Source organism: Fluviicoccus sp. (assembly GCF_030646115.1).
Lineage (GTDB): Bacteria > Pseudomonadota > Gammaproteobacteria > Pseudomonadales > Moraxellaceae > Fluviicoccus.
Map to the genome: position 1 here is coordinate 115,343 of NZ_JAUSMX010000006.1, position 57,671 is coordinate 173,013.

Genomic DNA, 57,671 nt, shown 5'->3' on the forward strand with positions numbered 1-57,671 from the left:
TAATAACCTCGGAGACAACAATGAAATGCTTTAATCTCATCCTTCTCGCATCACTTATCGGTGCGTCTTCTACCGCCTTCGCTCTGGAATCCATGGAGGACGCTGCCTTGTCCGAGGCCACCGGTCAAGACGGCATCACCATCAGTATCACCCCGCCTGTCGCCGGCATCGTATTTTCAACCATCATTCACGATACTGATCCGGCTGTGGACGGCGCAATCATCATGGGTAACCCGTTGTCTGCTGCCGGCCATACCGCTACCAGCATCACCACACCGGTTGGCCAGTCGATCAATATGCTGATTGATGCCACGGGCGACGTGGATGCCGGCACCGCCGGCAACCAGGCTTCCCTGCAAGTCAATGTCGTGATCCCGACGGGCACCATTATCCACACCGGCTCTATTTCGGCGGCACAGAGTAATGGTGCTGGTGTGGCGGTAACCAACCAGACTGCTGCGATAATGGATGACCTGACAATCACCTTGGGCGCCACCACCTTGGCAATGACCTTGGGCAATGAAGTCGCCACCACAGGCCAAATGATGAGGCTGACATCCACCATGACCGGTGGCCTGTCCTTAGCCAACTTCGCTCTGCGTGACGCCAACGGCGGTAACGGTAGCGCCGCCAGCGGCGGTTCCGCCATCCGCGCCACCAGCATCAATATGAATGACACCGGTGCTGGCGCCAACTTGGCGATTGATGCACGTATCGATGTGGTGCCCACAGGCCTGCAAGTCAATGTGGTCCAATTGGGTACGCTGGCCGGCGGTGCCGATGTCCTGATTACCGGCTTGCGCTTCGGCAGCACATCTGCGGTGGATAACGTTGCGATCGGCAACGTGGATATCGTGGGTCTGAATCTCGCTGGTACGCTGGTGAAGATAGCCGGTCACTGATCCGGTTGCTTCACGTTGTTCCAATGCCCCGTTTACGGGGCATTGTTGTTTGCGGTCACGATTTATTGAACGATTGCTCAAGGGAGAGTCACTGCTCAAATTACAATCTTCCGAGGTGCAACCGTAAGCGTTCACAGCGGCGAACTGCTACCTGCGCAGATACCGAACAGGATATCGCTGGTGTGATTTATTCTGAAGCGATTATTCACGCCTCACACCAGTCACCCTAAATAAATCATTTGAAAAAACAAGCAACCAGCAAACGACTTCATGGTTATCATTATCTCACTACTATATTATAAAAACTTCAAGCCATATCAGACAAACACCAAACGAACAAAACACATGCTAACATGCCAGAAAGCATTAATATGCTACCCCTTAATTACAATATAGCGTCAGCAGACCAACAACCGTCCAGTTGACATCTTGTTTTTTATTAAAACTTCATCAGGAGCACTCGTGATTAAAACAACAGCCCTTGCTGGCATCATTACACTGATTGTCATGAGCAGCCCTCAGAGCCTGGCAAACACAGCATCCAAAATAGAAACCATGATCAGCCCAGCTGAAAACTGGGTCATCTCGAAGCAGGACAAAACCCATCAAATAACCAGTTACATCAAGATGGAAGATAATCAACCCGTGCGATCTTTCAGGGTTGACTCCACCCTCAATACAGGTATTGATGATGTAATACGCATCCACAAGGATGTGGATAACCTGAAGAAGTGGTTCTGGGGAACACGCAAAGCCGTCCTGATCAAGGAGGTGTCAGAGAGTGAGTTCTATTACTACACGGTGTTCAAGGCCCCGTTGGTGCCGGACAGGGATGCCGTCATGCTGGCCCGGATCATTCCACAGCCTGACAACCGGGATGTCCGCATATTGCAACTCAACTCTGTGGATGATGTACAGTATTCAGGCGACAAAGGCATGGTCCGCGTCGCCAACATCAACATCAGTATCAAAATGACGGGTCAAGGACTCAGCAAGACAAAAATCGAAGCCATTGGACAGTTTGACCCGGGCGGCAATATTCCTTTATGGGTCGCCAACCATATCCAGAGCCGAGCGCCATATCTAACCATGCTGGGACTGCAGCGCATGATCGAAACATCCGGCAAGAAATAAAAAGAACGCATGGCTGAATATATAAAGGCCCGATTTCAGGGAGTGGTTGGCCCCCCACCATAAGCGCCCGTCAAAATAAATGTATAGCATCGGTGATTCAGCTATACAACCTCGACGGCGCAAGTCGCCTTTTATGCACCGGCGCCTGCCGGTGTTTTTTTCGCATCTGAGATATCATAAAACACTCAAAGTCATAAATATCAACCCTGCACCCGGGTCTGAATACGGAATTCACCTGGGACGCCGGGTTTGTGCCGGCATCCGCGCAGTAAGCAGTTTACAGAACAGCGCTCCAGGCAAAGGTGTGAGTACCGCTGATCTTGCCGAAAAGGATGTAATCCCCGGCTACCCGCGCCGAGACGCCCGGCATGGCTTTACCACCGACCCATATCCATTGACCGTCCATGGCGATATTGCGCGACTTGCCCAGAGCAGGAACCGCCACCTCGCCTGAAGACCCTGCAGGCCCGGAGACTGTCAAACGAAAGAAACTGTCTGACACTCCTCGCTCCCAGCGGGAAATCAGCAGGCCTTGCGGGGTGTAAGTCTGGCCTTGAGCCCAGCTCAAATCCGCCAACTGCGGCTCAACTACCCAGCGACTGTATCCGGGTTGCGCGGGCCGGATGCCAAGCACATACGCTGACAAGGCCTGGACCGGACCTGTACTCCAACCGTGCGCCATGGAAGTCAAGCCTTCCGAGGACGTCGGTTGCAATGGATTGGCTGTGTTGACAATGTTGCCCAGAAGTTCGCCTTGCTTGCTCATCTTTTCCCAAAAAGTCACATACGGCGGCTTGCTGATCATATTGCCCCAGAGGCGGCGCATCAGACCCACCGCTTCACCTGCATTATATTGGCGGAAATCGGCCAGCAACTGGGTGGAGCTGACGAAGGGCGAAATCATGATTTCAGCCAGATGCAAACTAGGCCTCTCGCCGTTGAGTGTGCCGTAGGGACTGTAAAGGCGGGTATGCACGAAATTCATGGCTCGCTCTGCTTGCTGACCACCGATCACCCCGGCCATGACGGCCTGAACATTGCCATCCTGCGAGTGATTGAGCTCGGTATCACAGCCCAGCGGCAACCACCACTCACACTTTTTCAGGAAAAATGCACCGGTCTTTTCATCCCACAACTCTTTCAGCATGGCTGCCTGCAATCCGGAAGCCTGCCTGTCCCATTGGATCGCTGTCACCTCACCTTCACCAGCCAGACGCTCAACTCTGGCCAAAGCACTCAACGCCCGGTACCAGACGGCGTTTGTGTGCGTATTCTTTCCCGGTGCATACGAGAAAACATCCCACTGAATACTGGCCTGGCCATTTTCCAATAGGTTGCCGTTGGGGATAATCAATCCTTCGGTGCGGAAAAGCCCGTCGGAATCTGTGTGGGCGACTAAATATTTCATGACGTTGCGCATCACAGGCAGCCACCTTCGGATGGATGCGGTATCGCCGGTTAGCTCAAAATATTGCGCCGCCGCAATAACCCACCAGGCCGGATACTCCGGAGCCTTGCCGTAACGGATCAGGGTCGGCTGACCCTTCAGATCAATGGGGCCTGCGGGAGGCCCCAAGGTGTCGGGACAGACGTAATGCACCTGACTGGCCATGGGAATGTAGCCATCCGGCGACTGCTGGCAGGCAAACAGGTCAATCGTATCGCGCATGACCGTCGCGGCGCGGGGGGTGGTGTAAAGCGCCGTACCCGTCTGGATGCCCATGTCGCCCAGCCAGGCCATGCGGTCGCGTTTGGCGCCGTCCGCCGCAATCATTTTGCCACCGCGATAGGGATCACTGAAGGTTGCCACATTGAATGTGTACGCACCCGCGTACCAGATACGGTTTAGTTGCGTATCGCTCGACAGGAATCGTCCCGCATAGTCTGCCGCCGCCGGACGATAGTGATTGGAGCGTATCCGGATGTAATCCAGCGACACACTCCCGATCAGGCCTTCCAGCTCAACTCTGATCCAGCGCTGGCCGCCGCGAATTCCCGGCACAGTGTAGGCCCGGGACATATTTATCGGGACAATATCCCATCGGGAATCCTTGGCCTTGTCACCGGTCAGGCCAAGAGCAGGATTGGGGTCGTCGTTAACCGCGAGGCTGGCCGAACTGGTGTCGCCCCACTTGGTGATGTACTTCGATGACTCAGCATAGGACAACCGCAACTGCGCACCGGGACCGGCGGCAGCACCGGAAATACCCACCTCAATCTGTCCGCCGGTCAACGTACCCATATCCAGCAACAAGACCGGATTGGGGGTCAGCAGGGTTTTCTTGAGTGTCAACACCGAACCGTCACCCGCCTGGATGCCTGCCGTATTGATCACTTGGGACGATACACCGCTCAGAACAGTGACATGGGCGGGATAGACCAGCTCAGATGCCCGATCCAGCACGAAAGACGACCAGTAAGGCTTTTCCTGCACCGGACAGGACGAAAGCGTGGCGGCTGAGGAGGAAACCGCACAGGCCGCATCCGTGGCGGCCTGCACACTGCCCGACAAGCACGCCGCCATGCCTGCCGGAACAAGGATGATGCGCAAAATATTCTTCATGGAAATGCCCTGCAAAACTGGATTGGAATGCAGCACCCGTCATTCCGAACCCTTTGTTATTTTCAACCCTGCCCGATTGCCCGCAAGATCGTCTTTTTGTTAGCCGACTTATGGCGATAACGTCATAAGAGGCCGTTGGCGGGGACATTAATCAGGCTTGAGGAAATAATGAAGAGCGGGTCATCCGGATGTCGCGAAAGGATTGCAGGTTGTCGTCAGAAGAATCCAATCGGCGACACGGCCCCTTTTCAGAAGCAGGCTCCTCGGGCCGGGTTCTTCTATTCCCCGAACTCCCGGACAGGGAATGGCAAGGGTGAGTCCGATATGCGGACTTCCTGCGACTCCAGCATACGTTTCAGGCCAACTACAACCTGATAGGGAGCGATACGCTGCAAAGAGTTGCTGGCCCATGCCGGAACCACGCCACCCGGATCAACATAGCCCTCAGCCACATAATGAATTTTGCGCGGGCCAACCGCAGTTACGCGGGCAATCATGTCTTCAGCCACCATTCTGACCAGCGGCGGCTTGGGTGGGATCAGATCCGTTATTGTGCGCACCTCGACTTTCAGGGTTGATTGCTCGGTTGTCTGCGGAGTGATGACAATCAGGTTGGTCACGTCACGATCCGGTATGCCATGCGGTGCACGATGGTGAATGTAAACATAAAATGCCGCAGGAGATAACCTCCTCAGAAATCTGGCTTCACGCACCTCCCAATACCAGCGGGAGTAACTCTCGACATCCATAATGGCGCGCACAAAATCCGTCATGCTTGCATGGATTGTGGATTCAACTTTGAAAGAACGGAAACGCTTTCCGGTTTCTTGCTTTATCCATGTTTTGATTTCCCGACGTCGGTCGTTCTTCACCAGCACCCACTCATTTCCCAGCTTGTCCCGCAAGGCATCAATATCATCTTCCTCACCGGCAGCCACTGCCATCAGCGGAGAAAAAGTGACCGCCAGCATCAGCATCAATCTTGACAAAAAAACAGCAGAAGACATATGAATTACCTGGAATTAAACCATTAGATCGGCGTAGGGTACGCTAATCACGAGGCGAAGGCTTTCCCGTTATTTAATTACTAAACCAATCCGTATTTCTCTTTCAAGCTTGCTCCACCAACCCATTCCATCAACAAATTATTCATCACATCTCCACCCACCGCTGACACCAAACCTATATTAATTAACTTATTAATTTCCGCTGGTAACACGTCAGCGGAATTTTTCCATTCAGATAATGGTGAGATCTGAAGACTCTTGCGCAAGCAACGTCTCAGACTTCCCCTTGATTTACTCAGCCCAATGACCTCACCATTGGATAAATCAGGCAGTAATGCTTAAAGTTCAATAAATGCGTAATGAACAGGCTGTATTCTCACCGTATTGTAAATACAGCCTGGGCGCTTATAGACTGACTGTTATTCATGACCCCGGGAATCATCCTCAATCTGTAGCTTTAATGTTGATGAGGCAACATCATGATTCTGTCGGACTCCGGCAGGGATGCTCCTCCCCCACTCTTCTTTTAACAACACGCTGAACATCCTGTTCGTAAATCCAGTACAGACCACTTCCGCAGGAACTGAAAATTTGACATCGTTTGAGGTGTTATAACTGTGTAAAACCGGTTGCCACTCATCGTTCGCCCTCAGCAAATGACCGCGATCAACAGTCGCGGCGACAGCTTGTGAGCTGAGCATCATCATGAAAGCACGCATAACAGAGCTAACAATAGTACTGCACTTCATGCATTCAACTCATTATGAGATATTTTCACCCATATTAGCGGCACGCAAAAAATTGGCCATACGATTTAAGGCCACGCCTCTTATCAATTTGAGCCAAGCTGCCGCCACTACATCATTACTGGCAAACTGAATACATCCTCACGGTATTGGCCAGGCGTCTTGTCATACCAGCGCTGAAAGGCGCGCGCAAAATTGGCGGTATTGGAGTAGCCCATCCGGTCGGAAATATACTTGATGCTAAGGCCCGGATTACGCAGCAGAATGGCTGATTTGCTCTGGCGGATATCCTCAATGATGCTGCGGAAGGTTTTGCCCTCCTCCGCCAATTGTCGTTGCAGTGTCCGTTCGGTGACATTCAGTTTCTGCGCCACCTCCTCAATACCGGAAAAGCCCTGCACTTCGTCAAAAGCCAGCTCACGCACCAGATAACTCAGGCTGCGCTTCTGGCCCATCAACTCATTCATGGCGCGCTTGCACTGTTCGCGCATCATCCGCTCCGCCAGCGGGTCGGCCATGATCAGCGGCAGGTCCAGATGTGAGGCTGGAAAAACCAGACGGTTATGGTGGCAACCAAAGCGAACAGCTGTTGGCAGCATATGTGAGACTCGTCTGAAGGATTCCGGCTCGGGAAAAGTCAGTTCGCCGCAACCTTCCAGCAAGCGGCCGGTCATGGCCGAACCGATGGAACCACAACCGGCTTGCAGGAAACCCATTGCGATCACACTGACCGGATACTCGGGCAGCGGCTGATCGAAATAGAGATAAGCCGTGTCGCCGGAAACTTCCAGACGAGGAACGATGGCCGGGCAAACCAGACCGCCGTATTGGTAAAACACATCAATAGCCGCCCGCAACGTCTTTCCCGCCATTGCGGTATAACCGACTATACCATGCAGGGATATTGTCATCTGCAATCCCAGGAACACGGCGAGTCCGGGATCTCCGGTCAGCCGTTCGGCATGATGCAGCAGTCTGTTGTATTGGTTGAAATCCATCACCCAACCCGGTGTATGCAGCATGTGCGGATGAATATCCGTCCCGGCAAGCAATTCACCGGCAGTGATGCCCCAGCGCCCTACGACATCTGCCAACAAGCTGACATACATGCCGGGCAGCGTGGCGCGGTTAGGGTTCACAAGGGGTTTCATGACGCGGCCCGATTATTGTTGTCTTACAAGGCATCGTACCTCAACATCCGGGCCTGCACTACGCAGGTAGGCATCATTTGCTGGGCATAAGCACCAACGTCACGGCGTTGAGCTTCAACAGGTTACTCATCGTTGAATGCAAACTCGTAAATGACCCTTACGATCTTTCCGACCGGTCGGACGGGGCTTGAAGGAAGGAAGGAAGGAAGGAAGGAAGGAAGGAAGGAAGGAATAGCATGGGCGTTTCTGGCTGGTACTGCCGGAGGGATGACCGCTTTGAAATGAAACACTAGACCTGCGCCGGATTGAATTTTCTTTAAGCGGTTGCCAGCCGGGATTGATGCATAAAATGGGTTAAATTGTCATCAATCATCATGCTTGGCGGTGACAAAGCGTCTAATCTTAACGGAAGAGCCACAAATTCCCATGTGCCGGATGCCATGACCACACACCGTCCTACCCGACGCCTGCTGACCGCGCTGGCGCTTGCAGCAAGCTGCGCCGCCCGGGCCTCCGGCAACTTCGACACCCTGCTGGCCATGGACCTGGATCAGTTGCAGAACCTGACCGTTTCCTCAGCGTCCGGTGTGCCGGAGAAAATGCGCCATGCCCCGGCATCCATGGTGGTGATCACCGCCGAGGACATCCGCCAGCGCGGCTATGACGACCTGGTGGAGGTGCTGCAGGATGTCCCCGGCTTCGATATTTCCATTGCCGGCGGCACCAACTACGCCGCCGCCTGGCAGCGCGGCTACCGCAGCCCCTTCGGCCAGCGCACCCTGCTGCTGGTGGACGGCGTGGTCAACAACGAGTTGTGGAGCCAGGCGCCCGACCTCTCCCGCCAGTACCCGCTGCAATCCGTGGACCGCATTGAAATCCTCTATGGCCCCGCCAGCGCTGTCTATGGCGCCAACGCCTTCGCCGGAGTCATCAACATCATCACCAGACCGGCGGACGAGGCCGGTGACAAGGCCGCCGGGGAGTGGTCGCTGCGCGGCGGCAGTTACCACACCCGCACCGTGGAAGGCACATACCGGCAGGCCTTCAACGATCTGCAACTGTCCGGCGGCCTGCGCCTGTTCCGCAGCGACGACCCCGGCCTGGACGACCTGCAAGGACGGCAGGGATTCGTGTCCGCCGCCTGGCTAGCCGACCGCAACGCCTGGGGGCCGGTGTTGGACATTCAGCATCACGGCAAGCCGCTGGGGGAGTATTACGACCCGGCGGCAGACACCAGCCTGCTGCTGAACCTGAATTACCATGACTGGAAAGCCGGGCTGTTCTGGTGGCGGGCCACCGAAGGCTACGGCATGGAATACGCCACCGACCACGCACAGGTCAACGTGCCGTGGAGCCGCGAACGCACCCACCTCTATCTGGAACGCACCGACACGGTCTTTGCGGACGGCGCGCTGACCACGCGCCTCACCGCCCGCCAGAGCCGCGAATGGGGTGACTGGGCCGAAGCCGAACCCGACTGGCATGCCGGGCAGTCAGCTTTCTCCTATGTCTCCAACTCGCACTGGAATACACAGAGCCGGGCCTGGTCGCTGGAGCAGAAGCTGGATTTGGCGGCGCGCGGCAACTGGCGCTGGCTAGGGGGCTGGAAGGCGGAGCGACGCATCCTGGCTGGGGCGTATTCGATCTGCGGTTACTGGGAGCCGTCCGCCCGGTGCCCGGATGACCCCGGCCTCACCACGCCCGGTCCGGAAGGTTTTGGCCCGTGGGTGGTGCACAGCACCGCCGCCACCCTGCCCGACTCTCCGGAGGTTCCGGTCGCCATGTCGGCGGACAACCGGGTGTACGTCACCAGCCGCAACGCCCACCTGCAAGGCACCTGGACGCATGCGGCCTGGCAGGCCAGCGGCGGGTTGTTGCTGGACCACCACAGCGCCTATGGCTCGCATGCCGTGCCGCGCCTGTCGCTGGCCTATGATTTTTCAACCGACACCACCCTGAAGCTGTTGTACGGGGAAGCCTGGCAGGAACCGCCGACGATGCAGGTCTATGGCGGCTGGAACGGCCGCAACGCCAACCCCGGCCTGCAACCGGAAAAGGCAGCCAACAGTGAGTTGGTGCTGATGCACGCCACCCCGGGATGGCTGCATGAAGTGTCGTTGTACGACGCCCGTTATGACAACGCCATTCGCGAGGACGCCATCAATGCCGCCGGCCGCCATGTGCAGGGGGCGGAATACCGGGGGCGTTTTGAACTGGATGTGCGGCGTCAGCGCTTGACCGGCTATCTCTACTACACCTTCACCCAAGCGCGGGACGACGAGCATTACAACCCGGCGGCCGGCAAATGGGTGACGGGGGAAGAGGACATTGGCGATATTGCCCGGCACAAGCTGCAACTGGGGCTGCAGATTCCGCTGGCGGACGGTTGGGACCTGAACCTGCGCGGGCGTTATGTGGGCAGGCGGGAGCTGTATTCCCGCAATCCGTTGCGGGCGCAGGGCGATACGCTGGCGGCTTATGTCACGTCAGACCTGAATCTGAGGTACCGGCAGAACGGCTGGTCGGTGGCGCTGGCGGTGAACAATCTTTTCGATACGGCCTATGAGACGCCCGGCATTGCTTCAGCCAACGCGGGGGTGGACACCACGCAACGGGCCACCGGCTATTACAATTCGCTGCTGCCGCAGGCGGGCAGGAGTGTGTATGTGACGGTGGGGAGGCGTTATTGACATCACTCCCACTCCCTTAAATGCCGCCTCGCCACCAGCATCAACCACACCACCCAGACGCCACTCGACAGCAGCACTGCCAGCCCCGACAACGACACCCCCTCAACCACCGGCGGCACCCGCCCCGCCAGCAGCAAACTGCCGCATAAAACCCCGGCCACCGTCAGCCAGGTCTGCACCAGCCGGTACTGCGAACGCTCCAGCCGTGCCGCCAGCCGGTCCAGATGACGCGGATCAATCCCCTCGCCGTTGTGACGCTTGTCCGGCACGGGCGGTGTGTACACCCGGTCCACCAGATCCAGCGCCCGCATGCCCAGGCTGCGCAGCAAGCGCGACGGACTGTAGCGCACCCGCACCATGCGCTTAATCAACGGCTCCGCTTCCGCCATCACATCAAAACCGGGGTCCATCACCCGCCCGAAACCGTCCAGCGTAATTACCGCCTTGATCAGCAGCGCAATATCGCCCGGTGTGCTCAGGTCGTGGTTGCGCAGCAGCGCTGTCACTTCCAGCATCAGCGCCGTGGCGTTGACCTCCGCCAGCGCCTTGCCATAGTAACGGTCAATGATCTCATCAATATCCGCCACCAGCCGTTCTTCATCCACCGGCACGCCGTCCGCCCACGAGGCCAGCACCGCCGCGCAGCCTTCGGGTTCGCGCAGCACCACCGCGCGCGTCATCTGCACCAACTGCTCCTGACGGGTGCGGCTGAGCTTGCCGACCATGCCGAAGTCGAGCATGGCAATGCGGTTGCCGGGCAAAATCAGGAAGTTGCCCGGATGCGGGTCGGCATGGAACAACCCGTCTTCCAGCACCATTTTCCAGGCCGCCAGCGCGCCGCGACGGGCAAGCAGCCGCCGGTCACACCCGGCTTCATCCAGCCGCGCCACTTGCCGCGCCGGGATGCCGTCAATGAATTCCTGCACACACAGGCTGGACGAACTGAGTTCCGTATGGACCCTGGGTATCACCAGCCATTCCAGTGATGCCAGATTGGCGCGGATCTGTTCCGACTGCCGCGCCTCGTGGGTGAAATCCATCTCGCGGCCCAGTGAGCGCTCGAATTCACGTACCAGATCCACCGGCCGGTAACGGCGCAATTCGGTGGAATGGTCGTTGGCCAGTTGCGCGGCCTGCTGCAGCAGGCGCAGGTCGGCGTCAATGCGGGTGCGGATGCCGGGCTTGCGGATCTTCAGCGCCACCAGGTCGCCGTTCAGCAATACGGCGCGATGCACTTGGGCGATGGAGGCCACACCAATGGGGTTGGGGTCGATTGAGCTGAATACCTGTTCGATGGATTTCCCCAGGCTTTTTTCCACCCGGGGGCGCAGCGTGTCCCAAGGAATGGGGGTGGCCTTGTCCTGCAAGCGTTCGAACTCGCTGATCCAGGCCATGGGGAACAGATCGACGCGGGTGGCGAGAATCTGCCCCAGCTTGACGAAGGTTGGCCCCATTTCCTCCAGCGCATGCCGCATGCGCTCACCGGGCTGCCGCTCCAGCATCTCGCGGTCCATGGGGCGGTGCACCAGCCGGCCCGCCTGCTCCAGCACGCCGGACAGCCCGAAACGGTTTACGAGGTCTCCAAAGCCGTACTTGAGGAGGATAGTGATCAGTTCATTGAGTCGGCGCAGGTCGCGGCCGGTATCGAGGAGGCTCATCGGGAGTCGGCAATAAATATCATGGGGTCAGTTTGGGACGTGCCTCCGCGAATGACAAGAGAAGATCGCCAAGTACTAATCACTTTTTCAAGCAACTGTTTCCAATACTGATTTGAGGTTCGGTGAGCAACTTCCACGACCTGCCTGGCAAATGGATGCCCTAGCCTGCGAAAGGCCCCGATGCACTACCGGAATGGCCTTTGAACACCATGGGCTTTTGGAGTTTTAACTGATAATGAGTCTATTGAACACCATGCCCCCAAAAGCAGAGGCCCATCAAATGCCCACGATAAATGCACTTACTTTATGTTCAGTTCTGACCTCCATTGCTCTGAGCACGAACGTATCCGCCCATAACCTGTCTTTTGATAACGACCCCGCTGCCACCCATATCAGCGTCAGCGCCAAGAACATCACCGCCAATGGGCGAAGCAATACTGATCAAACTTTTGTCGATGGCTTGGGGCGCGAAATATACATGCGCGGCTGGAATGTCTCCGGCTCAGGGAAACTGGCTGAAACCGGCTACAAACCCTTCAAATCCGCAGCCGACGCCGGAATCAGTTTTGATCTGATGGGTGAAACAGCAGGCTCCAATGTCGTGCGCTTTACCGTGGCATGGGAGGGAGTGAACCCCAGGCCGAACGAGATTGATGAAGGTTATCTGCAGGCCATTGTTGCGCAGATGCGCGAAGCCATCCGCAATCGCATGTATGTGCTGGTCGATTTCCATAACGGAAATTACTCACGGTATTTATTCGGGCCGAACTCAAAATTTACCGGTGACGGTGCTCCGCAATATGCGGTGCGCCATGAATACAGGGGAAAATCGCGATGTGTACCCTGCGTATCCTGGTTTGAACACTCCTTACTCGATCCCAATCTGGGTAATGCCATTGATGATTTCTGGAATAACCGGGCAATCAATGGGAATCCAGTTAGAATTCAGGATGCTTTTCTGTGGCAGATGGGAGTCACGCTGGATTACATTCGCACGCACTTGTCACCTGCAGAATTCAACTACGTCCTCGGCCTGGATCCTTTCAATGAGCCTGTTGCACCAAACCACCTCACGAAACAACAGGACTTCAACCAGAAACTGCTCTGGCCGTTTCATCTGCGAGTCAGGGAAGTCATGGATGTTCACGGCTGGGCCGGAAAATTGGCATTTTCCGAGTTGATCGTGTACTGGAGCACCCCCATCGGTGCCGGTGGTTTTGTTCCCGACGTAAAGCCGGGTGCCCGCTTTGTCTTTGATGCGCATTTCTATGATGTTCCGCGCCTGGCTAATCTTGCGGTGCTTGCGCCCGGCAATGGCATTTACCTGAAAGACATCGCCAAAGTCCGTGATGTGGCTCGCGCCTGGGGTTCAGCGCCCTTTTTAAGTGAGTTTGGCGCAGCTGTCCCGTTCAAGGGCGCGTCTGACCCCAACCCCGTGATTAATTACATCTATCAAGCGCTAGAAGCCAACAACACCGGCGGCCTGATCAAATCGCGTTATATCTCCCCGTACACACATCCTGTTTCGGCCACCGAATGGCATTGGGACACTAACTACGGTCGGCACCAGGAATTCCAGAACGGCGTTGGTCCGATGTTGACCGCTGCCGACGCCTGGAACAATGAAGACTTTTCCGTGGTCAATATGATCGATGGCAGCCCGGGATGGAACATCAACCCGGACCTTGTGCAGCGCACCTACCCCCGCCGCTCGCAGGGCCGCATCGTCAACTTCTACGAAAACAATCTGGTGGCTGACAAATCCGGACGCCTTTCCGGCGGCGCCAGCATCCGTCCGCAAGGCTCCAACCGGGAATACCTGCGCGGCAATCGTTTTTCCCTGTTGGTCTGGCAAGGGCGAAGCAGCAATGCGCCGAGTGAAATATTTGTGCCCCGGACACTTAACAGCCATGAATTGGTCGTAATCACCGAACGTCAGGTGCGCAGCCTGACACAAACCGACAGCGCCCCGGTCGGGGTGATGAATGAAGTGGCCTTGCTGGCTGACATTGGCCGCAGCAACCCTGCCAACTCCGGTAAACGGCTACTGGTCTGGGATGATGCAGACAGCACCGAATCGGCTGACAGCTGGCACTATGCCCTTATTTTCCACCGCAATCCGTGGGAGCTGTGGAACAGCACCCGACTGCAACAATTGCAGGCTGACCTTACCCGCGTGATTGTGCAGCAGAAGAAAAGCCCTGTCTGGATGACGGGCAACATGGAAGGCGGACTGTACGAACCGGATATTCCCCGATAATCCGGCGGCTGCTTGGGCAATATCTGAGGGTAAGGCGAGTGGGTTGAGGCCAGGATCGCCAGCACGGTTTGGCGAATGGATCTTGGTGCTCAGTCGCAGGCTGTAGAAACAGATCGACCTGCCGCCGCTGAGTCAAGCCCGGGCCGATTATCACATTAATCGGCCTAGTATTAATGGCCCTAATCCACAGCCCGAATGACCCCTCTTCCCGTAACATTTTTTCGGGCCTCTACTGATAATGCTCTGGTCTGCACACCCGCATGCTTAACCACAACGAACGGAGGCAAACCATGCCAATGACAACCCCTTTCAGCGGCCTGACCCGGAAGTTCCTCCGGCTTGCCGCAAGCAGCGCCCTGCTGTGTCAGAGCGCCTGGGCTCTGGATTGCACAAGCCCGCGCTGGGTTACCGCCTGGCAAGCCTCGCCTTCGGACGCATCCCCCATCATATTCGACACAAACATGGGAATTAACTTCCCCATGGGCCCCAACCAGAGCTACCGTGAAGTTTTCAGCCCGCTTGGCAAGGGCAGCACCCTGCGCCTGAAGCTCTCCAACCGGTTCGGAAAATTGCCGCTGATCCTCAACTCAGTCCGTTTGGCCAGGCAATCCATTGATGCAAACATTGATCCGACAACGCTTACCCCGGTTCGATTCAACGGCCAAACCTCTGTCACCGTACCTGCCGGGCAGGACATATTCAGTGATCCGGTCAGCTTCAACTTCAACAGCCTGGACAAACTGGCCGTGAGCATTGCGACCGGAGCCACCGCTTGGGGCTTCGCACCGACAGAACACGCTGCCGGCCGGGAATATTCCTTTGTTACCGCCCCTGGCGCCGGTGATCACACGGCAGATACTACCGGGGCGGCATATCTGTATAGAACCACACGTCGCCATATGGTGATTGGCATGGACGCCCTGGCCCCGGCAAACACGTCGACCATCGTGACGCTGGGTGACTCCATTACGGATGGAGCGCAGTTAAATGACTACAACCCGGGTGGCGATGAGCGGTACCCGGATTATCTGAAGCGGCGCATTGATGCCGCCGGACTGCCCTTCTTCGTAGCCAATGCAGGCATTGGCGGCAACCGGGTTGCAACGGACAATACGGGTCTGTTGGCTCAGGCAGGCTTGTCCGCCCTGAGCCGTTACAACGCAGATGTACTTCAACAGTCCGGCGTGACCGATGTCATCATTCTGGAAGGTATTAATGACATCGGCATTGATGTGCTTAAACCTTTCGATTTCACATACCGTTACAATCAGATCATCGGCGGCTATGAGACTCTGATCAAAAACATGCAGCTGCGGGGCCTGCGGGTGATGCAGGGAACACTGACACCTACTGATAATGCCACGATGCCCACCTATAGCGGTCTGGCCGCCCGCAAACTTCGCGAGAAGGTAAACTTGTGGATAAGGACCAAAAGCCCGGCTGATACGATTGTCGACTTCGACGCTGCAGTGCGCGACCCGAATCCGCCTCTGACTTGGGGGCTGAATCTGACCCCGAACATCATCCTGAAAAAATACGACACTGGCGACGGCCTGCACTTCAATAAAGACGGTTATGCCCGCATGGCTGACGCCATCGACTTAAGCCGTTTGAAAGGATCGGCGTGCCGCTGATGACAGCATCATTTCCGCGTCGCCAAAGTCATGCCAAGCCGCACTGGAAACCAGCCGTACTCACCCTGATCGTGCTGGGTATACCGTCACCTTCGGCGGCTGACGGGACCTGCGCGGATGCAGCTTGGGTTACCGCCTGGACTGCCCCGCCGTCTAACATGGCGCAGGGGCTGCATCTGTTCGGCCCCAACCAAACCTTTCGAGAAATTATTAGTCCGCTTGGCGAAGGAGGCACCCTGCGGTTGCGCTTGTCCAATCGTTATGGTCACCGACCTGCCGTATTCAGTACGGTTCGGCTGGCGCGACAAGCGGTGGGAGCATCGATCGTCACGGGCAGCTCGACGCCGGTACTGTTTAACGGCCGGACTTCACTGGTCATCCCGGCTGGAAAGGAGGCTTTCAGTGACCCTGTACAATTCAAGTTTCAGGCCCTGGAGCATCTGGCGGTCAGTATGGCGGTTAAGGATACCGGCGGCCTGCCAACCTCACATGCCGACGCCCGTCAGTATTCCTACATGACTTATCCAGGGACCGGTGCCCATGCTGATGACATGGGTGGGGATGCGTTTGTTCAGCGGACAACCTCCCGGCACTACATTATCGGGATGGACGCCCTGGCTCCGTCAGGTACACCTGCCGTCGTGGCGCTGGGCAGTTCAACCACCAATGGCGCCCAAATGGAAAATCTGCTGCGCGCCAATAGCACAACTATCGGCCTCGACACCCGTTACCCCGACTTTCTGAAGCGAAAACTGGATGCGCTGGGGATTCCGGCTTTCCTGGCCAATGCCGGAATCAGTGGCAATCAGGTAACTGCCGAGCCGCCGCTGATGGGCCTGTTTGCTGGTCCTTCTGCATTGGCGCGGCTGGACAAAGACGTGCTGTCGCTCAGCGGCGTCAAAACAGTAATCCTCTTTGAAGGCATGAATGACATCACTTCCGCCATTGTCCTGAAAGGCAAAAGCCCAGGCGAGATCACACAGACCCTGATTGCCGGATACACAACCCTGATTCGCCGCTTACAGGATCAGGGCATCCGGGTGATTCACGCCACACTGACACCGATCGGAAATTCTGCAATTTATACACTAAGTGATCGCAAGGCCGCCTTGCTCAAGCAGGCGCGGCATGATGTCAATGCATGGATCCGCCATCAAAGTCCGGCAGAGGGGATGGCGGACTTTGATGCCGCAATCCGTGATCCGCTCAACCCCGAAGCGCTGGCTGCAGCCTACGATGGTGGTGACGGTCAGCACTTCAGTCCGGCAGGCAACCAGCGGCTGGCTGATGAAGTCAACCTGCAATTGCTGCAGGCTGTCCGCTGCCCCTGAGATCGAGGCGTTCCTTTCAACAGACGACAAAATCAATTCATCCGGCGACATTCACTCTTAGGCTAATGGCTGTGCATGTCCGTTATAACTATGCTCCGGCGTAAGGAAGCACCGCGCACAGTGCGGGCATCCTCATTAGAACCGCCCTGCACTCAAAACTCATTCCAACAGGCATCGGCGGCGGCAGCAGTTTTCCGAGAGCACCGCTATGAACACGCATCAACAAAATACGGGCCGTGCAGCCGGCATCATAACCGGCATAATGCAAGTCCCTCTTGCAATCACGTCTGGCAACCACGCCAAATCCAAAGGTCAACAGTCCTGCATGCGTACCGTTCCGGTGGAGTTTGGCCGGATCGTGCTGCAATGGGCGGCCGAAAACGGCCACGACATGTCCGACTACCTGGAGGGCCTGGATATACCGTCTGCATTGTTGAATATGGAGGACACCCGGATACCGGTCAATGTGCACTACAAGCTGGTACAACGCGCCATTTCACTGAACGGTTCAATCGATGGTCTGGGGTATGAGCTGGGTATGCGGATAGGCCTGACCACTCATGCATTGACCGGCTATGCTCTGCTCAGCCAATTGACCCTGCGTGAAGCGATCCGATTTGGCGTGGAATACAGCCCACTTGTGATTCCCATCTATCGGGGAGAATTTATGGAAGGAGCAGATCAGGCATCCATCGTTATCCGTCTGGACTTCACACCCGAGGCAGCCATGCAACGCTATTTTTACGACATGGCGCTGACCGCCGTGTGGAAAGGACTGCGTAACCTGATCGGGGGTGTTTGGCCGGACGTAGAGCTTTGGTTTGAGTATCCGGAGCCTGCCTATTTTTCAGAATACAGCGACCAGTTGCCTAAGTGCCGATTCGGAATGGGCAGCAACCGCCTCTGTTTTCCTGCATATCAACTGGATCGGAAAATCCATACCGGCGACCCGGTAATGGCCCGCTTGATGGCCGGTAAATTCCAGGATCAACGCGCTACTCAACGTGCGGAGAAACCGATTGTGGATCTGGTTCGCCGTGAGCTGGTGAGTGACGGTAACGGGTATCCCGATATGGAGAATGTCAGCCGCCGTCTGTTCATGTCCGGACGAACACTGAAGCGCCGCTTGCAGCAAGCGGAGAGCAGCTTCCAGCAGCTGCTGGACGAGGCTCGGCATGCCGATGCCTCCCGCCTGCTTTCAGCCTCGACGATGACAATTGAGGAAGTTGCCACTTGGGTCGGATATGGTGACCCATCGAATTTCAGCAATGCTTTTCGCCGCTGGACCGGCATGACCCCGAGCGCGTTCCGCATCAGTCTGAACAACAACTGACAATGACGCTCCATGCACAACAAACGCCACGCAAAAAAAACCCGGCGGGGGAGTAAACTGCCGGGTAAAAATGCGAATGATGGCCGTCAGCCCATCGCTCACGAGGAGCGCCGCGTCAGGAAAAGGAGCGCGGCGCTGGATCATTATAGGGCATTATTTTTTTGCCCGCCTATAATCTTAGGCCAAACTGCCTGTGCAATCAGGACATTAATTTTCAGGCAAAGCCAAGGCGCACATTATGGTGACAAAGGTCGTTGCCAACAAGGACAAAATCAATACATTAGAGACTTCCGGCGCCGTTTTAAAAATGACCGGCACCAGCAAAACCACCATTACTTCATAGCACTGAAATAATCTCAGCAAGAACCGTGTCTTTGAATTGGTCATCGATAACGCCTCACCTTAATTACCCCGGACTCACCAACCAGCAGCTGGTCGAGACCAGTCCTCAGGTGCACTGCCAGAAATGCCTTGTCTGCCAGATAATATGGCAAAGAAGCATCGGCATTGGCCGTCGCATGCCGAAGAAGAACTCCAAATTCTGCGTCCCCACGACCAAACCACATCAGGGCTGCCAGTTCGATCAACTCGGTTCTAGTCAGCGCCTGCAAGCTATGCAGCAAACCAACTTGCGCCAAGGATCTCTTTTTGCAAAACCATTCATCAAGACCGTTAATATCACCCAAGTAAGGAAGAATATAATCCGGAGACGTGGAGACTGGCAAACCGATTCTCTTTACATTATCCGCCAACAGGCAAATACTGAGAACTTGAGATAATGACAGTGACTTCAACATAAGTTCGTTCTTCAGTGATCAACTCTTATTGAGGGCGGCAATCCGCTGCAAACCCGGCATAGCGGAATACGATGCCAGGCTCCGGATATGACTGATGACCCAAGCAGAAATAATAACAAACTGATCAAAATTACCGCCAACATCTATACACTCATCGTTAGGGGCAGGTAATTCATGGAGGCTGTCCCTGCGACTTAGCACCCGCTCAGGGTCAGAATTATCGAGCTGAACGTTATCCATGATTACAGCAATCACAGTTCTTTCAATTCAATAAAAATCAAACAGAGCATGAAATCAGGCGCCTAACCTGCTTACTAATTAAATTTTTTCACAGCCAACAATCAAACAATGACATTGCATCTCTAAAAAACTCTTATTAGCCATACCATCAAATTAAAAAAATAATAGCGGATATCCCACAAAATTCGGCTATGATTTCAGGCCACTCTTGCGGTTAATAAAGGCCATTAATTATTCGACGAGTTGCAAGGATTACATTTGGCCGGACACATACAGTTGCGAAGCAACATGAGTCGATCATCCTAAAGCCCCGACCCACAGATGGTCCTTCTCGATTTCACTCACAGTTACCGCCGGACGTTCAGGAGCATTTCGGGAAAACCCGTTTTGTTTTCTTGACAAACAGTTCGGCTTGCACGCATAACCAGCAGTCTTGTCATATTGATCGAAGCCGGGCAATTAACCGATGATGTCTGTCTTATTAAAGACATAGCAAGTTGGGATAGACCCGGACAACAGAACTGGACTGAGCCATGAAAACCACTTTAGCCTCCGGTCGGGCCACCTTGCCCGGCATTTTTGTCAGCCTGCTGGTCGATGTGGTCAGTCGTTGGTCTGTGACCGCCGAAGTTCTGCTGGCGGGCTCCCGTATTGACCCTGACATCCTTCATACGCCCGGTTGGGTCGTTGACTTCGGCCTCTACAACCAGTTGCTGGAGCGAGCGGTAAAGCTTACAGACACTCCGGGCTTGGGATTGTTTCTTGGGTTGCAGATGACTGTTTCCCTTCACGGGATCGTCGGGTACACCGCGATGGCCGGTAAAACCATGCGTGACGCCATTGATGTTTTTTACCGGTTTGGCGGTCTGATCTGCCCCGCGATTGTTCCCAGGCTGGAGGTCTCCGGCGACACGGCTTACCTTTACTTTGACCAGCCACTTCCCGAATACCGGATGAACGATATCGCCATGGCGTTTCTTCAAGCGGGTTGCGGTTCAATTGGCATGGCCATGACCGGTCGGATTGTTGAAGGCTGCGGCGAAGTCTCTTTTGCGGAACCCGCCGGATTCAAAGCCATCGCTCACCTGCTCCCCACCGGCGTCCGCTTTGGTTGTGCCCAGAACCGGCTCGTTTTCCCTGCATCAAACCTTGATCTGCCACTGGTGATGGCCGACCCATTGGCCGCCCGGATTATGCGTGAGCAATGCAAGCTGGCCATGAATGAAATGATGGGGTTGCGCCGCAGCTTGGCCTATTTAGTTCGGGAACTGGCTTATGACGACGTACAAGGCTTTTTCAACATTGAGGAAGTAGCGCAAAAGCTGAATGTCACCGAACGAACCTTGCAAAGGCAACTGGCGGAGGAAGACAAGACTTTTCGCGGCATCGTCGAAGAAATCCGACAGACAAAGTCCGCTATCCTGTTGCGGAATCCGGACCTCAGCATCAAGTCTATTTCTGACCAAATGGGCTATTCCAATACTGCGAACTTTGTGCGGGCCTTCCAACGCTGGGAGGAAAAAACCCCGACGCAATATCGGGAAGATCTGTTCAACAACCGGTGAGAGCTTACTACCCGACGCTCAGCCTATCTCAGTCCATTCCACCAATTTGCCCGCGTACGCGAGAACGGCGAAGACGGTCTCCGGTCAGACAACACTTCCCGGCAAGCCCCAAGGATAACGAAACGGCAGCCTGGCATTGGTGTTGAATAATTACAACCATCCGTTTGGCCTCCAAAAACAGAGAGTATGGCCTCGATACATAAGGGGGCGGACAGGGCAGCGTATTACCTTAGTCGGATCATCAAAGCCCAAGAGTAAAAATGACATGTCACTACAGCCCAAGCACACATGGTTTTACCTGTCATTACTGCTTGCGAATGCATTGGTTTTTCCGATCCCTGCTTCTGCAGCTTTACCCCAGACCATGCAGCAAGCGGCCCAAGCAATACGTCAATCATTATCGTCAACCCAACTGACGGTTGATCAGGGGATTTATCGCTATTTCAGCGTTGCGGACTGTGAAGCCGTGGTGGCTGTAATCGGCAACTGTTTGGGCAACAATCCATCATCACCCTATGGTATGGCATTCATGCCGACCAGACCGGGGGAAGCTATTACACCGACAATGTCGTTGATTAGCGAAAAGCTGTCCGTACCATCAGTAGATGGTCATAAATTATCGGCAAGCTGGCGGATGACGGCCGGGCGTGATGCTATTATTCTGGTTGGCGTCACCCCACCGAAACACAAGTATTTCAGCTACATCAATTACGTTAATACGCGTGAAAATCTGAATCTTGTCAATCCGGACAGTGCGTCATTACCCCTGTTGAATATGATTCTGAATAACAGCAATGGCGACCCCTCCGGAACACGCCGGATGGTTGCTGCGTCGATCGGAAATGGTTTGTCGATGAAGAGCATCAAGACATCGACACCCAATAATGCCTCCGGGGCCGTCATCATCATCATGACACCCGATCGAGCATATGAAGAAGAGCTACGATCGAAGATTGCCGGTATTATTGCGCCATTCGGCCTTTCTCCGAACATTATTAATTCACTGCCCTACCCGGCAGATCGCCTGACTTTAGGCCTGGATGGAAAAGCGGATGATTTTCTTTTCCTTGCACGTGCCGCGCTACCAGAAAATGAGGGTGAAGCCAATCAGTTTTATCAATTTGACACGTCCAGCAATAACACCACCCGGATGACGGTGCTCAGGGCTTATGACCCTGATCGGAAAACTACCAACTTGCCGAATTTATACACGGCATTACCAGAGCGTAAACAAGGCTGGAATGAAGACTATTTGAAAGAAGCCCAAAAAACACTGACCGAAGGCGTCATCAGTTACTTCAGTAACTCTCAGCGCTTGAGTCTGGTGCGCAAGACAAACCCACTTGGGATCTATCCTGGTGTGCCCATGTTACCTTTTCAGGGACCGCTTTGCATTGGCAGCAGCCCAAGGCTTTTTGGATCCTATAACTGTCTCGGTGATAACCCTCATACTACGTATGTAGCCTCATCGAGCAATTTTGTCATGGATGGCCCCAATGACTCCAGCAAGAATATTGTTGTCTCTGTTGGCATTCACCATACTGCGGCAAAAGGAGTTAAAGGGGATAAGAACGGCAAATCGATCTATACCAGCATGTCAGCATATAATAAGAATCAACTCAAGGGGCTTGTTTCTGCAACCAGTGTCGACTTTGCTAATGGTACCGCAAGACATTTTGTGGACTGGGTGCCTGTCCCTCCCGTAACCCAACCTATTCTTAGGAAATTGGCGCTTGACCGTATTGCCCGGCTGCGGGCCGTGCAGGACCAGTTGTATGTCGCCACTTTTGCAAGGGATTGCAGTAAACAATTTGAAAACAGCTTGCAAGTTAATAATATTGTTTGCAAGTCTTTGGATTCGACTCCGACAAAAGAAATACTGGGACTGAACGCCCCAGTGAATTTTTTTGAAAGAGCCTACATGCGTCCCGATGGCAATATTGGTCCTGACTACAGTGAAATTGCTGTACCGCTATTCATGCAGTTTAAACAGTAATTCAGTGGCTAAGCTTGCTCATTTCCTGATTGCTGAATTTCAACGAAAATGAGCAAACTTATTAACAACGGTCATCTTTCCGCAACTTCAGCGGGAATCATTCCCATGCCCGGAGTGTCTTCCAGTAAACTTCAAGCCGACCCAAGGGAACTTTTTAACGCATCCCCTCGGCCGGACTTTCAAAAAGCTGAAGATGACCGCGATATCTCTCTTACCCCCGCTTCCCCAATGCCTCCCCCGCAATCCATTTGAACTGCGCCAGTAATCTTTCCACCGTATAAAGCTGCGGATCACTCAAGCGCAGCCGCACCAGTTCATCGCCAATGATGTGCATCAGATGAATGGTCAGCTCGGGGTCGGGACTGGCATGCAGCCGCGTGTCCGGGCTGAGCGAGGCAAACAGGCTGGTGAAATACTGGTGGGTCAGCGCCCTGCCCTGCGCCAGCCGTTCGTAAAGCTCCGGCGGCCCGCCCTCCGACGGCATCAGGAACATGCGCCAAGTGGCGGGGTCATCGTCCACCGCCCGCAGAATGCCCTCCATCGCCGACATGAACCGGTCCTGCTGGTCCGGCGACGACGGCAGCACCGCCCGCAGGAAGGCATGACTGGCGCGCGCATGCTCGCGGTCCACCAAGGCCACCAGCAGGCCCGGCAAACTGGTGAACTGCTGGTAGATCAGCGTCCGGGTGACGCCGCACTCCGCCGCCACCCGCTCAATGGTGGCGGCCCGGAACCCTTCGGTATCCACCAGGCGGCGCGTGGCGTCCAGCAACTGTTCCCGGCGCTGGGTGGCGCTCATGCGCTGGCGGACGGGCGGGGCTGTATCTTTTTTCATCGTCATGGCTTGAATACGGCAAATCCTTAGCGTAACTTACAAATGGAAACTTACCAAAAGTAAGTACCGAAAAAACGAATCGGGGAACCTACCCCGACCCCGCGTTATCTTTTAAAGGAACCGGCCGCCATGTTCAATCCACGCCACCCCCTCGACTGGATGTTCGACGCCATTTTCGAGCGCGATATCCGCCGCACCTTCTTCCCCGGCGTGCAGTTCGACACGCCGGCGGGCGATCGCGGCTGGTTCGGCCCCGGCAGCGCGGTGTGGCATGTCTTTGGCCACCATCAGGTGACCCTGCTGGCACTGGGCGTGGCGGCGGCCATTGAATCCACCTATCCCGAAACCGAGGCCGCCAACAACGACCACTCGCGGGTGTGGAAGCGCGATGAACACGGCAAGTCCACCGGACGTCTGAGTGTACGCGGCAACCGGGTGCGTCAGGGCCACACCATGAGTTTCTTTCTGGGTTGTGTGTTCGGCCCCAGTGAAGTGGCGGAAAAACTGTGCCGCACCGTCAGCGCCATGCACCACCGGGTGAAGGGGACGGGCGCCGGCGGGCTGGTCTATGACGCCGACAATCCGCAGATCTTCCGCTGGAATTACGCAACGCTGGCCTGGGCCTTCGCCACCACGCATGAGAAGTATCACCCCCACCCGCTGCGCGGCCGCGACCTGGACCGTTTCTACCGGGAATTCACCCGTATTGGCGAGGCGCTGGGCGGCCGCGACCTGCCGGCTACGAAGCAGGAAGTCTGGGATTGCCTGCGCAGCGAATTCCACCGTTTGAAGACCCCGGACCATCTGGAAACCTACAGCGTGGCAATTGTCCAGGGCGTGGAAAACCACCGTCTGCGCCGCATCCTTCCGGATTTGTTCCACTGGGCCATTCTGGACCTGCAGCCGCCGGTAGTGCAGCAGTTGGTGCACTTTGAGCGCGGCAACCCGCTGGCGGCGGAAGCCCGCATCCAAGTATTGAAGGGTCTGTGCAAGGCCATGGCGGAACTGGGCGGGCCGTTGAAGGAGATCCAGGCGGCGCAGCGGCGGGCAAAAGTCCAGCGGGGCTATGCAGCGGCGCAGACACTCCTGTTAAGCCCGGAATAACCAAAACCGGCCAACCCCTTGATGCCTGCTGCTTTTCAGCTATAGCCATTGACCCGCGCCGCAAAAAGCATATTCTCGGCTGACAATGATAATAATTCGCAGGCCTTCCCCATGTTCCGAGTCCCTCCCCTGATACGCCCTTTGCTGTTGCTGTCCGTGCTGGGTTCCGGCACCGCCTTGGCCGCCAACGAAGATCTGGATGAACTGCGCTCCAGCGACAGCAACGAATGGCAGCAGGTCAAGAACGACAGGTATCACCAAATCAAGACCTGGTCCAAGCGTGAGGACGGCAAGCGTATCCGCTCGTTCAAGATTGAAGCGACCATGGACACCACGCTGGAAGCCATTGCCCGGGCAACCTTCGACTTCGACAACTACCCGCGCTGGTACTTCAAGATGAAGCAGTCGAGGGTGCTGAAACAGGTCTCGCCGACCGAAGTGTATTTCTATCAGGTATTTTCCGCACCACCCGGACTGCCGGACCGGGATGTCGTGGTGCACCTGGTCATCGATCCGTACAACACCCGCCGTGGAAACCTGCGCCTCAACATTTCGGCTGCGCCCGATTACATGCCGCCGCAGCCGGGACTGGTGCGCATGCCGGGATTCAACATGACCACCACCTACACCCCGCTGCCGGAAGGCAAGTGGAAGCTGGATGCCGAGGGCTATATCGATCCGGGTGGAACGGCGCCGACCTGGGCGACCAACTATGTGCAGCGCAATGCCCCCTATCAGGTGTTGCTGGGCCTGCAACGGGTGAGCTCCAGCGAGGAATACACGCAGAGCAAGAAGCCGATGCTGTTCAAGTACCGGGATTAAGCTTCGCTCAGGCATTACACCGAAAGTGTCCAACAGGGGTTGTCGCCATTCCGCAATAACCCCTGCCGTATTCCGCTAAGCTGCCGACTCCGCCTTATCCCTGTTCCGGAGTCCCCATGCGCAAGATCGCCATTGCCACCTGCCTCGCGCTCAGCCTGGCCATCACCGCCTGCACCCCGGACCAGGAAGACAAAATCAGCGCCTGGGCCATCCACGGCGAGCGCTCACGCTCGAACCTGGAACTGAAAAGGATCACCGTGGACGGTTTCAACATGGCCTATCTGGAAGGCGGACAGGGCGATACGGTGTTCCTGATCCACGGTTTCCAGTCCAACAAGGACATCTGGGTGCGCATGGCGCGCCAATTGACGAAACACTACCACGTCATCGCCATCGACCTGCCCGCCCATGGTGAAAGCACCATTCTGCCGGACCGCAGCTACACCGTGCCCGAACAGGCAAAACGGGTGATTGCCTTCATGGACGCGCTGAAGCTGAAGCAGCCAGTAAATGTGATGGGCCATTCCATGGGCGGCGCCATTGCCTTTCATGTCGCCGTGATGGCACCGGGCCATGTCAAGAGCCTGGCGCTGGTGAGCTCCGCCGGGGTTATTTCCCCCACGCCCAGCGAACTGTGGCGACTGAACCAACAGGGCAAGAATCCGCTGATTGTGCGTAATGAACGCGATTACGAAGCCATGCTCGACTTCACCCTGAGCGACCGGCCGTGGATTCCCGGCCCGGTGATCGCCACCCTGACCCGTGAAGCGATTGCCCGGCAGCAGATTGGTGAAAAGATTTACCGCGAACTGGCCCCCGCCAATTCAATGAAGGCGGAAGAAGCCCTGACGATGATCCATGTACCGGCGCTGGTGATCTGGGGCGATCAGGACAAGGTGCTGGATGTCTCCAGCGTTGGCGTATTCAAGCAGTATTTGCCGCAGGCGCAGGTGACGGTGTTCAAGGGCGTGGGGCATGCGCCGCCGCTGGAACGGACGGAGGAAACGGCCGCGGTCTATCAGGAATTCCTCGGTAAAAGTCAGCCCGTTATCCACTGACGGAAATGGATAAACGACACAAAATGTCGCCAGTCAGTCCCGGCCAGGGGTGGTCGTCTATGGACACGGGCCTGCGTCATGCTATTGTTCTTCGACCGCGACAGTCCGCACAGAATGGCGGCCGCCGTCCGGTATAGCATCCGACCAACCCGACAATAACCGTCAAGGAGACCGGACGGCTTAACCGCCCTGCCCGGACAAGACCACGAGACATGGATACCACCCGCCCCCGACTGACGCCGGAACAGGCGTTGCAATTCGCGCCAGATGCCAGTGCGGCGCAAAATGCACAGAAGCTCGCCAAGCCCGGCCAGTGGCAGATCCTGCGCTGCCGCCCCCCGGTCATCTGGGGTGAAATCCAGGGCAGCGCCCTCTACAAAGCCGCCTTCGACCTCGACACCCTCGAATTCAAATGCTCCTGCCCCAGCCGCAAGCAACCCTGCAAGCACGGGCTGGCGCTGGTGCTGTCCTGGGCTCAGGGCGCCGAACGCTTCGAGGAGGCGGAGCCCGGCGGCTGGGTCAGTGAATGGCTGGCCAAGCGTCAGGCGGCGGCCGACAAGAAGAGTGCGAAGGCGGCGGCGGGTGACGAAGCCGCCAAGCCGGTGGATGCCGCCGCGCAGGCCAAACGCCTCGCCGCCCGGGAGAAAAAAGTCCAGGGCGGCATGGATGAATTGCGGATCTGGCTGGACGACCTGCTGCGCGGCGGCCTCGCCCATGCGCGCACCCTCTCCGGCAGCCACTTCGAGCGCATGGCCGGACGGCTGGTGGACGCCCAGGCTGCCGGACTGGCGGCGCTGGTGCAGGAGCTGGCCGGTGCACTGCGACTGGCACACTGGCAACAGGCCGCGCCGCAGGCGCTGGCCCGCCTGGGCCTGCTGTTGGAAAGCCATGCCCGGCAGCCAAGTTTGCCGCCTGAATTCCAAGCTGATGTGCGCACCCTGATCGGCTGGACGGTCGGACAGGACGAGGTGCTGGCCACTCCGCCGCTGGCGGACGACTGGCTGGTGCTGTCCCACCGCGACGGCGATCTGGACACCGGTAACGGACGCTTCCGGCGGCAATGGCTGTGGGGACGGAACAGCGGCCGCGCGGCGCTGCTGCTGTCCTTCGCCTTTGGCGGGCAAAACCTCAATCCGCCCTTTCCGGCAGGCATGACCCTTCCCGCCCGCCTGTGCTGGTACCCCTCGGCGACGCCCTCACGGGCGCTGGTGCAGCAGCACGATGCCCCGCAATCGCTGCCGCTGCCCGCCACCCTGGGCTATGCCACACTGGCGGACGCGCTGGACGCCCAGGCTGCGCAACTGGCGCTCAACCCCTTGCTGCACCTGTTGCCCTGGCTGTTGAACGCCGTCATCCCCGTCCCCGCCGACCAGGGCTGGGTGCTGCGTGACAGCGCCGGACAGGCCGTGCCGGCGCTGGTGGACGATGGCTGGTCGCTGCTGGCGTTGTCAGGCGGCCTGCCGCTCTGTGTGTTCGGGGAATGGGATGGCGAACGCCTGCGCGTACTGGACGCCTGGTGCGACGGGGAGATGCTGGCATGAACACGGTCTGGCAACAGCTGGAAATCGCCGCCCTGATGGGGGCGGGCAAAACCGCACCGGTCACCGACTGGCCGCATTCGCTGCAAACCCTGATGGAGAGCCTATCCGGCCGCGACAGCAGCCGCGAACTGCTGATGCAACTGGCCATCCTCGCCCCCTGGCAGCGCGCCGGGCAGCAACTGCCGGTGGTGGATGCGCTGCCGGCCGCTGAACCGGAAATGACGCTGAAACCCTTGAATACGGAAGCGCGGCGCTGCCTGCAAACCGCACTCGCTGACCGGCAGGAGCTGCTCCCCGCCCTGCTGCAAGCCCTGGCGGACGGTGCATACCACGCGCCCCACGCCAGCCTGCCCGCCCTGCTGAAACTGGCGGAGCAGCGCCGCGAGCTGCGGCTGCCGCTCGGCAAAGTGGCGGGAGCCCGTGGCCAGTGGCTGGCCGCCCAGAATCCGGCCTGGCGCTGGCTGACCGGGGCGACGCTGCCGGTGGACAGCGATGCGGCAACCGTAAACGCTTTCTGGCAAGACGCCGGACAGCCCGCGCGCGAGCTCTTCTTCATCCGCTGGCGGCTCGCGGATGCCGACGGCGCGCGCGGCTGGCTGCAGACACTCTGGCCCACCGAATCGGCGACATCCCGCGCCGCCCTGCTGGCGCTATGCCGCCACGGGCTGCACGCGGCTGACACCGGCTGGCTGGACTCGCTGCTGGATGACCGCAGCAAGCCGGTGCGCGAACAGGCAGTGGCGCTGTTGATGCGCCTGCCGGATTCCCCGTGGCGGCAACGCATGCAGGCGGCGGCCGCCACCTGCATCCAGGTGAAGCGGGGGCTTATCCGCAAAAACCTGGAAATCATGCCACCCGAGACATTGACCCCCGCCCTGACCCGTGACGGTCTGGAGCCGCTGACCGCTCCGTCCCAAGGCCTGGGTGAAAAAGCGGTCTGGCTGAGAACCATCATCACCGGAGCGGGCTGTGAATGGCTGCTGGCTCACAGCAGCATGGACGCGCAGACACTGGTCGCCGCGCTGGGCAAGACGGACTGGAAGGATGTGCTGTTACAGGGGCTGGCGTTAGCCGCCCCGGCAACCGGGCATGCCGGCATGCTGAACGTCCTGCTGGCGCAAAGCCTTTCCCCATCGCAGGCGCTGAGCCTGCTGCAAGCCCTGCCGGACCAGCTTCGCGAAGAAACCTTGATGCAGCAGGCGCAAGCGGCGAAAAACCTGGAAACCGGTCTCATGCTCCTCGGCCAGCGGTTGTCAGGCCTCACGCCCTGGCGCTGGTCGGAAGCCTTTACCACCGCCGTCCTGCGCGGCTGGCAGGGACTCGCAGCGACCGTGAACCCGGGACCGGATTACCTGCGGCTTCGGCTGTCCTCGCTGCATCAGCCCCTGTCGCTTTACGGCTGCACATGCCTGCTGCCCGCCTTGCCGCCCGGCCTGCCGGAAGTGGCCGAGACCTGGCGCTTCCGCCTGCATGCCGAGGCCGCACTGGCCGCCGGGGCGCCTGATACGCCCCCCAATTCCGCCGCTCCAAGCCCCATGCCGGAGCCGCTCCCGAACCACCACCGCAACCAGGAAAGCGACCATGAGTGACGTCCTCCGGCAACGCGCCGAACACCAATATGCCGCCGAGCTGGCGACCCTTGCCGACACGGACCGCCTGCCCCGGCCGCCGCAATGGAAGCTGTCGCCACAGGCCGTGGTCACCTATCTGCTGGGCGGCAAGCTCGCCAACGGCGTCGAGATCACCCCGAAATACATCGGCAACCGCCGCCTGATGGAAATCGCCGTCGCCACCCTCGCCACCGACCGCGCCCTGCTGCTGCTGGGCGTGCCCGGCACCGCCAAGTCCTGGGTGTCGGAGCATCTGGCCGCCGCCATCAGCGGCGACAGCAGCCTGCTGGTGCAGGGCACGGCGGGCACCAGCGAGGAAGCACTGCGCTACGGCTGGAACTACGCCATGCTGCTGGCCAAGGGCCCCAGCCCGGAAGCGCTGGTGCCCAGCCCGATGCTGAACGCCATGCGCAACGGCCGCCTGGCGCGCGTCGAGGAACTGACCCGCATTCCCGCCGATGTGCAGGACACGCTGATCACCATGCTGTCCGAGAAGACGCTGCCGGTGCCGGAGCTGGGCATCGACTTCCAGGCGATCAAGGGCTTCAACGTCATCGCCACCGCCAACAACCGCGACAAGGGCGTCAACGACCTTTCTTCCGCCCTCAAACGCCGCTTCAACACTGTCATCCTGCCAACGCCGGACTCCCTGCATGAGGAAATCGACATTGTGCGCAGCCGACTCGCCGCACTGGGCAAGGTGCTGGAACTGCCCGACCTGCCGCCCGCCGACGAGCAGATCCGCCGCGTGGTGACAATCTTCCGCGAACTGCGCAACGGTGTCACCGAAGACCGCAAGACCCAGCTCAAGGCCCCCAGCGGTTCGCTGAGCACCGCCGAAGCCATCTCGGTGATGAGCAACGGCTGGGCCATGGCCTCGCATTTCGGCGACGGCGTGGTCAAGGCCGACGACATCGCCGCCGGGCTGCTGGGCGCGGTGCTGAAAGACCCGGTGCAGGACCGAGCCCCCTGGCAGGAATACCTGGAAACGGTGGTCAAGGAACGCGATGACTGGAAAGACCTGTACCGCGCCTGCCGGGCGCTGGACTGAGCGGCCTACGCGAGCGAGTGGACACGATGAGCGACAAGGACTCCCCGTTTCATTACTTCGGCATCCGCCATCACGGCCCGGGGTCGGCGCGCAGCCTGCGCCGCGCCTTGCAGGCCTTGAAGCCCGACCTGGTGCTGATTGAAGGCCCGGAAGAAGCCGAATCCATCCTGCATTTCGCCGACCATCCGGCCATGAAACCGCCGGTGGCGCTGCTGCTGTACGGCAGTGTCGAAGGCGAAAGCGCCCCGCGCGCCACGTTCTTCCCCTTCGCTGAATTCTCCCCGGAATGGCAGGCCATCCGCCTTGCCTTGCAGGAACGCGTACCGGTGCGCTTCATCGACCTGCCGCAAAGCCAGAACCTGGCCGACAACTGGCAGCCGCCCGTACCCGCCGCCGGGGAAACCAGCCCGGATGAGGAAGCTCCGGCAGCCGTTGACGGAGAAGCCGGGACAGCGGACAACGACACCTCCGCCACGCCAGCGCAGCCCGACCCCTGGCGCAACCGCGACCCCATCGGCCTGCTGGCGGAAGCCGCCGGATACCATGACAGCGAACGCTTCTGGGAACATCTGGTGGAGCAGCAGGCGCATGCCGACGGCGTTTTCGACGCCATCCACGAAGCGATGGCCGGTGTCCGCGCCGCACTGCCGAAACCCGAAGGCCCCCGCGCCCGCCGCGAGGCCTGCCGTGAAGCGTGGATGCGCCAGAACCTGCGCGCCGCCGAGAAAGACGGTTTCAAGCGCATTGCTGTGGTGGTGGGCGCCTGGCACGTGCCCGCCCTGCAGGAACTGAAGAAGACCCGCAAGGACGATGCCGCGCTGCTGAAGCCACTGGCAAAGATCAAGGTGCAGGCGGCGTGGATTCCCTGGACCCACGGGCGGTTGCTGAGCAGTCAGGGCTATGGCGCGGGCATTGAGTCCCCCGGCTGGTATCAGCACCTGTGGGAACACTACCAGCAGGACGAAGCGGATGGCGAGGCCATCACCATCGGCTGGCTGGCGAAATTCGCCCAGGCCTTGCGCGCCGAAGGGCTGGACGCCAGCAGCGCGCAACTGGTCGACGCCGGACGCCTGATCGCCACCCTCGCCGCCATGCGCGGCCGCCGCCTGCCCGACCTGGACGACCTGCAGGAGGCCATCGTCAGCGTGCTGCATCACGGCGACACCCTGCCGCTGACGCTGAGCCGCAAGCTGCTGGTCGGGGATGTGCTGGGGGAGATTCCCGATGACACCCCCTCCCTGCCGCTGCAAACCGACTTTCAGAAACAGTGCAAAAGCCTGCGCCTGAAACAGGAAGCCGACAGCCGCGACCTGACGCTGGACCTGCGTGAAGAACAGGGGCTGGCGAAAAGCCGCTTCCTGCACCGGCTGCGACTGCTGGGCATTCCCTGGGGCGAGGTCACGGCCGCCGGTGGACGCGGCACCTTCAAGGAAGGCTGGCGCTTGCTGTGGACGCCCGAACTCAGCCTGAAGCTGCTGGAAGCCGCCATCTGGGGCCAGACCGTCAATGAAGCCGCCGTCAGCTTCCTGCAACACCGCATTAGTGAGGAACAGGACATCCCGGCCATTGCGACGCTGATTGAACAGGCGCTGGTGGCCGACCTCGCCCCCGCCCTGCCTGCGCTGATCGAGCGCATCATGGCGTTGTCCACCCACACCGACGACGTCAGCCACCTGATCCAGGCGCTGGAACCGCTGGCCAACGCCTGGCGCTACGGCAGCGTGCGCCAGACCAATACCGAGGCCCTGGCCGCCGTAGTCAGCAGTTTTGTGCTGCGCATCTGCATTGGCCTGCCCGCCGCCGTCAGCAGCCTGAATGACGAGGCGGCACAGGTGTGGCAAGGCCAGCTGAAGGCGCTGGACCGGGTGCTGTTGCGGCTGGATGACGATGACCTGCTGCAAGAGTGGCGCAAGCTGGTGCTGCGGCTGGTGGATCAGGCCGGGCTGCACGGCCTGCCGGCGGGATGGTGCTGCCGGGTGGCGTGCATCCATGACTGGCTGGACGCGGAGGCCGCCGCCGGACATTTCTCGCGGGCGCTGTCATCCGCCAACGAAATCGGCCGCACCGCCGCGTGGTTTGAAGGCTTCCTGGCCGGTCAGGGGCTCAGCCTGCTGCATGACGATGCCTTGTGGCGGTTGGTGGACGACTGGCTGGCCGGGCTGGGTGAGGAACATTTTGTGCAGGTGCTGCCGCTGCTTCGTCGCACCACCGCCACCTTCAGCAAGCCGGAACGGATACAGCTGGCGGCCCGGCAACAAGGGCAGGCGTCGGGAGCGGCGGCGGCAAAGGCGGTGGATGAGATGCGTGCGGCGCGGGTATTGCCGGTGCTGGCGCAGATATTCGGGGTGGCGTTGCCGCAACCCCTGACCGCGCCCATGGATTCGACTGGGGGAACCCCATGAACACGGTGAATGAAACCCAACGCGCCCGCCGCTGGCGGCTGATCCTTGGCAACACCGGCAATGCCGACAAGCTATCTCCCGAAGACGCGGGCATGGATGCCGCCTTGGCCGCGCTCTATGGCGATGGCGAGGAAGAACGCAACCTTGACGCACGGGGTGCCTCACGGCGCGGCGGCTTGGGCGCTTCGACCCCGAAAGTCACCCGCTGGCTGGGCGACATCCGCCAGTATTTCCCCAGCCCGGTGGTGCAACTGCTGCAAAAGGACGCCTATGAACGGCTGAATCTGCAACAGATGCTGATGGAACCGGAAATGCTGCAAGCCGTGGAGGCGGACGTGCATCTGGTGGGCACGCTGATTTCACTGAACCGGCTGATGCCCGCCCGCACCAGGGAAACCGCACGCTTGGTGGTGCGCAAGGTGGTGGATGACCTGGAGCAGCGGCTGGCGCAAAAGATGCAGCAGGCCATTACCGGCAGCCTTAACCGGGCCAGCCGCACCCGGCGGCCGCGCCGCGTCAGCGATGTGGACTGGGGCCGCACCATCCGCGCCAACCTGCAACATTACCAGGCCGAGCACCGCACAATCGTGCCGCAGAACCTGATCGGTTACGGCCGTCACCGGCAGTCGCTCAAGGACATCATCCTCTGCATTGACCAAAGCGGTTCCATGGCCAGCTCGGTGGTCTATGCCAGCATCTTCGGTGCGGTCATGGCTTCCATCCGCGCCGTCAGCACGCAACTGGTGGTCTTCGACACCAGCGTAGTTGACCTGACGCCAATGCTGGACGATCCGGTGGACGTGCTGTTCGCCACACAACTGGGCGGCGGCACCGACATCACCCAAGCCCTGAGCTACTGCCAGGGCTTGGTGCGACGGCCGGAAGACACCATCCTGGTTTTCATCAGCGACCTGATTGAAGGCGGCAACAGCGAAGCGATGCTGCGGCGGGTGGCCAGCATTATCGGCAGCGGCGTGCAGATGGTGACCCTGCTGGCGCTCTCCGACGAAGGCGCGCCCTGCTATGACCCCCGGCATGCCGCCTGTTTCGCCGAACTGGGCTCCCCGGCCTTTGCCTGCACGCCGGAACTGTTTCCGGAACTGATGGCGGCGGTGCTGAACAAGCAGGATGTGGGGGAGTGGGCGGCGCAACGGGGCATTGTGACGCGGGGCGGACGTTAAGCCGCCAGATTGCATATCACCACGACCCGGTCGTCGTCGTCATGACGGGGCAGCTTACGAAAACCCTGTGCTTTTGCGACACGCCCGGTCTGGTCATTCCCCCGTCCGGGCGACACAGTGGAACGTCCTGCCGCAAGACGGAGACGCCCGATGCACTCAGCCCTTTTGGCCGCCTTCCGGGAACTGCCCGCCCCGGACGCCCTGCGCCTGCTGGTCAACGACTTCCGCCCCACCGAGCACCACATCGACGCTGAAGGCGTCAACGCCCATTGGGAACAAACCCTGGCCCGCCTGCAACCCGGTACCGAACTGGCTCAGGTCGTCAGCCGCACCGTTCAGGACTACCTGCGAACGGTGAAACAGGTTCCGCTATATACCGACAGCGCCGTGCCCGGCAGCGAAGGTTTCTTCACCGCGCTGAGTCAGCGCTTGGGCTGGAAACTGCTGCCGCCGGCCCGCCATCCCGACTACCTCAAGGACCAGTTGACCACCCTCTTTCCACGGCCGCAAGACTCCGACTGGCTGATGCAGGTCCGTGCGGAAAACTGGCAGGCGTTGTTTGACTGGCTGGCCCCACACGGGGAACTGCGCGACGCCGTGCAGATGCCGCTGCTGGACGCCCTGGCCGTGCTGGCCTGCCGCATCGCCGCCATGGGGCTGGAACCGGATCTGGTGCGGATTCACCCCGCCATTGAAGAACACTCCTCTCCATTTCTGGCGCTGAACCGCGAAGTAGCCGACTACGTTCGCAGCCACCACGCCACTCCCACCGAACCCGGCGCACCGCCCACCGACGAAAAACACCTGCCGGTGCTGGCGCAGCAATGCCATGACGTATTGCTCTGCGTCCGCCGCAACATCAGCCGCACCGGGGTCAGCATCTCCCTGACCTATCTGCTGGAGAGACTGGAAAAACACCTGCAACGGCTGGACGACATCCTGGTGCTGCTCAATGGCGACCGCACGGCCGTTGGCGGTGCCCTTGGCCGCCTGCTGCCTTGCTGGGTCAAGGCCGAGGTTCGGCGCGGCAGCGTACGAGCGCTTGTGGCGGCCAACACCCGCCTGCTGTCCCTGCGGGTTACGGAGCATGCCGGGGAAACCGGCGACCACTACGTCACCACCAACCGAGACGGGTTCTTCCGCATGCTGCGCTCGGCCATGGGCGCGGGGGTGATCATTGGCGTCATGGCCTTGCTGAAACTGCTGGCCGGCGGCATGCAGACCTCCCTGTTCGGCCACGCCCTGCTGTACAGCCTGAACTACGCACTGGGCTTCATGCTCATCCACCTGCTGCACTTCACCATTGCCACCAAACAACCCGCCATGACCGCCGCCCGGCTGGCCGCCACGCTGGACCACCCGGTCAAGGGCCGCCATAACCTCAATGAATTGGCCGAACTGACGGTGAACATCTTCCGCACCCAGTTCATCGCCGTGGCGGGCAATATGCTGGTGGCGTTCCCTGTCGCGGCGGCGCTGGGCTGGTGGTGGCTGCAGGGCGGGGAACCGCTCGCCTCCCCCGCCAAGGCTCAGACGCTGCTAACCGACCTGAACCCCTTCCACAGTCTGGCGCTGTTCCATGCCGCCATTGCCGGGGTCTGCCTGTTTCTGGCCGGGCTGATTTCCGGCTATCACGACAACTTCGCCATTTACCGGCAACTGGCGGCGCGCATTGAACAGCACCCCGGCCTGCAGTGGCTGTCCGGCGCACGACGGCAGCAATTGGGGCATTATCTGGAACACAACCTGGGCGCGCTGGCGGGTAATTTCTACTTCGGCTGGATGCTGGGCTGCATCGGCACGCTGGGCATCATCCTCGGCCTGCCGCTGGATATCCGGCACGTCACCTTCTCTACCGCCAACCTGGCATTTGCGACGTGGACACCGGGCCTGCACCTGCCGTTATCGGTGTTCCTGACCTGCCTGCTGGGGGTGGGACTAATAGGCATGGTCAATGTGCTGGTCAGTTTCAGCCTGGCGCTGCTGGTGGCCATGCGCGCCCGCGGAGTGCGTTTTCTGGAGTGGGGCGCCCTGACGCGCTTGTTATGGTTACGGCTGGTACGCCGCCCGCGCGATTTCTTCTGGCCACCGGCGGACCAGGCGCCCAAAGATATGTAAGTCGGAAAGCCGGAGGGGCGAACGGGAAAGCGGGACAGAACGCGATTGAATGGATTATCTTCCCACCACGCCCCACTGCCGAGAATCCGCCATGCGCTCAGCCCACACCATCCCCTCGCCACAAGCCTCCGACTCCCCGGCGGCGCAGGCCAACGCCCAATTGCTTGAAAATTTCTACCGCGCCTTCCAGCGCTGCGACGGCGAAACCATGGCCGCCAGCTATACCGCCGACGCCCGTTTCAGCGACCCGGTCTTTACCGACCTGAACGGCAGCGAGCCAGGCGACATGTGGCGCATGCTGACCCAAAACGCCCAGGATTTCTCGCTGGTGTTTGACGGCATCCGCGCCGATGAACACAGTGGCGAAGCGCACTGGGTGGCCACCTACACCTTCAGCAAGACGGGACGCAAGGTGGTGAACGACATCCATGCGCGCTTCAGCTTCCGCGACGGCAGGATTGCGGTGCACCAGGACTCGTTTGATTTGTGGAAGTGGTCCAGACAGGCGCTGGGGGCGCCGGGTTATGTGCTGGGCTGGTCGGGGTTGGTGCAGGGCAAGATTCGCAGGTTGGCGGCCAAGGGCTTGAAGGAATTCAGGAAACAACAGGGGCGGTAATTCGCCCCCACCGGCTTACAGATACGCCGCACACACCAGCGCGCCATTCCCGGCCCGCAGCCCCAGCTTCATGGCCAGTTGCTCCAGTGCATCGCGGTCTTCGGTGCGGGCGAAAACGGCGCAGAAGGTGTCGATGCCGGTTTCCCACTGCCAGATGTCATAGCCGAAATCCACCAGCATGGCCTGAATCCTGGCGAAGAAGCCGTCAGGTTCGTCCAGGTCAAAATTGTCTTCGTCGGCGTCGTCCAGGTCGCTGAGAATGCCGCGATTGGCGGCCATGTCCTTGAGATCTTCCAGCAGGAAACCCAGCTGGTTCCAGTCCGCCGCCGGGGCCAGGCCGCCCATGGCGTGACGCAGCGCCACCGGCAGTTCGGGGGCTTCGTTGGTAAGAACATCCGCCACAGCGGCTTCGGCCTTGGCGGGCTGGTCCCAGATCAGCAGTTCGAAGAACTGGCGGACGTATTCTTGCTGGTCGGGCAACATGGGATATCCTTGCAAATGATCGTGATCGAGGCAGTATAACGGCTTGGCGGCCCGATCGCGCACGGCGCGTTGCCGGAAATGAAAGCCCGCGCCCTGTCGCCAGTCCGCAATAACCTCCGCCGCATTCCGCTAAGCTGCCGAAGATCCATGTCCCAGAGCTGGTGATCTGGGGGAATCAGGCCCGCTGACACCGTTGCCGGTACGCCGCCGGGGTCTCCCCGGTCAGCGTCTTGAACAGCTTGGCGAAGGCCGCCCGGTTTTCGTAGCCTACCCGCAACGCCACCTGCTCCACGGACTGGCGGCCGGAGGCCAGCAAGGCCTCCGCCGCACTGATGCGCACCCGTTGCAGGTAATCGTTCGGCGTCAGGCCGGTGGCTTCCTTGAAGCGGCGCATCAACGTGCGCGGCGAGCAATGCAGTTGCGCCGCCATCGCCTCCAGCGTCACCGTTTGCGCATGATGCTGTTCCAGCCAGCGTTGCAGGTTGCCCACCGCCGGGTCCTGCTGCTGCGGCAGGGGCAGGCGCGGCACAAAGCGCGATTGCAGCCCGCGTCCGTAATCCACCACCAGCACCCCCGCCACCTGCCGCGCCAGCCAGTCGCTGCCATAGAGCTGCACCAGATGCAGGCAGAGGTCGATACCCGCCAGCGCACCGCCGGAGCAAAAGCGCGGACCGTCATGGGTCCACAGTTGGTCGACTTCCAGCCGCACGCGCGGAAAGCGCTGCCGGAACGGCTCCGCCATCGCCCAGTGCGTGGTGGCGCGATAACCGTCCAGCGCGCCCCCGGCCGCCAGCAGGAACGCGCCGGTGCAGACACTGGCCACCGGCTTGTCGGGATGCTGTTCCAGCCAGCGCAGCAGGGGCGAATTCGCCGCCAGCACCGGGTCGATGTCCTGACCGATGGCCGGAACCAGCAGCAGATCGGCAACCGATGCCAGTTCCAGCCCGCCGTCCACCGCCAGTTCGCCGTAAAGCGTCGTCACCGGACGACCGTCAGCGCTGATTTTCCGCAGCTTGAACAGCGACTTGCCCGCAAATCGGTTGGCCAAGGCGAAGCAGTCCAGCGCGGTGGACAGGCTGGACACCACGGTATGCGGGCACACATAAACGGCAATCACGGGCATGACGGGTATCCAGAGCGCGGGCTTTCGTCCATTTTAGACACAAAGTTGTCATTATTGCCAGCAGCCGGAACTTTAGCCGACGCGCAGAATGGACCCATCGCCGAACACGGCCTCCCACCCCGAGAACACTGTCATGCGCCTGATTCCCGCCTTTGCTGTCGCCGGCCTGCTGACCGGTTGCGCCACCCACACCGCCGTCATCCCCGCGCCGCAAGCTTCCGCCTCGCCCGCCGCGCAGGCCAACGCCCGGCTGATCGAGAACTTCTACCGCGCCTTCCAGCGCCGCGACGGCGAAGCCATGGCCGCCGCCTACACCGCCGACGCCCGTTTCAGCGACCCGGTATTTAATAACCTGACCGGCAGCGAACCCGGTGACATGTGGCGGATGCTGACCGGCAAGGCGCAGGATTTCAGCCTGGTCTTTGACGGTATCCGCGCCGACGAGCACACCGGCGAAGCACATTGGATTGCCACCTACACCTTCAGCCAGACCGGCCGCACCGTGGTCAACGACATCCATTCGCGCTTTGAATTCCGCGACGGCAGGATTGCCGTGCAGCAGGATTCCTTTGATTTGTGGAAGTGGACGCGTCAGGCATTGGGGACGCCCGGCTATCTGCTGGGCTGGTCAGGGATAGTGCAGGGGAAAATCCGCACGATGGCGGCTCAGGGGCTCGCGGATTTCCAGAAGGAACAGGACATCGGCACTCCGTCCAGATGATATGGGGAGATCAGTCCAACCGATCCCATCGAGCAGTTGGACGATCCGCGGAGGCTGCAGGGGTCCGGCCGGAGCAAGCGTTGCCGGGTCGGCCGCAGGGAGTCGCAACAGATCGACCGCAGTGGGAACTTGTTTTCGATAGACGGCATAAGCATCCCTCTGCCCCGCCTGTCTCCCCGGACAAGCCTTGAAAAATGCTTTCCACAAGTAAATTTTCAGGGCAGAATCAGTTATCCATGGAAGAAAAAGATCATCGAGCATTCTGTGAAACCCGCATTTAAAATGGCCACCTTCGGTGTGATGGTGGTTGTCGGCGCGACTGCCGTCATCACTCTCAGACACCGTATTTCCGCTGCAACGCATCAAACCCAACCGACAGGCCCGCTTCTCGTTGCCAAAGCCCCCGCGTCACCTTCCCCATTCGTTAAACTGGACCATCGGGGAAGGGATTTGCCTGCCACTGCCGCCGCCTGGCAATGCGTTCGGGATCGTTCCACCGGACTGGTCTGGGAAACCAAGACCGTCGGCGACGGCCTGCACAGCCTCGACCACACCTTCGTCTGGTTGGACCCGGACATGGCGCGCAATGGCGGCCGTCCGGGCTTCTTAGACATACCGAAAGACTTCGAACAGGCTGAGAAACTGCACCGCTCTCCGGTGCAGGGTGACCCGGAAACACAGGGCGAACTTTGCGGCCAAGTACTCGAAAACTGCAACACCCGTGACTTCGCCGAGGCCGTGAACCGTAAAGGCCTGTGCGGATTCCATGACTGGCGCTTGCCCGAACTGCCCGAACTGGCCACCCTGACGGACTACCGCCGCAGTCGCCCCGCAACCGATCCCCGGTTTTTCCCTCTGGATGAGGGCTTCCGCTTCTGGACGGCGACCTCGCAGGCCGCCCGTTTAATGCCGGACGACGCCAGTAAACTCGGACTGAAGGCCTGGGTGCTGGACTTCACCACAGGAACCGAAGAAACCGAGGAAAAATACAGTTCCATGTCGGTCCGACTGGTGCGGGGACAGATGCCGGAGACACCACAATGATCATCCGGCTTCGCAACAGCATCCTGTCGGTACTCAGCCTTGCCTGTTCCATGAATGTAACCGCCGACGACATCCATCAGTACTGTAATCCCGCCATTCACCCCACCGCCCCGGACAGCCGCTACCGTATTCTGGGCGAAGGTCACGAGGTGATGGACCTGCGCACCCGGCTGGTCTGGCAACGTTGTGATATGGGCCAGACTTGGGACGGCGCTGTCTGCCAGGGCCGATCCACCTTTGTGACCCTGCCGGATGCACAGGCTGCAGCCATCCGGCTGAGTCAGGGCTGGCGGGTTCCGGAAATCCGCGAACTGCAAACACTGGTGGAATACGCCTGTGCCGAACCTTCGCGAAACCTGCGGATGTTCCCGCTCGACAGGTACGGCAACCTGGGCTACTGGTCGGTCACGCCGGTATCCTCCCAGCGCCGACATGTCTGGGGCGTCGATTTCCACGATGGTAACAGCACACCGGAATCGGCGGACAATGCCATACCCCGCACCCGACTGGTACGCGGTCCGGTCAAGTACCAGCCCTGAGGCCTCACCTGTGATGGAAAACCGTAATGCCTGACGCTAACTCCCGCCGCGTTGTCATCACTATCATCGGACTACTTGTTCTGGGGATAGCCGCATTCGCCGCCTACCGTTTTCTGCCGCAAGATGCACTTGCCAAGGTTGCCGCTGCCAGCGCATCCCGTGCGGATTCTTATGCTTACAACGACACCGGCGTGGCCTATTGCGCCAATCAGACCGATTACACCCGTGATTGCAGCCCGGCTGCGCTGGGCGAGTTGCAGGGTTTGGGACAGGATGGAGAAACCGGCGCGGATGCCGCTGTTCCGGGCAAAACAGCCTTCAGCTTCACCAAGATAGATGTTCAGGGCAACCCCCTCCCCGACGATGCACCGTCGTGGAATTGTGTGCGCGACAACACGACCGGACTGCTGTGGGAGCACAAGACCGGCAAGGGCTTGCACAGCTTTGGCATTTTCAGCTGGTATAACCCGGATGCGGCCACCAACGGCGGTTCGCCCGGCTTCCAGAACCCGGTCGACGCGCTGGCCGCCGGCGAACAAAACTCACTCGATCCCTCACTGCGCATTTGCGACTCCAGCCTGCCCGCCTGCAACTCACGGGAGTTCACAAACGCTGTCAATCGGGAAAACTATTGCGGACGCCATGACTGGCGTCTGCCGGAAATTGACGAGTTGACCGACCTGGGCAACTTCGACGGGCTGCAATACGGGCCGCATGACCGCTTCTTCAAGGACACCGTTGATTTCAATGTCCTGAGCCGCACATCACTGCCTGTTACCCCGAATGAAATGGCGTCAGATGAAGAAGCCCGTCTCGGGTATTTCTGGACGGTATCCGGCTCCAGGCATGAAGAACAAGAGATGGCAAAATCCGAACTGTTACCCATCCGGCTGGTCAGCGATCTGGAACGCAAACCGGTCACCCGCACGGAGGACGCCCGATGAAAGCGCCGCTGTTGATCGCTCTCGCCACCTTGCTGTCAGGGCCGACGGCCGGTGCACAGGAGTGTTCTCGCCAGATAACACCCACTGCGCCGGACAGTCGCTATGAACTCCTTAACCAGGGCGCGGAGGTGCTGGATCACCAAACGCGGCTGGTCTGGCAACGCTGTCCGGCGGGTATGCGCTGGTCGGGTCAATCCTGCGAGGGCTCCGCTAAAACCATGATGTGGATTGATGCCTTGCAGTCCGCCCGTCAGGCCGGTCCGGGCTGGCGCTTGCCAAACATCAAGGAGTTGCGCAGCCTGGTCGAGCGCTCGTGCCGGGAACCGGCCCTGAACACGACGCTTTTCCCGATGTCGGGAAACATCGGTTATGCCTTCTGGTCATCCACCTCAGACGGGGAGACATCCATTGGGGCGATGACCTTTGATTTTGTCCTGGGAAAGCTGGAAGAAACGTCGAAAGATAACGATGAGCCTTTTGTCCGGCTGGTGCGTTATCCTTGAGTCATGGCGGTTGGATACGGCCAACCGCCATGATCCCGGGGGCATGGTCTGCGTGAATTCCATGCCGCGCTAATCCCGGAAATACGTCCACTCCTTCTCGCTGCCCTGATGATAGGCCTCTTCCACGCGTTTCATCCCCTCCTCCACCTGCGCGGGATTGCCCAGGTCCAGACCGTTCCACGGCGCGGCGGACACCAGCAGCCAGCGCCGGTAGGCGTCCCACGATTCCGGCTTTTCCAGCAGTCTGGACTTGTACCGGTCGGCCATCATTTGCAGCAACCGGGGATTGGCCCGGACCGCCGGCGTCAGGCCCTGCTCGCAATCGCGGGCTGACTGGATCAGCTTCGCCTCGTCCGCCAGCCACGGCGGCATTGCGGCTGTTCTTTCCAGATAAGGGCCAAAGCTGCCTTCAGGGCTGAAGGCCTCCAGCTTCAAGTAACGGAGGCCGCAGGCCACGGCGCGATCCAGCAGGCGCGGACTGGCTTCGCCGGTTTTCAGGAGCGCCTCGTTCGGGAAGTCCGGGATGGGACAGGTGAAGGCGTGGGTCTGGGAACTTTCGGCATAACTCTTCCCTGTACAACCAATGGTCTGCACCACCGCATGCCGGAAGGCGAACTCGCGGGGAAACTGCTTCAACCCCTGATCCGCCCAGTAGCGCATCAGGTCCCATTCCGGCATCGACAGCGTGACCAACCGTTCATAATCATCGGCGGTCACCGGCGCTGCGCCCGGAGCGAATAGCCGCTGCGACTCGGCGGCCAGCCGGTCGTTGGCCCGCTGGCGGATGCGTTTCAGCCGCTCCATCTTGACGACCTCTGCTTGCTCATCGGCCTCCCGGTTCTTCATCCTCTCATACCACCAGCGGTTGGCTTCGCGCTCGGCTTGTTCCGCCCGCTCCGCCTCGGCCGCCGCGCGGGCGGCGTTCTCTTGGCGCAGGCGCGCCTGATAGGTCGGATCCTGTTCAAGGCGGCGTTGCTCCGCCGCACGGCGTTCTTCCTCACGGCGTTCTGCTTCGCGCTGCTGCGCGTTGTATTGCTCGATGCGCTGGTAGTCGCTGCTGTTGCGCCAGCTTTCCTCCGCACTGTTTTTGTAGCAGGCTTCGCGCTGGTTGTTGTCGCGGAGGTCCACGCAGTCGTAGGCCTGTGCGGCTCCGGCCGAGCAAGTGGCGGCCAGAAGTAGAGCTTTCAGGGTCAGGGTTTTCATCTGCTTAGAACTCCTGCCACTGCGTGAATTTCCAGACTTTTTCGTGATCGTTCCTCCACACCCACGACCCGCTGGCGCAGACCTTGCCCTGCGGGTTGATGTAAACCTGGGTTTCCTGCCGGGTGGTCTGGAAGTACGTGTTCAGGTAGTCGTATTTCCTGTAGATCAGGGTACGCAGGCGGTATTCGTTCCACGGCAGGCACTTGCCCTTGATCTCGTCGGGCAGCATGAAGCGCGGGATGTCGGCTTCCTGTTCGGGTTTGCCCAGCAGGCTCAGCACGTCCTTGCGGGTGGATTCCCCGGCCTTGAGTTGCTGGCGGGCGTTGAACGGCGGTGATTTCAGCGGGCCGCCGCAGCCGCTGAGGGTCAGGGTCAGGCTGACGGCGATCAGGACGCAGGCCAGAGGGCCTGGCCGGGTGTGGTTGGTTATCCGTGACATGGCGGGCTCGGAGCGGGTGTCTGGGGGAGAAGGTAAAAGAGCGGGGATGGCGGCGTCAACCCGACGAACGGGGGGATAGGGTTCGAGATCTCCGCCTTAGGGACGCAGTGCCTGCGCCCTTCTTCGCCGAACAGGAAGGCATTTTCATGAAAATCGGTGTGTTCGGTATTGGTGACGTTGTATAAGAGTTACCGGGCATTTAACCGGGGACTGTCAGATCCCCGGTACCACGCAACCGCTCAGAATGACGCCGCCGCGCCGATGCCAAAATGCGAACCGTCGACACTGCTGGCCAAACCGCTCACCGTGTAGTCAATACTGACGTGGCGGAGCGTAATCCAGGCGTTGCCCCCCAAGCGGTAGCCGTATTCAATCAATGTCCCGTCCGCATCTTCAAACTCCAGCGTCACGTTGAGACCAGGCACATCCACCTTCAGTTTTGGCGAGAAATGGCGGGTGATGCCGACCGCCAGCCGGTGCCGGCTGAACTCCTTGGCCAGCGAGATTTCCAGCGGCATGCGATCGAATTTGACACTGCCGTTATCCGCTGTGGAGTCCGCCACCATGTAATTGATTGTGGTGCGCAGCGCCATGTCCTTACCCAGGCGATAATCAAAACCGCCGCCGAAATACAGGAAATCACCGGCATTGACATCCTCGCTGGAACCCGAGACGTAATAGGTGGTGACCAGCGTGTCGCCGCCTTGGGTCAGACCGGCCTGGAAGGTCCACTTGAAAGGGCTGGTGGCCGGGGCCGGCACGTCATTGACGGAGGCGTTGTCAGCCAGGGCGGCCGATGACATGAGGCCCAGCAGGCAGAAAGCGGGCAGGTTGCGCAGGGGGTTGAACATCTTGTCTCCTTTTAGCCGGGGGCTCCGGCAATTCCGGTGGGTTGTGCGTCGCCCGACGATGTGCGACGGCCGGGCATTCTTGATGAATTCGCGCGTAAGGACAAGCGGAGCGTTGCCAGGGCCGCTGACCGTTCTATGTAAAACTCCTATCCACAATGGCGAAATTTTCGGGACCTTCTTTGCCGAACAGGCTGCCATTTACATGAAAAACGGTGTGTTCGGTTGAGAGGGCGCAGGCACTGCGCCCCTGCGATAATTTACTTCTGACGGCATCATCTGCACCTATTTTTCTGGCAATCTCTCCCACAGTCCCTTCCCCGAAAACCTCCACGGAGCCCCATCGCCATGCCCTCCCCCCTCGACGACCTGCTGGACACCGTCCGCACCCTGACTCAGCAGTCCAGTGAGACGGTGGAGCCCTGGCACAGTTACTGGCATCACCGCCCTACCCGCGACTTTCCGCCCAAAACCATCCGCGATGTGGACGGCTACACCGGCGGCGAGCGGCTGAGCCTGGCCATCACACAAACCGACCTGCCCGCCAAGGAGCAGAAGGCGCTGGTGAAACGCTGGTGCGAATTACTGCCGACACTGACGAACGTGAAGACGCTGTGGTTCCAGTCGCGCACCAGCCAGGAGATGTTTGAAGCCGCCTGCGCGGTGCCGGATCTGGAAGGGCTGTACATCAAATGGGGCGCGTTGACCGACATGACGCCCATTGGCCGGGCGCAAGGGCTGAAGGCGCTGCACATTGGCGGCTCGCCGTCGATGCAGCATCTGGAGGCGCTGGCCGGGTTACCGAACCTGCAATGGCTGGATCTGGAGAACATCAAGGCGATGGCCGATACCGGCTTTGTGAACGGGCTGACGCGGCTGCGCGGGTTGAGCCTGGCGGGTGGCGGCATTGGCACCGGCAATGTGGTGAAGATGGACAGCCTGAAGGCGCTGGCGGGTTTGCAGGTTCTGGAGTGGCTGGCGCTGAGTTACCTGCGGGTGGCGGACGAGAGCCTGGCGCCGTTGGCGGAGCTGCCGAAGCTGAAGGTGTTGCTGGTCAGCAACCAGTTCCCGGCGCGGGAGTATGCGTGGCTGGCGGGGCGGCGGCCGGATATGCAGTGCGAGAAGTTTACGCCGGTGGACGGACCGGTGAACTGGACGAGCTGCAAGAAGTGCAAGCAGGCGACGATGGTGTACCTGACCGGGAAGGAGTGGCCGATGTTGTGTGCGGATTGCGACCGGGGGAAGATTGAGCGGTTTCGGGGGGAGTTTGCGGGGTGGGTGGCGGAGGCCAAGGTACAGTAACCGACCCCGCCCTCCACCGTTGGGGCGCAACGCTTGCACCCTTCTTCGCCGAACAAGCTGTCATTTGCATGAAAAATGGTGTGTTCAGTTGAGATGGCGCAGGCACTGCGCCCCTAAGCGGGGTTGTTGATGACCATACTGTTCTGTCCCGAATTTTCTTTGTGCGCCAACCCATTGATCGCTACGCATCTGCCGTTTAAACTCGGGTTATCACTTGCTTCAAGTCAGTTCCTGATACCCGGAGATTCGCGGTGGTGTGAGACGGTTTTTTTTGGGGGGTGCGGTGAGCCTAGTGTTGAGTGAGGTGGACTCACCTTAAGTTTGCACTTAGAAGGGCTATGAGGTGTTGGATTTTGGATTTATCCTGGCTAATATTGCCTTGTACTTGTCTTTCCACACCAAGGAACATCGATAATCAATGTTATGCCGGAATGTACAAAACCAACGCAGAGAAGAAACGTGAATAAGCCTCTTATAACTGTAGAACACATTGACAATGAAAGTACCGAGCTCGAAATTGAGGATGATCATGATAGCAATATTCGTGAACCAGAGCCATACGACCCCGAAGAGATTAGAGTTGACACAAACCAATTTTCACTGCGCAATATCTTGGACATGATTGATGATGAGGAACTTGATCTAGCACCTGACTTCCAGAGATTCAAAGTTTGGTCTGACTCTCAGAAAAGCAGACTTATTGAATCTGTTCTTCTTCGCATACCACTACCTGCGTTTTACTTTTCATCCGACAATAAAGGATTTATGCAAGTTGTTGACGGTGTTCAACGACTTTCCACTCTACACGAATTCGTGCGCTCACCATCAAGCTTCCCTCTCACACAGCTTGAATACCTGAGCAACAAACTTGATGGAATGAAATATAACGATCTACCTGATGAGTGGGTGTGGCGAATTAATCGCACTCAATTAACTGTCAATGTCATTGACCCTCAAACACCGACTCCGGTTAAATTTGATATATTCAAGCGCCTCAACACGGGCGGATCACCTCTTACTGCTCAAGAAATTAGACATTGCATGAGTCGTACGCCATCAAGACAACTACTTAAAAGCATTGTAGAGTCGGCTGAGTTTAGTAGTTCCCTACCTCAACCCATTGTTAAGCATAAGCGGATGGCCAATCGTGAATTAGCTCTTCGTGCTTTAGGATTTATGATTCTCGATAAAGACATAAATATCGAAAACAAATATACAAGCAAAAAATATAGAGACTATGACTCCTTAGATGATTTTCTAAATGACATCACTCACATTATTGACACAAAACTCAACGAGAAGCAAATCAATGAGCTTAAAAACAGAGTTTTACGCGGGATAGATAATGCTTACAGACTGTTCGGCAAGAGAGCCTTCCGGAAATGGCCACAAAATGAAGAGTACCTATATCCTGTCAACAAATCCGTCTTTGACGCTTTAGTTGTTTGCCTAGGAAACTACCAATGGACAGATATCATGCAGCATAAAAAATTTATAATTTCAGCTTACAGAGAGCAATGTAGCACATCAGAATTTGATGCTTCTGTTTCTCGCGGGACTGCAAAGCCTGCAAGCGTGGAATATCGCTTTAAAACACTAAGAAAAATTCTCGAAGAGATTTAAACCTAATGCACCTCTCAATTTCGAACTTCAAGTGCCACTCAGAGATAGAGCTAGATTTTTCCCTGCTCACAATAATCGCGGGCCGTAATGACTGCGGAAAAAGCACTCTCACACAAGCAATCCTGCTCCATCAAACAGCAATCAACATATCAAGAAAAACCAATTCCCAAGAATTTCTCTTACCAATTAATGGCCCATATAATACATACATTGGCAAAGCAGTCAATACTCGCTCAAAAACCATTTCAAACAAGCATCAAGCTACAAAAATTTCGTTAGGTGAAATATCCATTTCTGCAACATTCGACGACCCTGATGCAGATACATTAAAATGCACACTTGATAAAATAATACCGAATGATGCTTTAAATTTGAATTTATCATACATCTCTGCAGAAAGACTAGGCCCTAGACTAATCCAAAGCCAAAGAAAAGGTCACCTAATTGACACTGAAGGTGTTGGCCCAATGGGTGAAAACTGCGCAGAATTTCTTCAAAAGCACCAAAGAAAAAATATTAGCTCCGACATTAAAAGCATAAGTAATGATTCAGTATCACCATGGCTGATCAAACAAGCCGAACACTATATGAGCTTGATCTTTGGCGAAATTGCAATCAAAGTCGAAGACAATGGCTTATATGCACCCCCGTCCCTCAGTATAAAATCAGGTGGCTTCGACGCAGATTGGTTACCCCCAACAAATCATGGCTTTGGAATATCATATGCTCTTCCTGTCATAATAACCCTACTTAACTCATCAGAGAACGATCTAATAATCATAGATAGTCCAGAGGCGCACTTACACCCAGCAGCTCAAACTGAGATGGCGCGAATTATTACCAAGATAGCACTCTCAGGAAGGCGCGTCATAGTAGAAACTCACAGCGATCATTTTATTGATGGCGTACGACTTTCAATAGCTGCCTCAAATGACCCTGCCACTAACGCCACTAAAGCCAAATGCCTATTCTTCCAAAGAGATAGTGATGGAAGTATTACGCACACATCCATTATCATTCGACCTGATGGAACACTCTCGCAATGGCCTTCCGGCTTCTTTGATCAGATGACCATTAATCTCCAAAAAATTTCAAAGATCAAGAAAAATCGCGAGCAAAAATTGCCATGATTGAATTAAATTTTTATGTTGATGAAAAGCCACTCATACTTCTACCTCTAATTAATTCATCCTTTCCATCATGTATATATGACTGGATACTATCAATCGTTGAACTCCAAGAAGACAGCTTTGAAAACATAAAAATATCCACCAAGCTGTCTTCAGACTGGCTAACTCAAAGCACCATAAACAATTATCAAGTTTTCGATTTAATTTACAGTCAGTGGAGTCCAAATGTAATTGAAGAAATTCGACTATTGCAAATAGCCATGGATCGATGTGATAATTTTGATCCCATCGAATACATTGACTCACCCGCAATCCAGTATAGCCACGCCTTTGCAGCAGCAGCCATGGAAGTCTCCCCAACAATAACCATTTTCCCAATTTTAGCTTTTAACTACATACCAGATCACCACAAAACAACAGCTATTATCAATTCTACACATGATATCCCAAACGCTGTTCGCCAACATATAATTCAGCATCGCCTAAATCAAGATGATTTTATGACTTTATCCAAGATAGCATTCCCCAACCTATACCTTCATGAAGGAGTTATTTTTAATAAATTCAGGAAACCATATGCAGAAGTCCTACCCCACGCCATCACTCACCTTAGCTTTCTCAACGACCATGCTCAACTGTTATTTAAAACCGAGGGTTATTCTGCTGACAAAATAAACCAAGTTGCCGCCGCAACTTACAATATTTCTCTCTCACCGGAAAGCCCAAACACACATAGAAACATACAAGCAATGCGTGAAAGGGAGATTAGCATCGCAGACTCAATAATATGTTGTGAGTGGCATACAAAATTTACATACGACTGGGGACGTATTCACTTCCACATCGGCGCAAATCTGCCAGAACCGGTCAAGACAATCACTCAGAACAAAGTAATCATTGGGATATTTGCCGACCATCTCACTGTTTAGGCTCGTTTATTAAATAACCCCACCTTCTCCCCCAACCCACTCCTCCTCTCCGTCCTCCTCCCCACCGCCAGCCCCAAAATCTCAGGACTGGCCCAAACCCCCACCCTCTCCCTCGCCCTCGTCACCCCGGTGTAAAGCAACTCCCGCGTCACCACCGCCACCTCATGCCCCGGCAACACCACCGCCACCTCCCCAAACTCCGACCCCTGCGACTTATGCACCGTCATCGCCAACGCCGTCTCCACATGCGCCAACCGCGCCACCGCAATCACCTTCACCCCCCGCTCCCGATCCGGAAAAAACACACTCAACCCCGCCCCATCCCGCAACACCACCCCGATATCGCCATTGAACACATTCAACGCATAATCGTTCTGCATCACCATCACCGGCCGCCCGTGAAACCACACCGCCGCAGCCGCCTCCTGCCCCAACGCCCGCCGCAACAACCCCGACAAACGCTGATTCAACCCCGCCACCCCCGTCGCCCCCTCCCGCAACGCACACAACACCCGAAACCGGTCAAAGGCCCGCAACACCGCCTCCGGCGCAGCCCCGGCCTGCAACGCCGCCACATACTCGCCATAACCCCGGAACAACGCCGCCGCCAGCGCATCCGGCCCCGGCAACGGCTCAAAACGCACATCCTTCAACCCGGCCTGGCCCAGCGCCGTTACCCCCCGCACATCGCCCGCGCAAATAGCCGCCGCCAACTGGCCAATGCCACTGTCCGCGCCAAAGCGCTGGCTCTCACTCAACGCCACCCGCCCGGCTTGCAAGCGCCGCGCGCGGCCCATCTCCTCCAGCACCGCCCCCGCCTCAACCGCCGCCAACTGGTTGGCATCGCCCAGCAAAATCAGCCGCGTCTTGCGCGGATCAATCGCCGCCAGCAACTGCGAGGCCAGCCGCAGGTCAATCATCGAGGCCTCGTCCACAATCACCAGGTCAAAGGGCAAGGGATTGCGGGCGTGATACTGCGCCGGGCGGTCGTACTGGATGCCCAGCAGCCGGTGCAGGGTGCTGGCCGATTGCGGCAACGCCTCGCGCATGGCGGGGCTCACGTCGCTGGCTTTCTCCAGCGCGCCGCGCAGGGCTTCGCTCATGCGCGCGGCGGCCTTGCCGGTGGGGGCCGCCAGCGCCACGTGCAGGCCGGGGTTCTGTTCCAGCAGCGCCAGCAAAATGCGCACCAGCGTGAAGGTCTTGCCGGTACCGGGGCCGCCGGTAATCAGGCTGAAGCGGCGCTGCGTGGCGCGCAACACGGCTTCCTGCTGCAAGATGTTCAGCCCGGCCAGGCGTTCCGGCGGCACCGGCACGGGTTGCTCCACCGGCGCGTCCAGCGCGCACAGCGCCTGCGCCAGCTGCGTTTCCGCCTGCCAGTGCCGGTACAGGTACAAACGGTTCGGTTCCGCCACCAGCGGCGCCACGGTGTCGGCGGCCTGTTCCGAGGCCACCAGCACCGGCGAATCCAGCCTGCGCCACAACGGTTCGCCGGTTTCGTGCAGGCAGACATGGCCCTGATCCAGCCCTTCGGCCAGTTGCCGCACCCAGGTTTCAATCTGCGCGGCGTCGGCGGAGTCCCCGCCCTGTTGCCGGTGCAGGGCGCACAGCAGCGCGGCCAGTCCGGCGCTCCATGCGGGGCCGGGTGTGTCGTCGTCGGGGCGGCTGGACAGGGCTGGAACAAACGGCAGGGTCATGACAGCGCCTCCTCGGCGGCAAATACGGCGCTCAGGGCGTCCAGCAGCGGCACGGGCGGATGCCAGGCGTGGACGCCGCTGTTGCCGCGTTCCGGGTGCATGCCGCGAATGAACAGGTAATACACGCCGCCCAAATGCCTGGCCGGGTCATAGTCGCGCAGGCGGCTTTGCAGCCAGCGGTGCAACGCCACCGCGTAAATGGCGGCCTGCAGGTGATAGCCGCCGTGCACCATCGCCTCCGCCAGCCCCTCGGGGCCGAAGGCGGCGTAGTCGTGGCCCAGGCGGTTGCTCTTGTAGTCGGCCACATACCAGCGGCCTTCATGGCGAAACACCAGGTCGATGGAACCTTTGAGGAAACCGCGAATGCTCTGGTCGCCCAGTTCCGGCACCGCCAGCCCGGCGTCGCGCAGCACCTGCACCAGTGCGCGGGTGCGCAACGCGGGCAGCGGCAGGTGGAAGTCCAGTTCGCGCAGGGTGTGCGCCGTGGGCAGGGCATTCAGGCGCAGGCCGGGGGCCAGTTCGGTGGCCAGCACTTCGTCCAGCCAGGCGGCCACGTCGGCCACCAGCGCGGGCTGGTCGGCGTCGTCACGCGCCTGCACGCCGTAGCGTTGCAGCTGCGCGGCCACCACCGGCCGTCCGTGCTTGCTCTGCGCGGCGGCGGGTTGGGGGAAGTCCAGGTCCTCGAACATGCCGTGCAGGCAGTTGCCGATCAGGCTGGCGGGCACGCGCAGCGGGTGCGGAAAGCGGAAGCGCAGCGGCAGCCGTTCCGGGGCGGCGGGTTCGTCCACCACCGGGGCCACGGCCTGCCGGTCGTGATCGGCGGCGGTCAGTTCGGTAGCCACGGCGGGCGGCTGGTCGGGCTGCGCCGGGGCGGTGGGCTGGCTGTCGTTGTTCAGGCTGCTGAAGCTGGTGACGCGCCATGCGCCGGGAACGGCGGGGGCAGCGCGTTCCTTCAACACCGGCAGGTCGTCGGTTTTGGCGGGCAGGCGTTGCACTGCATCCAGCCCCACCGCCTGCACCGCCACCAGTGCGGGATGCGCCGCCTGCAAGGCGTGCAGCGAGCCTTCACTCTGCGGCAGCCAGTGGCCCAGACAGGAGTCATTCACTGAATTTTGGGCCGTATCCAGCGGAAACCACGCCACATAGCAGCGTTGCGCGGCGCGGGTCAGCGCCACATAGCCCACACGCAGGTCTTCGCTCAGCACTTCGTCCCACACCCGCGCTTTGGCGTCGTCGTCCAGCGTGTCGCGCAGGTCGAACACGGCTTCGCCCTCGGCAGTGTGGTAGAACGGCGTGCCCTTGTCCGGGTCCTGCGGCGTCCACAGCATCGGCGCGAAGACGATGGGATATTCCAGCCCCTTCGAGGCATGGATGGTGAGTATCTTCACCAGGTTCTCGTCGCTTTCCAGCCTCAGCTCGGCATTGGCGCTGTCCTGCGGCTGGCGGCGTTGTTGCGCCAGCCATTCGCACAGGTGGTGCAGGCCGTCGCGCTGGCGGTATTCCTCGTGCAGCAGTTCGGCCAGATGCAGCAGGTTGGTGAGAATGCGTTCGCCGCCGGGCAGCGTCGACACCCGCGCCACCACGGCGTCGCGTTGCAGGAATTCCCGCCACGCCACCATGAACCCGCGCCGCTGCCACAGTTGCTGGTAGTCCTGAAAGCGTTGCAGCTGCGCGGTCCAGCCGGCGGTGTCGGTCTGCCAGGTGATGAAATCCTGAACCGTCGCCCCGCACAGGCGGCTGGCCAACGCGGCGCGCACCTTGCCTTCGTGATGCGGCTCGGCCATCGCCGCCAGCAGGTGCGCCATGTCCTCGGCCTCGGCGCTGGCAAACACCTTCTCGTTGGACTGCATTGCCGCCTTCACCCCGGCCTTGCCCAGTTCACGCCGCAGCTGGTCGGCCTGATAATGGGCGCGGACGAGGATGGCGATGTCCTTGCCCTGCACCGGCTTGCCGCCCAGCAACACCTGCCCTTCCTGCGCGCCGTGCAGCAGCCGCACAATCTCGTTGACGGTGGCGCGAATGGCCCAGCGCACGCCGTCGTCCTTGTTGTTGCCGCTGTCCGGCCCGGCGGTGAGGAAGCGCAGCGGCTGCTGGTCGGGCTGTTCGCTTTCGCGCGTATCCACCAGTGCGGCGCATGGCTTGGCGCCCTTGCCCACCGGCGTGTACAGAATTTTCGCCTGCTTGAAGGCATCGCTGCGCAGGGTGAAGAAGGCGTTCAGCGCGCCGATCAGCGGCCCCACGGAACGCTGGTTGTCGGCCAGGTCGTGCTTGGCGCTGTCGGGCACATCGTCATAGGCGCGCAGGTAGGTGTACACATCCGCGCCCCGGAAACGGTAGATCGCCTGCTTCGGGTCGCCCACCAGGAACAGCACGCTCTCCGCCGCGTCCGCCGCCAGATACACCGTGTGCAGGATGCGGTACTGGGCGTCGTCGGTGTCCTGGAATTCGTCCACCAGCGCCGCCGGGTAACGTGTGCGCAAGGCAGCGGCCAGCACCGGGCCGCTTTCGGCATCGCCCAGCGCCTCGGCCAGCCCCTTGATCTGCATGTCGAAATTCTGCGCCTGCTGCTCCTGCAGGCGTTGCGTCAGCGTAATCTGGCAATAGGCGGCCAGTTGCTGGCGGAAGTGTCGGCTCTGGCGCAGGATCACCTCGCGGCAGGCTTCCAGCCGTTCCGGCAGGCTTTGCAGTTCGTCGAACAGCGCGTGGTGGGGAAACTGGCCGGCGAATTTCTTCGCGGTTTTATCCTGCAACTTGTCGGCGCTGAATTTCTCCAGCAGGCCGATGAAGCTCTTGGTGGCCGTCTGCCCGCCGCCGACAAAACCCGCCAGCCCCGCCGCCGGGTCGTTGAGGAAACGGCCGAGTTGCGCCAATCCCTTGGCTACTTGTTCCGGCTTGTAGCTCCCCTGATGCAGCATATGGCCGTTGTCGGCAAACAGCGCGCGCACGGCGGCTTCCTCCCGCTGCCACAAGGCTTGCAGCCCGATGAGGAAGGCTTGGCCGTCAGTCAGCGCGGCGTCACTGGCCAGCGGCTCGCCTGCTTCCAGCCGCGCCTGGCTCTGGTTCAGCACGCCCTGCACGAATTTCTGCAATTCCCCCAAACCAAAGGCTTCGCTGTTGAGGAAATAGCCCACCAGCAGCGCATCCGCCTGCCGCCATTGCCGACGGCAGAAATCCTGGATGATTTCGCGCAGCAAGGGCGCGGTGTCGGTGATCACTTCCACGTCCAGCGGCGCACCGCTGGCCAGCGCCTGTTCGCTCAGCACGCCCTGGCAAAAGCCATGGATGGTGGTGATGGTGGCCAGATCGAAATCGCCCAGCGCCTGCTTCAAGCGCTGGATCGCGGCGGGCCGGTCGGGCAGCCGCGCCAGCAACGGGGTGTAGAACGGGTCGTCGAGGGCATGGCCATCCTCGGCGGCCTGCACCGCGTCCAGCGTCTCCACCAGCCGCTTGCGGATGCGGTCACGCAGCTCCGCCGCCGCCGCCTTGGTGAAGGTAATGGCGAGGATCTGTTGCGGCAACAACTGCTTTTCCAGCACCAGCCGGGCAAACAGCGCCGACAGCGTCCAGGTCTTGCCGGTGCCGGCAGAGGCCTGGATGAGCTGGACGCCGGTTAATGGCGCGGCGATTGCCGGGATGCTTTTCCCCCTCTCCCCTTGTGGGAGAGGGTCGGGGAGAGGGGTGCTGCCGGGGCCCTGCATTGCCGGGTGTTCGGGCGACTGTCCGTACCCCTCTCCCCTGCCCTCTCCCACAAGGGGAGAGGGAGATTCATTACTGAATTTAGTCATGCCTCATCCCCTCCCCACACCGCCCCCAACCCTTCCCACTCCCCTTTCTCCAACTGCCCCAGCATCGGCCCGAACAGCTTCACCGCCTCCCCCGTCACCGCCTCCGGCAGCCGTTCCTGTTCCTCGGCACTCAGCACCTGCCGCCACAGGCTGTCCGCCACCACCTCGTCCCAGGCCTGCTCCAGCTTGAACCGGGCCTTGGCTTCGTCCTTCACCGCCGCCTGCACATAGGCCCAGGCCGGGTCCGGCGGCAACAGCAGCGGCTGGCGCTGGCCGCGGTCATAGGCGTCCACCCAGTCGGCCAGCAGGCTGTCGGCTTGCAGGCGCGGCAACGGCGCAAACAGCACCGGCCCGTCCAGAAACAGCCAGACGGTGCGCTGCTGCGCCCCCGCCGCCTGCCACAGCAGGTGCGTCAGCCAGGCCTTCACCAGATACTTCGCGGATTGCTTCGACAGCTGGTAGCCCAGCTGGTACGGCTCGCTCACCGGCGGCAAATCGACATGCAGCTGATAGCCGCCCAGCGTCAGGTCATGGCGCTCCGGCGTCACGTCGCGGCGACCGCGTTCCCAGGCCTGTTGCAGGTCCTGCAATTGCTGCTGCGCCTGCTCCCAGTACACCGTCCCCACCGTACCCACCGGCAAGGCGCCGCTGGCGCGCAGCACCGGCTCGGCCTGATGGCGGGCGTGGAACAAGCGCGAGCGCAGTTGCCATTTGTCGAGGTGGTTCAGTTGCAGCGGCTCCTCGTCGTGCAGGGAGTCGTCCAGACTTTCCAGCCGCAGTTTCAGGCAGCGGGTGAGGGAGAATTCCGCCGGGTGCTTGAAGAAGCGTTGCAGCAGGTCGAGGCTGAGCTGGCGGGCGTTGTCGTCCGGCGGCAGCGTGGCGTTGACGAACACCGGCAGGCGGTTTTCCGGTTTCAGCACCGACTGCGCGGCGGGCAGCCAGTCGCGGGCATGCGAGAACATCTTGCCGGCATCGGGGTGGAAATAGCTGGGGCTGAAGGCCTGCAGGCGGTGTTCGTAGCAGCAGCGCGCCTTCACCGTGTCCTTGCCGCCGTCCACGCGCCGGGCGAGGTAATCCAGCAGTTCGCCGATCAGGATCGACGGTGGGAATTCGGCGGACTGGTTGTTGCTGTGGCCGTTGTAGAACAGCAGCAAATGGTCGCGGGCGGACATCAGCGCATCGAGGAAGGCGCCCCGGTCGTCGTCGCGGCGCGAGCGGTCGCCGGGACGCGGCCGGTCATCCTGACGCAGCAAATCGAATTCGTTGAAGGGGTCGCGGCGCGGAAAACTGGTGTCTTCCAGCCCCAGCAGGCAGACCACGCGGTACGGCAGGTTGCGCAACGCCCCGACGCGGCTGAAGGTGACCGCGCCGCCGGGCAAGGGTTCCGGCACGTCGCTGTCCAGCCGCGCTTCAATCTCGCGCAGCAGCAGGAACAGCGGCACGGCTTCGCTCACTTCGGCATTCTCGGCCTGACGGCCCACCGCCTCCATCGTCCGTTCCAGCCCGCGAAGCGCATATTCCCCGGCCAGATGCCCCAGAAACTGTTGCAGGTCGGCGCGCATCTGTTCCAGCCACTCCGCCACCGTGCGCGGCTGCTGCCAGTAGTCGCGGCGCAGCGCGAGGTCGGTCACCGCCCTCACCAGGGTGCCGATCAGCGCAAACTGCCCGGCCTCAATGCCGCCCACCGGTTGCAGGCCGCCCACCAGTCCGTCGAATTCCGGCGGCAGGGCAATGGCCAGCAGCAGCCGTTCCAGTCCGAACAACAGCGTGTGGGTATCATCAAGGTCGCTGCTGTCGCCGCTCTGGCGGGCGCGGTGCAGGCCGTCCAGCCCGCGAAACACCCCGGCCTGTTGCAGCAGCGCGGCGGCTTTATCAATGGATTCGGTGTCCAGCCCGTAATAGTCGGCCACCGGCGGCAGCGCCAGCCAGTCCAGCAGCGCCGATTGCGCCAGCCGCGTCTGCGTCAGGTGGTAGAGGCCGTGAAAGGCCTGCCAGACGGTGTTTTCCTCGGCCTTG

Annotated in this window: 44 protein-coding genes (1 of these 44 cut by a window edge); 29 read left to right on the forward strand and 15 right to left on the reverse strand. The window is 59.3% G+C overall.

All coding sequences use genetic code 11. The features are described from left to right. Positions 1-20: 20 nt before the first annotated feature. Together Q7T36_RS03965 and Q7T36_RS03970 are read left to right on the forward strand one after the other, a co-directional pair. Positions 21-902, forward strand: coding sequence for a DUF6160 family protein (locus Q7T36_RS03965; RefSeq protein ID WP_304844285.1), 882 nt, complete (start codon positions 21-23; stop codon positions 900-902). A gap of 462 nt (positions 903-1,364) precedes the next feature. Then, positions 1,365-2,036 carry an START domain-containing protein gene (locus Q7T36_RS03970; protein ID WP_304844287.1) on the forward strand — a complete coding sequence of 224 codons (672 nt, stop codon included), beginning with the start codon at positions 1,365-1,367 and terminating at the stop codon, positions 2,034-2,036. Between the two features lie 277 nt (positions 2,037-2,313). Here Q7T36_RS03970 and Q7T36_RS03975 read toward each other — a convergent pair whose 3' ends face one another. From Q7T36_RS03975 to Q7T36_RS03990, 4 genes are all read right to left on the reverse strand, one after another. Further along, positions 2,314-4,599 carry an alpha-L-rhamnosidase C-terminal domain-containing protein gene (locus Q7T36_RS03975; RefSeq protein WP_304844289.1) on the reverse strand — a complete coding sequence of 762 codons (2,286 nt, stop codon included), beginning with the start codon at positions 4,597-4,599 and terminating at the stop codon, positions 2,314-2,316. Positions 4,600-4,877: 278 nt separating this feature from the next. Beyond that, on the reverse strand, positions 4,878-5,606 hold the full coding sequence (locus Q7T36_RS03980; protein ID WP_304844291.1) for a hypothetical protein: 729 nt from the start codon (positions 5,604-5,606) through the stop codon (positions 4,878-4,880). Between the two features lie 80 nt (positions 5,607-5,686). Beyond that, entirely contained in the window at positions 5,687-5,872 is a 186-nt protein-coding gene (locus Q7T36_RS03985; RefSeq protein ID WP_304844293.1) for a hypothetical protein, read from the reverse strand. 590 nt (positions 5,873-6,462) lie between these two features. After that, the gene (locus tag Q7T36_RS03990) at positions 6,463-7,503 is read right to left on the reverse strand and encodes an AraC family transcriptional regulator (protein WP_304844295.1); all 1,041 of its coding nucleotides are present in this window, start codon (positions 7,501-7,503) and stop codon (positions 6,463-6,465) included. 440 nt (positions 7,504-7,943) lie between these two features. On the opposite strand from Q7T36_RS03990, the gene Q7T36_RS03995 reads away from it, so the two are divergent. Further along, positions 7,944-10,193, forward strand: a complete 2,250-nt coding sequence (locus tag Q7T36_RS03995; protein WP_304844297.1) for a TonB-dependent siderophore receptor — start codon at positions 7,944-7,946, stop codon at positions 10,191-10,193. Positions 10,194-10,195: 2 nt separating this feature from the next. On the opposite strand, the gene Q7T36_RS04000 is transcribed toward Q7T36_RS03995, so the two are convergent. After that, positions 10,196-11,851, reverse strand: a complete 1,656-nt coding sequence (locus Q7T36_RS04000; RefSeq protein WP_304844298.1) for an AarF/ABC1/UbiB kinase family protein — start codon at positions 11,849-11,851, stop codon at positions 10,196-10,198. 235 nt (positions 11,852-12,086) lie between these two features. On the opposite strand from Q7T36_RS04000, the gene Q7T36_RS04005 reads away from it, so the two are divergent. From Q7T36_RS04005 to Q7T36_RS04025, 5 genes are all read left to right on the forward strand, one after another. Beyond that, positions 12,087-14,111 (forward strand): cellulase family glycosylhydrolase, encoded by a 2,025-nt coding sequence (locus Q7T36_RS04005; RefSeq protein ID WP_304844300.1) that lies wholly within the window; start codon positions 12,087-12,089, stop codon positions 14,109-14,111. 461 nt (positions 14,112-14,572) lie between these two features. Continuing rightward, on the forward strand, positions 14,573-15,745 hold the full coding sequence (locus Q7T36_RS04010) for a GDSL-type esterase/lipase family protein (protein WP_304844302.1): 1,173 nt from the start codon (positions 14,573-14,575) through the stop codon (positions 15,743-15,745). Further along, positions 15,745-17,076: a GDSL-type esterase/lipase family protein gene (locus tag Q7T36_RS04015; RefSeq protein WP_304844304.1), complete on the forward strand. Its 1,332-nt coding sequence runs from the start codon at positions 15,745-15,747 to the stop codon at positions 17,074-17,076. Before Q7T36_RS04010 ends, Q7T36_RS04015 begins: the two co-directional genes overlap by 1 nt. Before the next feature lie 208 nt (positions 17,077-17,284). Further along, positions 17,285-18,409, forward strand: a complete 1,125-nt coding sequence (locus tag Q7T36_RS04020) for an AraC family transcriptional regulator (RefSeq protein WP_304844305.1) — start codon at positions 17,285-17,287, stop codon at positions 18,407-18,409. A 12-nt stretch (positions 18,410-18,421) separates the two neighbouring features. Then, positions 18,422-18,763, forward strand: coding sequence for a hypothetical protein (locus tag Q7T36_RS04025; RefSeq protein ID WP_304844307.1), 342 nt, complete (start codon positions 18,422-18,424; stop codon positions 18,761-18,763). A 29-nt stretch (positions 18,764-18,792) separates the two neighbouring features. Here Q7T36_RS04025 and Q7T36_RS04030 read toward each other — a convergent pair whose 3' ends face one another. Then, complete coding sequence (locus Q7T36_RS04030) at positions 18,793-19,206, reverse strand: DUF3775 domain-containing protein (protein ID WP_304844308.1); 414 nt, start codon at positions 19,204-19,206, stop codon at positions 18,793-18,795. 773 nt (positions 19,207-19,979) lie between these two features. Here Q7T36_RS04030 and Q7T36_RS04035 point away from each other — a divergent pair. After that, positions 19,980-21,011, forward strand: coding sequence for an AraC family transcriptional regulator (locus tag Q7T36_RS04035; protein ID WP_304844310.1), 1,032 nt, complete (start codon positions 19,980-19,982; stop codon positions 21,009-21,011). 265 nt (positions 21,012-21,276) lie between these two features. Next, positions 21,277-23,007 carry a hypothetical protein gene (locus Q7T36_RS04040; protein WP_304844312.1) on the forward strand — a complete coding sequence of 577 codons (1,731 nt, stop codon included), beginning with the start codon at positions 21,277-21,279 and terminating at the stop codon, positions 23,005-23,007. A 211-nt stretch (positions 23,008-23,218) separates the two neighbouring features. On the opposite strand, the gene Q7T36_RS04045 is transcribed toward Q7T36_RS04040, so the two are convergent. Further along, positions 23,219-23,848, reverse strand: coding sequence for a TetR/AcrR family transcriptional regulator (locus tag Q7T36_RS04045; RefSeq protein WP_304844314.1), 630 nt, complete (start codon positions 23,846-23,848; stop codon positions 23,219-23,221). A 123-nt stretch (positions 23,849-23,971) separates the two neighbouring features. Between Q7T36_RS04045 and Q7T36_RS04050 the strand changes: the two genes are divergently transcribed. The 10 genes from Q7T36_RS04050 to Q7T36_RS04095 all read left to right on the forward strand — a co-directional run bounded on the left by Q7T36_RS04050 (position 23,972) and on the right by Q7T36_RS04095 (position 37,345). After that, positions 23,972-24,946, forward strand: coding sequence for an oxygenase MpaB family protein (locus Q7T36_RS04050; protein ID WP_304844316.1), 975 nt, complete (start codon positions 23,972-23,974; stop codon positions 24,944-24,946). A gap of 111 nt (positions 24,947-25,057) precedes the next feature. Continuing rightward, the gene (locus tag Q7T36_RS04055) at positions 25,058-25,768 is read left to right on the forward strand and encodes a hypothetical protein (protein WP_304844318.1); all 711 of its coding nucleotides are present in this window, start codon (positions 25,058-25,060) and stop codon (positions 25,766-25,768) included. A gap of 116 nt (positions 25,769-25,884) precedes the next feature. Continuing rightward, the gene (locus tag Q7T36_RS04060; RefSeq protein ID WP_304844320.1) at positions 25,885-26,826 is read left to right on the forward strand and encodes an alpha/beta fold hydrolase; all 942 of its coding nucleotides are present in this window, start codon (positions 25,885-25,887) and stop codon (positions 26,824-26,826) included. Positions 26,827-27,038: 212 nt separating this feature from the next. Continuing rightward, on the forward strand, positions 27,039-28,367 hold the full coding sequence (locus tag Q7T36_RS04065; RefSeq protein WP_304844322.1) for an SWIM zinc finger family protein: 1,329 nt from the start codon (positions 27,039-27,041) through the stop codon (positions 28,365-28,367). Next, the gene (locus tag Q7T36_RS04070; protein WP_304844324.1) at positions 28,364-29,956 is read left to right on the forward strand and encodes a DUF5691 domain-containing protein; all 1,593 of its coding nucleotides are present in this window, start codon (positions 28,364-28,366) and stop codon (positions 29,954-29,956) included. Before Q7T36_RS04065 ends, Q7T36_RS04070 begins: the two co-directional genes overlap by 4 nt. Continuing rightward, positions 29,949-31,028, forward strand: coding sequence for an AAA family ATPase (locus Q7T36_RS04075; RefSeq protein ID WP_304844326.1), 1,080 nt, complete (start codon positions 29,949-29,951; stop codon positions 31,026-31,028). Before Q7T36_RS04070 ends, Q7T36_RS04075 begins: the two co-directional genes overlap by 8 nt. A 26-nt stretch (positions 31,029-31,054) precedes the next feature. Next, entirely contained in the window at positions 31,055-33,430 is a 2,376-nt protein-coding gene (locus Q7T36_RS04080) for a DUF5682 family protein (protein WP_304844328.1), read from the forward strand. Continuing rightward, entirely contained in the window at positions 33,427-34,611 is a 1,185-nt protein-coding gene (locus tag Q7T36_RS04085) for a VWA domain-containing protein (RefSeq protein ID WP_304844330.1), read from the forward strand. The genes Q7T36_RS04080 and Q7T36_RS04085 overlap by 4 nt, the downstream gene beginning before the upstream one ends. 150 nt (positions 34,612-34,761) lie before the next feature. Continuing rightward, positions 34,762-36,729 (forward strand): site-specific recombinase, encoded by a 1,968-nt coding sequence (locus tag Q7T36_RS04090; protein ID WP_304844332.1) that lies wholly within the window; start codon positions 34,762-34,764, stop codon positions 36,727-36,729. A 91-nt stretch (positions 36,730-36,820) separates the two neighbouring features. Further along, positions 36,821-37,345 carry a nuclear transport factor 2 family protein gene (locus Q7T36_RS04095; protein WP_304844334.1) on the forward strand — a complete coding sequence of 175 codons (525 nt, stop codon included), beginning with the start codon at positions 36,821-36,823 and terminating at the stop codon, positions 37,343-37,345. A gap of 15 nt (positions 37,346-37,360) precedes the next feature. Here Q7T36_RS04095 and Q7T36_RS04100 read toward each other — a convergent pair whose 3' ends face one another. After that, positions 37,361-37,828 (reverse strand): hypothetical protein, encoded by a 468-nt coding sequence (locus tag Q7T36_RS04100; RefSeq protein ID WP_304844336.1) that lies wholly within the window; start codon positions 37,826-37,828, stop codon positions 37,361-37,363. Positions 37,829-38,003: 175 nt separating this feature from the next. After that, the gene (locus Q7T36_RS04105; RefSeq protein ID WP_304844338.1) at positions 38,004-38,951 is read right to left on the reverse strand and encodes a GlxA family transcriptional regulator; all 948 of its coding nucleotides are present in this window, start codon (positions 38,949-38,951) and stop codon (positions 38,004-38,006) included. A 133-nt stretch (positions 38,952-39,084) separates the two neighbouring features. On the opposite strand from Q7T36_RS04105, the gene Q7T36_RS04110 reads away from it, so the two are divergent. From Q7T36_RS04110 to Q7T36_RS04130, 5 genes are all read left to right on the forward strand, one after another. Continuing rightward, positions 39,085-39,672 carry a nuclear transport factor 2 family protein gene (locus Q7T36_RS04110; protein ID WP_304844340.1) on the forward strand — a complete coding sequence of 196 codons (588 nt, stop codon included), beginning with the start codon at positions 39,085-39,087 and terminating at the stop codon, positions 39,670-39,672. A 450-nt stretch (positions 39,673-40,122) separates the two neighbouring features. Next, entirely contained in the window at positions 40,123-40,716 is a 594-nt protein-coding gene (locus Q7T36_RS04115) for a DUF1566 domain-containing protein (protein ID WP_304844342.1), read from the forward strand. Further along, a complete protein-coding gene (locus Q7T36_RS04120; protein ID WP_304844344.1) occupies positions 40,713-41,255 on the forward strand; it encodes a DUF1566 domain-containing protein in 543 nt (180 codons plus the stop codon). Before Q7T36_RS04115 ends, Q7T36_RS04120 begins: the two co-directional genes overlap by 4 nt. 26 nt (positions 41,256-41,281) lie before the next feature. Further along, positions 41,282-42,199, forward strand: a complete 918-nt coding sequence (locus Q7T36_RS04125) for a DUF1566 domain-containing protein (protein ID WP_304844346.1) — start codon at positions 41,282-41,284, stop codon at positions 42,197-42,199. Further along, entirely contained in the window at positions 42,196-42,702 is a 507-nt protein-coding gene (locus Q7T36_RS04130; protein WP_304844348.1) for a DUF1566 domain-containing protein, read from the forward strand. The genes Q7T36_RS04125 and Q7T36_RS04130 overlap by 4 nt, the downstream gene beginning before the upstream one ends. 69 nt (positions 42,703-42,771) lie before the next feature. Here the strand turns inward: Q7T36_RS04130 and Q7T36_RS04135 are convergent, their stop codons facing one another. From Q7T36_RS04135 to Q7T36_RS04145, 3 genes are all read right to left on the reverse strand, one after another. Then, a complete protein-coding gene (locus Q7T36_RS04135) occupies positions 42,772-43,905 on the reverse strand; it encodes a hypothetical protein (RefSeq protein ID WP_304844350.1) in 1,134 nt (377 codons plus the stop codon). Between the two features lie 4 nt (positions 43,906-43,909). Further along, positions 43,910-44,344 carry a hypothetical protein gene (locus Q7T36_RS04140; protein ID WP_304844352.1) on the reverse strand — a complete coding sequence of 145 codons (435 nt, stop codon included), beginning with the start codon at positions 44,342-44,344 and terminating at the stop codon, positions 43,910-43,912. 239 nt (positions 44,345-44,583) lie between these two features. Further along, entirely contained in the window at positions 44,584-45,195 is a 612-nt protein-coding gene (locus Q7T36_RS04145) for a hypothetical protein (protein ID WP_304844354.1), read from the reverse strand. Between the two features lie 345 nt (positions 45,196-45,540). On the opposite strand from Q7T36_RS04145, the gene Q7T36_RS04150 reads away from it, so the two are divergent. The 4 genes from Q7T36_RS04150 to Q7T36_RS04165 all read left to right on the forward strand — a co-directional run bounded on the left by Q7T36_RS04150 (position 45,541) and on the right by Q7T36_RS04165 (position 50,176). After that, positions 45,541-46,494 (forward strand): leucine-rich repeat domain-containing protein, encoded by a 954-nt coding sequence (locus Q7T36_RS04150; protein WP_304844356.1) that lies wholly within the window; start codon positions 45,541-45,543, stop codon positions 46,492-46,494. Positions 46,495-46,953: 459 nt separating this feature from the next. Continuing rightward, a complete protein-coding gene (locus tag Q7T36_RS04155; RefSeq protein ID WP_304844358.1) occupies positions 46,954-48,117 on the forward strand; it encodes a DUF262 domain-containing protein in 1,164 nt (387 codons plus the stop codon). Between the two features lie 5 nt (positions 48,118-48,122). Beyond that, positions 48,123-49,247: a DUF3696 domain-containing protein gene (locus Q7T36_RS04160; RefSeq protein ID WP_304844360.1), complete on the forward strand. Its 1,125-nt coding sequence runs from the start codon at positions 48,123-48,125 to the stop codon at positions 49,245-49,247. Then, positions 49,244-50,176: a hypothetical protein gene (locus Q7T36_RS04165; protein ID WP_304844362.1), complete on the forward strand. Its 933-nt coding sequence runs from the start codon at positions 49,244-49,246 to the stop codon at positions 50,174-50,176. The genes Q7T36_RS04160 and Q7T36_RS04165 overlap by 4 nt, the downstream gene beginning before the upstream one ends. On the opposite strand, the gene recD is transcribed toward Q7T36_RS04165, so the two are convergent. The 3 genes in view from recD to recC are tightly spaced (each overlapping or abutting the next) and all read right to left on the reverse strand, a layout consistent with a single transcriptional unit that may run on beyond the window. Further along, positions 50,173-51,870 (reverse strand): exodeoxyribonuclease V subunit alpha, encoded by a 1,698-nt coding sequence (gene recD, locus Q7T36_RS04170; protein ID WP_304844364.1) that lies wholly within the window; start codon positions 51,868-51,870, stop codon positions 50,173-50,175. The two genes, Q7T36_RS04165 and recD, sit on opposite strands and share 4 nt — an antisense overlap. Continuing rightward, positions 51,867-55,655 carry an exodeoxyribonuclease V subunit beta gene (gene recB, locus Q7T36_RS04175; protein WP_304844366.1) on the reverse strand — a complete coding sequence of 1,263 codons (3,789 nt, stop codon included), beginning with the start codon at positions 55,653-55,655 and terminating at the stop codon, positions 51,867-51,869. Before recB ends, recD begins: the two co-directional genes overlap by 4 nt. Beyond that, positions 55,652-57,671, reverse strand: partial view of an exodeoxyribonuclease V subunit gamma gene (gene recC, locus Q7T36_RS04180; RefSeq protein ID WP_304844369.1) — the 3' portion only. Its footprint extends 1,235 nt past the window's final position; 2,020 of the gene's 3,255 nt are visible here — the last part of the coding sequence; the start codon falls outside the window, past its right edge; its stop codon occupies positions 55,652-55,654. The genes recB and recC overlap by 4 nt, the downstream gene beginning before the upstream one ends.

Excerpts from the sequence above, each read along its gene's own strand:
- Q7T36_RS03965 (WP_304844285.1), top strand. The coding sequence starts at position 21 with ATGAAATGCTTTAATCTCATCCTTCTCGCATCACTTATCGGTGCGTCT.
- Q7T36_RS03975 (WP_304844289.1), bottom strand. The coding sequence starts at position 4,599 with ATGAAGAATATTTTGCGCATCATCCTTGTTCCGGCAGGCATGGCGGCG.
- Q7T36_RS03980 (WP_304844291.1), bottom strand. The coding sequence starts at position 5,606 with ATGTCTTCTGCTGTTTTTTTGTCAAGATTGATGCTGATGCTGGCGGTC.
- Q7T36_RS03990 (WP_304844295.1), bottom strand. The coding sequence starts at position 7,503 with ATGAAACCCCTTGTGAACCCTAACCGCGCCACGCTGCCCGGCATGTAT.
- Q7T36_RS03995 (WP_304844297.1), top strand. The coding sequence starts at position 7,944 with ATGACCACACACCGTCCTACCCGACGCCTGCTGACCGCGCTGGCGCTT.
- Q7T36_RS04000 (WP_304844298.1), bottom strand. The coding sequence starts at position 11,851 with ATGAGCCTCCTCGATACCGGCCGCGACCTGCGCCGACTCAATGAACTG.
- Q7T36_RS04005 (WP_304844300.1), top strand. The coding sequence starts at position 12,087 with ATGAGTCTATTGAACACCATGCCCCCAAAAGCAGAGGCCCATCAAATG.
- Q7T36_RS04010 (WP_304844302.1), top strand. The coding sequence starts at position 14,573 with ATGGGAATTAACTTCCCCATGGGCCCCAACCAGAGCTACCGTGAAGTT.
- Q7T36_RS04015 (WP_304844304.1), top strand. The coding sequence starts at position 15,745 with ATGACAGCATCATTTCCGCGTCGCCAAAGTCATGCCAAGCCGCACTGG.
- Q7T36_RS04020 (WP_304844305.1), top strand. The coding sequence starts at position 17,285 with ATGAACACGCATCAACAAAATACGGGCCGTGCAGCCGGCATCATAACC.
- Q7T36_RS04025 (WP_304844307.1), top strand. The coding sequence starts at position 18,422 with ATGCACAACAAACGCCACGCAAAAAAAACCCGGCGGGGGAGTAAACTG.
- Q7T36_RS04030 (WP_304844308.1), bottom strand. The coding sequence starts at position 19,206 with ATGTTGAAGTCACTGTCATTATCTCAAGTTCTCAGTATTTGCCTGTTG.
- Q7T36_RS04035 (WP_304844310.1), top strand. The coding sequence starts at position 19,980 with ATGAAAACCACTTTAGCCTCCGGTCGGGCCACCTTGCCCGGCATTTTT.
- Q7T36_RS04040 (WP_304844312.1), top strand. The coding sequence starts at position 21,277 with ATGTCACTACAGCCCAAGCACACATGGTTTTACCTGTCATTACTGCTT.
- Q7T36_RS04045 (WP_304844314.1), bottom strand. The coding sequence starts at position 23,848 with ATGACGATGAAAAAAGATACAGCCCCGCCCGTCCGCCAGCGCATGAGC.
- Q7T36_RS04050 (WP_304844316.1), top strand. The coding sequence starts at position 23,972 with ATGTTCAATCCACGCCACCCCCTCGACTGGATGTTCGACGCCATTTTC.
- Q7T36_RS04055 (WP_304844318.1), top strand. The coding sequence starts at position 25,058 with ATGTTCCGAGTCCCTCCCCTGATACGCCCTTTGCTGTTGCTGTCCGTG.
- Q7T36_RS04060 (WP_304844320.1), top strand. The coding sequence starts at position 25,885 with ATGCGCAAGATCGCCATTGCCACCTGCCTCGCGCTCAGCCTGGCCATC.
- Q7T36_RS04065 (WP_304844322.1), top strand. The coding sequence starts at position 27,039 with ATGGATACCACCCGCCCCCGACTGACGCCGGAACAGGCGTTGCAATTC.
- Q7T36_RS04070 (WP_304844324.1), top strand. The coding sequence starts at position 28,364 with ATGAACACGGTCTGGCAACAGCTGGAAATCGCCGCCCTGATGGGGGCG.
- Q7T36_RS04075 (WP_304844326.1), top strand. The coding sequence starts at position 29,949 with ATGAGTGACGTCCTCCGGCAACGCGCCGAACACCAATATGCCGCCGAG.
- Q7T36_RS04080 (WP_304844328.1), top strand. The coding sequence starts at position 31,055 with ATGAGCGACAAGGACTCCCCGTTTCATTACTTCGGCATCCGCCATCAC.
- Q7T36_RS04085 (WP_304844330.1), top strand. The coding sequence starts at position 33,427 with ATGAACACGGTGAATGAAACCCAACGCGCCCGCCGCTGGCGGCTGATC.
- Q7T36_RS04090 (WP_304844332.1), top strand. The coding sequence starts at position 34,762 with ATGCACTCAGCCCTTTTGGCCGCCTTCCGGGAACTGCCCGCCCCGGAC.
- Q7T36_RS04095 (WP_304844334.1), top strand. The coding sequence starts at position 36,821 with ATGCGCTCAGCCCACACCATCCCCTCGCCACAAGCCTCCGACTCCCCG.
- Q7T36_RS04100 (WP_304844336.1), bottom strand. The coding sequence starts at position 37,828 with ATGTTGCCCGACCAGCAAGAATACGTCCGCCAGTTCTTCGAACTGCTG.
- Q7T36_RS04105 (WP_304844338.1), bottom strand. The coding sequence starts at position 38,951 with ATGCCCGTGATTGCCGTTTATGTGTGCCCGCATACCGTGGTGTCCAGC.
- Q7T36_RS04110 (WP_304844340.1), top strand. The coding sequence starts at position 39,085 with ATGCGCCTGATTCCCGCCTTTGCTGTCGCCGGCCTGCTGACCGGTTGC.
- Q7T36_RS04120 (WP_304844344.1), top strand. The coding sequence starts at position 40,713 with ATGATCATCCGGCTTCGCAACAGCATCCTGTCGGTACTCAGCCTTGCC.
- Q7T36_RS04125 (WP_304844346.1), top strand. The coding sequence starts at position 41,282 with ATGCCTGACGCTAACTCCCGCCGCGTTGTCATCACTATCATCGGACTA.
- Q7T36_RS04130 (WP_304844348.1), top strand. The coding sequence starts at position 42,196 with ATGAAAGCGCCGCTGTTGATCGCTCTCGCCACCTTGCTGTCAGGGCCG.
- Q7T36_RS04135 (WP_304844350.1), bottom strand. The coding sequence starts at position 43,905 with ATGAAAACCCTGACCCTGAAAGCTCTACTTCTGGCCGCCACTTGCTCG.
- Q7T36_RS04140 (WP_304844352.1), bottom strand. The coding sequence starts at position 44,344 with ATGTCACGGATAACCAACCACACCCGGCCAGGCCCTCTGGCCTGCGTC.
- Q7T36_RS04145 (WP_304844354.1), bottom strand. The coding sequence starts at position 45,195 with ATGTTCAACCCCCTGCGCAACCTGCCCGCTTTCTGCCTGCTGGGCCTC.
- Q7T36_RS04150 (WP_304844356.1), top strand. The coding sequence starts at position 45,541 with ATGCCCTCCCCCCTCGACGACCTGCTGGACACCGTCCGCACCCTGACT.
- Q7T36_RS04160 (WP_304844360.1), top strand. The coding sequence starts at position 48,123 with ATGCACCTCTCAATTTCGAACTTCAAGTGCCACTCAGAGATAGAGCTA.
- Q7T36_RS04165 (WP_304844362.1), top strand. The coding sequence starts at position 49,244 with ATGATTGAATTAAATTTTTATGTTGATGAAAAGCCACTCATACTTCTA.
- recD (WP_304844364.1), bottom strand. The coding sequence starts at position 51,870 with ATGACCCTGCCGTTTGTTCCAGCCCTGTCCAGCCGCCCCGACGACGAC.
- recB (WP_304844366.1), bottom strand. The coding sequence starts at position 55,655 with ATGACTAAATTCAGTAATGAATCTCCCTCTCCCCTTGTGGGAGAGGGC.